The organism is Streptococcus sp. ST16 (assembly GCF_046098135.1).
Lineage (GTDB): Bacteria > Bacillota > Bacilli > Lactobacillales > Streptococcaceae > Streptococcus.
Genome location: NZ_JBJUSE010000004.1, coordinates 56124 through 113794, shown reverse-complemented (window position 1 = coordinate 113794; position 57671 = coordinate 56124). Strand labels below are relative to the sequence as shown.

The 57671-nt window shown below is 41.8% G+C and carries 52 protein-coding genes, 1 tRNA gene and 1 other RNA gene (2 of these 54 cut by a window edge); 43 read left to right on the top strand and 11 right to left on the bottom strand.

All coding sequences use genetic code 11. The features are described 5' to 3' along the window. From ACIY14_RS04335 to ACIY14_RS04275, 13 genes are all read left to right on the top strand, one after another. Positions 1-655, top strand: the 3' portion of a protein-coding gene (locus tag ACIY14_RS04335) for an NAD(P)H-hydrate dehydratase (RefSeq protein WP_409001658.1). Its footprint begins 197 nt before the window's first position; the window shows 655 of its 852 coding nt (coding positions 198-852); its start codon lies off the left edge, out of view; its stop codon occupies positions 653-655. 199 nt (positions 656-854) lie between these two features. After that, positions 855-3344 (top strand): bifunctional DnaQ family exonuclease/ATP-dependent helicase, encoded by a 2490-nt coding sequence (locus ACIY14_RS04330; protein ID WP_409001722.1) that lies wholly within the window; start codon positions 855-857, stop codon positions 3342-3344. A gap of 5 nt (positions 3345-3349) precedes the next feature. Continuing rightward, positions 3350-4573, top strand: coding sequence for an FtsW/RodA/SpoVE family cell cycle protein (locus ACIY14_RS04325; protein WP_409001657.1), 1224 nt, complete (start codon positions 3350-3352; stop codon positions 4571-4573). Positions 4574-4583: 10 nt separating this feature from the next. Further along, complete coding sequence (locus ACIY14_RS04320; protein WP_409001656.1) at positions 4584-5132, top strand: DJ-1 family glyoxalase III; 549 nt, start codon at positions 4584-4586, stop codon at positions 5130-5132. Positions 5133-5221: 89 nt separating this feature from the next. Further along, on the top strand, positions 5222-5785 hold the full coding sequence (locus ACIY14_RS04315; RefSeq protein ID WP_409001655.1) for an HAD-IA family hydrolase: 564 nt from the start codon (positions 5222-5224) through the stop codon (positions 5783-5785). Positions 5786-5798: 13 nt separating this feature from the next. Continuing rightward, positions 5799-7745 carry a DNA topoisomerase (ATP-hydrolyzing) subunit B gene (gene gyrB, locus ACIY14_RS04310; RefSeq protein ID WP_409001654.1) on the top strand — a complete coding sequence of 649 codons (1947 nt, stop codon included), beginning with the start codon at positions 5799-5801 and terminating at the stop codon, positions 7743-7745. 80 nt (positions 7746-7825) lie between these two features. After that, on the top strand, positions 7826-9553 hold the full coding sequence (gene ezrA, locus ACIY14_RS04305) for a septation ring formation regulator EzrA (RefSeq protein ID WP_409001653.1): 1728 nt from the start codon (positions 7826-7828) through the stop codon (positions 9551-9553). Between the two features lie 103 nt (positions 9554-9656). Continuing rightward, a complete protein-coding gene (pgdA, locus tag ACIY14_RS04300) occupies positions 9657-11045 on the top strand; it encodes a peptidoglycan-N-acetylglucosamine deacetylase PgdA (RefSeq protein WP_409001652.1) in 1389 nt (462 codons plus the stop codon). A gap of 81 nt (positions 11046-11126) precedes the next feature. Further along, positions 11127-11969 (top strand): aldo/keto reductase, encoded by an 843-nt coding sequence (locus ACIY14_RS04295; protein ID WP_409001651.1) that lies wholly within the window; start codon positions 11127-11129, stop codon positions 11967-11969. 289 nt (positions 11970-12258) lie between these two features. Further along, a complete protein-coding gene (locus tag ACIY14_RS04290; RefSeq protein WP_409001650.1) occupies positions 12259-16770 on the top strand; it encodes a S8 family serine peptidase in 4512 nt (1503 codons plus the stop codon). A gap of 496 nt (positions 16771-17266) precedes the next feature. Beyond that, positions 17267-18184, top strand: coding sequence for a glycine--tRNA ligase subunit alpha (glyQ, locus tag ACIY14_RS04285; protein WP_409001649.1), 918 nt, complete (start codon positions 17267-17269; stop codon positions 18182-18184). Positions 18185-18443: 259 nt separating this feature from the next. Continuing rightward, on the top strand, positions 18444-20480 hold the full coding sequence (glyS, locus tag ACIY14_RS04280; protein WP_409001648.1) for a glycine--tRNA ligase subunit beta: 2037 nt from the start codon (positions 18444-18446) through the stop codon (positions 20478-20480). A 44-nt stretch (positions 20481-20524) separates the two neighbouring features. Next, complete coding sequence (locus ACIY14_RS04275) at positions 20525-20782, top strand: DUF896 family protein (RefSeq protein ID WP_000377481.1); 258 nt, start codon at positions 20525-20527, stop codon at positions 20780-20782. An 82-nt stretch (positions 20783-20864) separates the two neighbouring features. Here the strand turns inward: ACIY14_RS04275 and ACIY14_RS04270 are convergent, their stop codons facing one another. The 3 genes from ACIY14_RS04270 to ACIY14_RS04260 are packed head-to-tail and all read right to left on the bottom strand — an operon-like array spanning position 20865 to position 23680. Next, entirely contained in the window at positions 20865-22109 is a 1245-nt protein-coding gene (locus ACIY14_RS04270; protein WP_000673667.1) for an NAD(P)H-dependent oxidoreductase, read from the bottom strand. Between the two features lie 17 nt (positions 22110-22126). After that, entirely contained in the window at positions 22127-22732 is a 606-nt protein-coding gene (locus ACIY14_RS04265) for an NADPH-dependent FMN reductase (RefSeq protein WP_000915929.1), read from the bottom strand. An 18-nt stretch (positions 22733-22750) separates the two neighbouring features. Further along, a complete protein-coding gene (locus ACIY14_RS04260) occupies positions 22751-23680 on the bottom strand; it encodes an FAD:protein FMN transferase (protein ID WP_409001721.1) in 930 nt (309 codons plus the stop codon). Between the two features lie 307 nt (positions 23681-23987). On the opposite strand from ACIY14_RS04260, the gene nox reads away from it, so the two are divergent. The 3 genes from nox (at position 23988) to pdxT (ending at position 26976) form a co-directional block, all read left to right on the top strand. Next, positions 23988-25367: a H2O-forming NADH oxidase gene (gene nox / locus ACIY14_RS04255; protein ID WP_409001647.1), complete on the top strand. Its 1380-nt coding sequence runs from the start codon at positions 23988-23990 to the stop codon at positions 25365-25367. Positions 25368-25518: 151 nt separating this feature from the next. After that, a complete protein-coding gene (pdxS, locus tag ACIY14_RS04250) occupies positions 25519-26394 on the top strand; it encodes a pyridoxal 5'-phosphate synthase lyase subunit PdxS (protein WP_409001646.1) in 876 nt (291 codons plus the stop codon). Further along, positions 26395-26976: a pyridoxal 5'-phosphate synthase glutaminase subunit PdxT gene (pdxT, locus tag ACIY14_RS04245; protein WP_409001645.1), complete on the top strand. Its 582-nt coding sequence runs from the start codon at positions 26395-26397 to the stop codon at positions 26974-26976. A 19-nt stretch (positions 26977-26995) separates the two neighbouring features. Here pdxT and trhA read toward each other — a convergent pair whose 3' ends face one another. Then, positions 26996-27643 carry a PAQR family membrane homeostasis protein TrhA gene (gene trhA / locus ACIY14_RS04240; RefSeq protein ID WP_409001644.1) on the bottom strand — a complete coding sequence of 216 codons (648 nt, stop codon included), beginning with the start codon at positions 27641-27643 and terminating at the stop codon, positions 26996-26998. Then, on the bottom strand, positions 27640-28086 hold the full coding sequence (locus tag ACIY14_RS04235; protein ID WP_001087578.1) for a DUF1836 domain-containing protein: 447 nt from the start codon (positions 28084-28086) through the stop codon (positions 27640-27642). Before ACIY14_RS04235 ends, trhA begins: the two co-directional genes overlap by 4 nt. A gap of 134 nt (positions 28087-28220) precedes the next feature. On the opposite strand from ACIY14_RS04235, the gene ACIY14_RS04230 reads away from it, so the two are divergent. The 7 genes from ACIY14_RS04230 (at position 28221) to trxB (ending at position 32575) form a co-directional block, all read left to right on the top strand. Beyond that, positions 28221-28715 carry a GNAT family N-acetyltransferase gene (locus ACIY14_RS04230; protein ID WP_409001643.1) on the top strand — a complete coding sequence of 165 codons (495 nt, stop codon included), beginning with the start codon at positions 28221-28223 and terminating at the stop codon, positions 28713-28715. Then, positions 28712-29227, top strand: a complete 516-nt coding sequence (locus ACIY14_RS04225) for a methylated-DNA--[protein]-cysteine S-methyltransferase (protein WP_409001642.1) — start codon at positions 28712-28714, stop codon at positions 29225-29227. The genes ACIY14_RS04230 and ACIY14_RS04225 overlap by 4 nt, the downstream gene beginning before the upstream one ends. Positions 29228-29239: 12 nt before the next feature. Then, on the top strand, positions 29240-29596 hold the full coding sequence (locus tag ACIY14_RS04220) for an arsenate reductase family protein (protein ID WP_409001641.1): 357 nt from the start codon (positions 29240-29242) through the stop codon (positions 29594-29596). 156 nt (positions 29597-29752) lie between these two features. Then, entirely contained in the window at positions 29753-30553 is an 801-nt protein-coding gene (locus ACIY14_RS04215) for an amino acid ABC transporter permease (protein WP_000219161.1), read from the top strand. Next, complete coding sequence (locus tag ACIY14_RS04210) at positions 30553-31296, top strand: amino acid ABC transporter ATP-binding protein (protein WP_409001640.1); 744 nt, start codon at positions 30553-30555, stop codon at positions 31294-31296. The genes ACIY14_RS04215 and ACIY14_RS04210 overlap by 1 nt, the downstream gene beginning before the upstream one ends. A gap of 77 nt (positions 31297-31373) precedes the next feature. Beyond that, positions 31374-31598: a DUF4059 family protein gene (locus ACIY14_RS04205; RefSeq protein ID WP_409001639.1), complete on the top strand. Its 225-nt coding sequence runs from the start codon at positions 31374-31376 to the stop codon at positions 31596-31598. 65 nt (positions 31599-31663) lie between these two features. Beyond that, positions 31664-32575: a thioredoxin-disulfide reductase gene (trxB, locus tag ACIY14_RS04200; RefSeq protein WP_409001638.1), complete on the top strand. Its 912-nt coding sequence runs from the start codon at positions 31664-31666 to the stop codon at positions 32573-32575. Between the two features lie 234 nt (positions 32576-32809). On the opposite strand, the gene rlmB is transcribed toward trxB, so the two are convergent. Together rlmB and def are read right to left on the bottom strand one after the other, a co-directional pair. Further along, positions 32810-33538, bottom strand: a complete 729-nt coding sequence (rlmB, locus tag ACIY14_RS04195) for a 23S rRNA (guanosine(2251)-2'-O)-methyltransferase RlmB (RefSeq protein WP_409001637.1) — start codon at positions 33536-33538, stop codon at positions 32810-32812. Between the two features lie 44 nt (positions 33539-33582). Next, positions 33583-34194: a peptide deformylase gene (gene def / locus ACIY14_RS04190; protein WP_409001636.1), complete on the bottom strand. Its 612-nt coding sequence runs from the start codon at positions 34192-34194 to the stop codon at positions 33583-33585. A gap of 155 nt (positions 34195-34349) precedes the next feature. Here def and ACIY14_RS04185 point away from each other — a divergent pair, with 155 nt between their 5' ends. The 4 genes from ACIY14_RS04185 to ssrA all read left to right on the top strand — a co-directional run bounded on the left by ACIY14_RS04185 (position 34350) and on the right by ssrA (position 37565). Next, positions 34350-35669 (top strand): CapA family protein, encoded by a 1320-nt coding sequence (locus ACIY14_RS04185; RefSeq protein ID WP_409001635.1) that lies wholly within the window; start codon positions 34350-34352, stop codon positions 35667-35669. A 23-nt stretch (positions 35670-35692) separates the two neighbouring features. Continuing rightward, complete coding sequence (locus ACIY14_RS04180) at positions 35693-36520, top strand: Cof-type HAD-IIB family hydrolase (RefSeq protein ID WP_409001634.1); 828 nt, start codon at positions 35693-35695, stop codon at positions 36518-36520. 1 nt (position 36521) lies between these two features. Next, positions 36522-37157 carry an SGNH/GDSL hydrolase family protein gene (locus ACIY14_RS04175; protein WP_409001633.1) on the top strand — a complete coding sequence of 212 codons (636 nt, stop codon included), beginning with the start codon at positions 36522-36524 and terminating at the stop codon, positions 37155-37157. Between the two features lie 60 nt (positions 37158-37217). After that, positions 37218-37565, top strand: a transfer-messenger RNA (tmRNA) gene (ssrA, locus tag ACIY14_RS04170). 143 nt (positions 37566-37708) lie between these two features. On the opposite strand, the gene ACIY14_RS04165 is transcribed toward ssrA, so the two are convergent. Beyond that, positions 37709-37796: transfer RNA gene (locus tag ACIY14_RS04165), tRNA-Ser, on the bottom strand. 161 nt (positions 37797-37957) lie between these two features. Here ACIY14_RS04165 and ACIY14_RS04160 point away from each other — a divergent pair. The 5 genes from ACIY14_RS04160 (at position 37958) to ACIY14_RS04140 (ending at position 44945) form a co-directional block, all read left to right on the top strand. Then, the gene (locus ACIY14_RS04160; protein ID WP_409001632.1) at positions 37958-38698 is read left to right on the top strand and encodes a DeoR/GlpR family DNA-binding transcription regulator; all 741 of its coding nucleotides are present in this window, start codon (positions 37958-37960) and stop codon (positions 38696-38698) included. Further along, positions 38695-39606 carry a 1-phosphofructokinase gene (pfkB, locus tag ACIY14_RS04155; RefSeq protein ID WP_409001631.1) on the top strand — a complete coding sequence of 304 codons (912 nt, stop codon included), beginning with the start codon at positions 38695-38697 and terminating at the stop codon, positions 39604-39606. The genes ACIY14_RS04160 and pfkB overlap by 4 nt, the downstream gene beginning before the upstream one ends. Next, positions 39603-41558, top strand: coding sequence for a fructose-specific PTS transporter subunit EIIC (locus tag ACIY14_RS04150; RefSeq protein ID WP_409001630.1), 1956 nt, complete (start codon positions 39603-39605; stop codon positions 41556-41558). Before pfkB ends, ACIY14_RS04150 begins: the two co-directional genes overlap by 4 nt. A gap of 160 nt (positions 41559-41718) precedes the next feature. Beyond that, positions 41719-42507, top strand: coding sequence for a HEAT repeat domain-containing protein (locus ACIY14_RS04145; RefSeq protein WP_409001629.1), 789 nt, complete (start codon positions 41719-41721; stop codon positions 42505-42507). A gap of 131 nt (positions 42508-42638) precedes the next feature. Further along, entirely contained in the window at positions 42639-44945 is a 2307-nt protein-coding gene (locus ACIY14_RS04140; protein WP_409001628.1) for a DNA translocase FtsK, read from the top strand. 43 nt (positions 44946-44988) lie between these two features. Here ACIY14_RS04140 and ACIY14_RS04135 read toward each other — a convergent pair whose 3' ends face one another. Beyond that, the gene (locus ACIY14_RS04135; RefSeq protein WP_409001627.1) at positions 44989-45414 is read right to left on the bottom strand and encodes a DUF6556 family protein; all 426 of its coding nucleotides are present in this window, start codon (positions 45412-45414) and stop codon (positions 44989-44991) included. A 137-nt stretch (positions 45415-45551) separates the two neighbouring features. Between ACIY14_RS04135 and ACIY14_RS04130 the strand changes: the two genes are divergently transcribed. The 9 genes from ACIY14_RS04130 to ACIY14_RS04090 all read left to right on the top strand — a co-directional run bounded on the left by ACIY14_RS04130 (position 45552) and on the right by ACIY14_RS04090 (position 54525). Then, positions 45552-46694, top strand: a complete 1143-nt coding sequence (locus tag ACIY14_RS04130; protein ID WP_409001626.1) for a cysteine desulfurase family protein — start codon at positions 45552-45554, stop codon at positions 46692-46694. Positions 46695-46702: 8 nt separating this feature from the next. Next, on the top strand, positions 46703-47917 hold the full coding sequence (gene thiI, locus ACIY14_RS04125; protein ID WP_409001625.1) for a tRNA uracil 4-sulfurtransferase ThiI: 1215 nt from the start codon (positions 46703-46705) through the stop codon (positions 47915-47917). A 135-nt stretch (positions 47918-48052) separates the two neighbouring features. After that, positions 48053-48877 (top strand): alpha/beta hydrolase, encoded by an 825-nt coding sequence (locus tag ACIY14_RS04120; RefSeq protein ID WP_125397936.1) that lies wholly within the window; start codon positions 48053-48055, stop codon positions 48875-48877. Between the two features lie 20 nt (positions 48878-48897). Next, positions 48898-49638 carry an esterase family protein gene (locus ACIY14_RS04115; RefSeq protein ID WP_409001624.1) on the top strand — a complete coding sequence of 247 codons (741 nt, stop codon included), beginning with the start codon at positions 48898-48900 and terminating at the stop codon, positions 49636-49638. 12 nt (positions 49639-49650) lie between these two features. Continuing rightward, on the top strand, positions 49651-50817 hold the full coding sequence (locus ACIY14_RS04110; protein WP_409001623.1) for an acetyl-CoA carboxylase biotin carboxylase subunit family protein: 1167 nt from the start codon (positions 49651-49653) through the stop codon (positions 50815-50817). A 156-nt stretch (positions 50818-50973) separates the two neighbouring features. Continuing rightward, positions 50974-51843, top strand: a complete 870-nt coding sequence (gene gla / locus ACIY14_RS04105) for an aquaglyceroporin Gla (RefSeq protein ID WP_409001622.1) — start codon at positions 50974-50976, stop codon at positions 51841-51843. Positions 51844-51953: 110 nt separating this feature from the next. Continuing rightward, entirely contained in the window at positions 51954-52679 is a 726-nt protein-coding gene (locus ACIY14_RS04100; RefSeq protein ID WP_409001621.1) for a CppA N-terminal domain-containing protein, read from the top strand. Then, positions 52676-53611, top strand: coding sequence for a serine hydrolase domain-containing protein (locus tag ACIY14_RS04095; RefSeq protein ID WP_409001620.1), 936 nt, complete (start codon positions 52676-52678; stop codon positions 53609-53611). The genes ACIY14_RS04100 and ACIY14_RS04095 overlap by 4 nt, the downstream gene beginning before the upstream one ends. Positions 53612-53619: 8 nt before the next feature. Continuing rightward, positions 53620-54525, top strand: coding sequence for a DMT family transporter (locus tag ACIY14_RS04090; RefSeq protein ID WP_409001619.1), 906 nt, complete (start codon positions 53620-53622; stop codon positions 54523-54525). Between the two features lie 44 nt (positions 54526-54569). Here the strand turns inward: ACIY14_RS04090 and ACIY14_RS04085 are convergent, their stop codons facing one another. Together ACIY14_RS04085 and rsmG are read right to left on the bottom strand one after the other, a co-directional pair. Next, positions 54570-55853: a uracil-xanthine permease family protein gene (locus ACIY14_RS04085; protein WP_409001618.1), complete on the bottom strand. Its 1284-nt coding sequence runs from the start codon at positions 55851-55853 to the stop codon at positions 54570-54572. A 253-nt stretch (positions 55854-56106) separates the two neighbouring features. After that, positions 56107-56820, bottom strand: coding sequence for a 16S rRNA (guanine(527)-N(7))-methyltransferase RsmG (gene rsmG, locus ACIY14_RS04080; RefSeq protein ID WP_409001617.1), 714 nt, complete (start codon positions 56818-56820; stop codon positions 56107-56109). A gap of 93 nt (positions 56821-56913) precedes the next feature. Between rsmG and ACIY14_RS04075 the strand changes: the two genes are divergently transcribed. Then, positions 56914-57474, top strand: coding sequence for a LemA family protein (locus ACIY14_RS04075; protein ID WP_409001616.1), 561 nt, complete (start codon positions 56914-56916; stop codon positions 57472-57474). A 1-nt stretch (position 57475) separates the two neighbouring features. After that, positions 57476-57671, top strand: partial view of a zinc metalloprotease HtpX gene (gene htpX, locus ACIY14_RS04070; RefSeq protein ID WP_409001615.1) — the 5' portion only. Its footprint extends 704 nt past the window's final position; 196 of the gene's 900 nt are visible here — the first part of the coding sequence; its start codon is at positions 57476-57478; its stop codon lies off the right edge, out of view.

Here is a 57671-nt window from a genome sequence, read left to right as displayed (position 1 = left end):
GGCTCTGCACAGTCATTTACCTGAGGCCATGGCATTTTCTCTTCAAGACCAGCAATTGTTAAAAGAACAGTTGGAAAAGGCAGAAGTTGTCTTGTTAGGTCCGGGTTTGCGAGAGGATGCATTTGGAGAAGAACTTGTAAGACGAGTCTTTGACAGTCTCAGAAAAAACCAGATTTTAATTGCAGATGGCGGTGCTTTGGGCATCTTAGCAAATGGCCAGTTACCATTTCCTTCCAGTCAGCTCATCCTAACTCCCCACCAAAAGGAATGGGAAAGACTGTCCGGTATAGTTCTTGACCATCAAAATACAGAGACGACTGCTAGAGCTCTTTCAGCTTTTCCTCAAGGAACGATTCTAGTCGAGAAGGGTCCAGCAACTCGTATCTGGCAAGCTGGTCAGCCTGAATATTATCAATTAGAAGTTGGAGGCCCCTATCAAGCAACTGGTGGGATGGGAGATACTCTGGCCGGGATGATTGCAGGATTTACAGGTCAGTTTGACCAAGTCAGCCTCTATGAGAGAGTGGTGGTAGCGACTCACCTTCATTCAGCTATCGCGCAAGAACTTGCTCAAGAAAACTATCTTGTCTTGCCAACAGAAATTAGTAAAGCTCTTCCGAAAACAATGAAAAAAATATCTCAAAAAGGCAGCTAATACCTTGGTTGTCTTTTTATGTTGATGTAGGTTTGTTGATAAGGTTTTCAAATACCTCAGAACCATCAATCAACTGCTGAACTTACGAGGAATTCTCACTTTTAAGGTCTTGATTTTTAGTCAAACTCAAAAGGAAAGCGAGATTGTTATCAAAGTTGAGGGGTGTCAAATCATGCTTTTTTTGATATAATTTTTAATGATGAATGCGAGAAATGATCGGTATGTGGTCGTTGATTTAGAGGCGACCAGCACCGGAAGCAAGGCAAAAATTATTCAAGTAGGCATTGTGGTGATTGAGAATGGTGAAATCATCGATCAGTATGCGACTGATGTCAATCCTCACGAACCCTTGGATTCTCATATCAAAGAATTAACAGGTCTGACCGATCGGCGTTTGGCTGCGGCACCAGAGTTTTCTCAGGTGGCCGGAAAAATTTTTGAATTGGTTAAGGACGGTATTTTTGTTGCGCACAATGTACAGTTTGATGCTAACCTTCTTGCAGAATTTCTCTTTTTTGAAGGATATGAATTGCGCACACCGCGGGTGGATACTGTTGAGCTAGCCCAAGTTCTATATCCTCAGTTTGAAAAGTATAACTTAGGTATCCTTTGTCAAGAGTTGGGCATTGAGCTGGAACATGCCCATACTGCCCTGTCAGATGCTCAGGCAACAGCTGAACTCTTGCTTTACATGCGTCAAAAACTTTTTGAGCTACCTAAAGGGCTTTTAGAAAGCTTGTTAAACCTTGCAGCTAATCTTCTCTACGAAAGCTATCTGGTGATTGAGGAGGTCTATCAGCAACAATCTCTCCTGTCCTCTCCAGAATTGATAGAACTACATGGACTTTTCCTGAAAAAGGAAAGTCAAGCTTTAGCCCCACGCAAATTATCCAAAGATTTTGCTAAAAACATTTCTTTATTGGGGCTGGAGGAGCGTCCGCAACAGCTGGATTTTGCGGAGAAGGTTGAGCACTTATTGGAAGAACACCAGACTTCCTTCATCCAAGCTCAAACAGGACTGGGCAAGACTTATGGTTATCTCCTCCCAGCTTTGAACTTGGAGAGTCAAGCAGGTGTCCTAGTGAGCGTTCCGACTAAAATTCTTCAAAATCAAATCATGCAAGAAGAAGGTCAGCGCTTAAAAGAGGTCTTCCATCTGGAGATTCATAGTCTCAAGGGGCCTCAAAATTATTTAAAACTGGATGCTTTTCACCAAATTCTCTATCGATCAGAGTCCAATCGCCTTTTCACACGCTTTAAAATGCAACTGCTCATCTGGCTAACGGAGACATCGACTGGTGACTTGGACGAAATCGGGCAGCTTTATCGCTACCAGCACTTTCTGCCTGAACTAGTCCACGATGGCAAGCTTTCAAAGAAAAGCCTATTTGCTACAGAGGATTTTTGGAAACGAGGGCAGGAAAAGGTCAAGACCAGTCGTGTTCTCTTGACCAATCATGCCTATCTGGTCACTCGTTTGGAAGACAATCCAGAGTTTGTCGACAACCGTTTGGTAATCTTGGATGAAGCTCAAAAAATGCTGTTAGCTCTCGAAAATCTAGCCCAGCAGTTTTATCGCCTTGAGGATCTTGTAACTCAAATTGATAAGTCCTTAGAGTCAGAGGAAGATTTGGTTCAGAAGCGTTTGCTTGAGAGTATTGGCTTTGAATGTCGTTACTTGATAGAGCACTATCAGTCAGGTCTTAAGAATGGAAAGTGGTTGGATTCTCTTGAACAGTTGCGCCAGCATTTTTCGGAGCTAGCTCTCCCAGAGTATAGAGAGATTGCAAACTTTTTCACCTCGGACCGTGAATTTTGGCTTGCTACAGCAGAAAAATCGAGCAAGGATGTCTTGATTTGTTCAAGCAAAAAAGGACGCTTTATACTAGCGGATTTATTGCCAGAAGATTGTAGGCTCCTAGGAGTATCGGCAACTCTTGAAATCAGCAATCGGGTTTCCCTAGCAGATCTATTGGGCTTTCCAGATGCTCCGCTTGTTAGGCTTGATGTAGCAAAACAGGAGCAACAAGAAGTCTTTCTAATTGATGACTTTCCTCTTGTGACAGAAGTTTCGCCTGCTGACTATGCTAGTGAAGTGGCTTCTGTTATCCGAGGTTTACAAGCCTTCCAAGAACCTTTATTGGTTTTGTTTACCTCAAAAGAAATGTTGCTGGCAGTTTCGGACCTGCTCGACCAACCGCATCTAGCTCAGTATAAAAATGGGGAACCAAGCCAACTGAAAAAACGTTTTGAAAAAGGCGAACGCCAGATCTTGCTTGGAACAGGCAGTTTCTGGGAAGGAGTTGATTTTTCAACCCATCCTTGCGTGATTCAAGTGATTCCGAGATTGCCTTTCCAAAATCCCCAAGAGCCGTTAACCCAAAAGTTAAACCAAGAACTGCGTCAAGAAGGGAAAAATCCTTTCTATGATTATCAGTTACCGATGGCGATCATTCGACTAAAACAAGCCCTTGGTCGTACTGTTAGACGGTCTGATCAAGGTTCGGTTGCTGTAATCTTAGACAGTCGTGTTGCCAGCAAGCGTTACGGCAAACAAATCGCCCAGACCTTGTCAAAAGAAAGAACGGTTCGGGTCCTTGCTAGAAATCAGCTAGAATCTGCAGTAGCTGATTTTCTCCAATCCCGTCGCAATAGAATGAAAGAAAAATCCAAGAAAGAGAAAAGGTAAAAAATATGAAACGTTCCTTCGACTCTCGAGTTGATTATAGCCTCCTTCTACCAGTGTTTTGTTTACTGGTGATTGGAGTAGTGGCCATTTATATAGCAGTTAGTCATGACTATCCAAATAATGTGTTACCAATATTAGGTCAGCAAATCGCTTGGATTTCCTTGGGCCTTGTCATTGGTTTTGTGGTCATGTTCTTCAATACTGAGTTTTTATGGAAGGTGACTCCCTATCTTTATGGCTTAGGTTTGGCTTTGATGGTTCTCCCCCTTGTTTTCTACAATCCAAATCTTGTAGCGTCAACAGGTGCCAAGAACTGGGTATCGATTGGTGGAACGACACTCTTTCAGCCATCTGAGTTCATGAAGATTTCCTATATCTTGATGTTGGCTCGAGTCATCGTACAATTCACTCAAAAACACAAGGAATGGCAACGGACTATTCCTTTGGATTTCCTATTGATTGGTTGGATGATTGCCTTTACCATCCCAGTCTTGCTCCTTCTAACCCTACAAAGTGACTTGGGGACTGCCTTGGTCTTTGTAGCTATTTTTGCAGGTATGGTTCTCCTTTCAGGTGTTTCGTGGAAGATTATCATTCCTGTTTTTGCGACAGGAGTGACTGCAGTTGCAGGCTTCATGGCTATCTTTATAAGCAAGGATGGACGTGCCTTCTTGCATCAGATTGGGATGCCAACCTACCAGATCAACCGTATTTTGGCTTGGCTCAATCCCTTTGACTTTGCGCAAACAACGACTTACCAACAGGCGCAGGGGCAAATTGCGATTGGAAGTGGTGGCTTGTTTGGACAGGGTTTCAATGTGTCCAATCTCCTCATTCCAGTACGTGAAAGTGATATGATTTTTACCGTAATTGCTGAAGACTTTGGCTTCATTGGTTCGGTCTTTGTCGTTGCCCTGTACTTGCTTCTTATCTATCGTATGTTGAAGATTACGCTCAGGTCAAATAACCAGTTCTACACCTACATTTCGACTGGATTTATCATGATGTTGCTCTTCCATATCTTTGAAAATATCGGTGCCGTGACAGGCTTACTTCCTTTGACGGGGATTCCTCTGCCTTTCATTTCTCAAGGGGGCTCCGCTATTATTAGTAACCTCATCGGTGTCGGTCTCCTCTTATCTATGAGTTACCAGACCAACCTGGCGGAGGAGAAAAGTGGAAAAGTTCCATTAAAACGAAAGAAAATCGTCCTAAAACAAATCAAATAAGGAGGCCACTATGGCAAAAGTAGCAGTTATCTTAGCCCAGGGTTTTGAAGAAATTGAAGCCTTGACAGTAGTTGATGTCTTGCGTCGAGCAAACATTTCATGCGATATGGTAGGATTTGAAGAGCAGGTGACAGGATCACATGGCATTCAGGTAAAAGCCGACCGTATCTTTGATGGCGATTTGTCCGACTATGACTTGGTAGTTCTTCCAGGTGGTATGCCAGGCTCAGCTCACCTACGGGATAATCAAGCCCTCATTTCTGAGATTAAAGCCTTTGAACAAGCAGGAAAGAAAATTGCAGCTATCTGTGCAGCTCCAATCGCCCTCCATCAAGCAGGTGTGCTGAAACACAAGCACTTTACCTGTTATGACGGTGTTCAGGAAAACATCAGTGACGGAATTTACCGAAAGGAAACAGTAGTTGTGGATGGCAATCTAACAACTAGCCGAGGACCGTCAACTGCCCTTGCCTTTGCCTATGAGTTGGTAGAGCAGTTGGGAGGAGATGCAGAAAGTTTACGAGTCGGCATGCTCTATCAAGATGTCTTTGGAAATTAACAGTAAGACGAGAGTTCGGCTCTCGTTTTTGCTTGGAAAAATCTAGGAAATCATCGCTTTTTTTGTAAAAAAATGGTATAATGAGGGGTATGAAATATCGTGACTATATATGGGATTTAGGTGGTACCCTATTGGATAATTATGAGACTTCTACAGCGGCCTTTGTAGAGACCTTAGCCCAATACGGAATAGAGCAAGAACACGACCGTGTTTACGAAGCCTTGAAGGTTTCTACAGCTTTTGCCATTGAGAAGTTTGCCCCAGCCATCGAGGATTTTTTAGAGAACTACAAAGAAAATGAAGCACGTGAGCTAGAGAACCCAGTTTTGTTTGAGGGAATTCCAGAGTTACTCAAAGATATCTCTGACAAGGGTGGTCGCCATTTCTTGGTTTCTCATCGAAATGACCAAGTTCTGGAACTTCTTTCTAAGACCCAGATAGCGAACTACTTCACAGAAGTAGTGACTGCCAGTTCCGGTTTTAAACGAAAACCAGATCCTGAGTCCATGATTTATTTACGTGATAAATATCATATCTCATCAGGTTTGGCCATTGGAGATAGGAACATTGATGTAGAAGCAGGGAAAGCTGCCGGCTTAGATGCCTATCTTTTTAAAAACGTTGTGACACTGAGACAAGCAATAGACATGTAAGAAAAGGGAAAAAATGACAGAAGAAATCAAAAATCAACAGGCACAGGATTATGATGCCAGTCAAATTCAAGTTTTGGAGGGGCTGGAAGCTGTTCGTATGCGTCCAGGTATGTATATTGGATCGACCTCAAAAGAAGGCCTTCACCATCTAGTATGGGAAATCGTTGATAATTCAATTGATGAAGCCTTAGCAGGATTTGCCAGTCATATCCAAGTCCTTATTGAGCCAGATAATTCCATCACCGTTGTGGATGATGGACGTGGTATCCCTGTTGACATTCAGGAAAAGACAGGACGTCCTGCTGTTGAGACCGTCTTTACTGTTCTTCACGCTGGAGGAAAGTTCGGCGGTGGGGGATACAAGGTATCAGGTGGATTGCACGGTGTGGGTTCATCAGTAGTAAATGCTCTTTCAACCCAACTAGATGTCCATGTTCACAAAAACGGAAAAATTTATTATCAAGAATACCACCGTGGGAATGTCGTTGCTGATCTTGAGGTGATTGGGGATACGGATAGAACCGGAACAACAGTTCACTTCACGCCGGATCCAGAGATTTTTACAGAAACAACGACCTTTGATTTTGACAAATTGAATAAACGTATTCAAGAACTAGCTTTTTTGAACCGAGGTCTTCGAATCTCCATCACAGATAAGCGTGAAGGTCTCGAACAGACTAAACATTACCACTATGAGGGTGGGATTGCTAGCTATGTTGAATATATCAACGAGAACAAGGATGTGATTTTTGACACACCAATCTACACAGACGGTGAGATGGATGATATTACTGTTGAAGTAGCCATGCAGTACACAACCGGTTACCACGAAAATGTTATGAGTTTCGCCAATAACATTCACACCCATGAAGGTGGTACGCATGAGCAAGGTTTCCGTACAGCACTGACGCGTGTTATCAACGATTATGCTCGTAAAAATAAATTACTAAAAGACAATGAAGACAACCTAACAGGGGAAGATGTTCGTGAAGGCTTAACTGCTGTGATCTCTGTCAAGCATCCAAATCCGCAGTTTGAAGGACAAACCAAGACAAAGCTGGGCAATAGTGAAGTAGTCAAGATTACCAATCGCCTCTTCAGCGATGCCTTCTCTGATTTTCTCATGGAAAATCCACAGATCGCCAAGCGTATCGTGGAAAAAGGGATTTTGGCTGCCAAGGCTCGTGTAGCTGCTAAACGTGCGCGTGAAGTCACTCGTAAAAAATCTGGTTTGGAAATTTCCAATTTGCCAGGAAAACTAGCAGACTGTTCTTCAAACAACCCAGCCGAAACAGAACTCTTCATCGTCGAAGGAGACTCAGCTGGTGGATCAGCTAAATCTGGTCGTAACCGTGAGTTCCAAGCTATCTTACCAATTCGTGGTAAAATCTTGAACGTTGAAAAGGCTAGCATGGATAAAATTCTTGCTAACGAAGAAATTCGGAGTCTCTTCACAGCCATGGGGACAGGATTTGGCGCAGAATTTGATGTTACTAAGGCTCGTTACCAAAAACTCGTTTTGATGACCGATGCCGATGTCGATGGTGCCCACATTCGAACTCTCTTGCTAACCTTGATTTACCGCTACATGAAACCAATCCTAGAAGCTGGTTATGTTTATATTGCCCAACCACCGATTTATGGGGTTAAAGTTGGAAGTGAGATCAAAGAATACATCCAGCCAGGTACAGATCAAGAAATTAAACTCCAAGAAGCCTTAGCACGTCATAGTGAAGGGCGCTCAAAGCCAACCATCCAACGTTATAAGGGATTAGGAGAAATGGATGATCACCAATTGTGGGAAACAACCATGGATCCAGAACATCGCTTGATGGCGCGTGTTTCAGTAGATGATGCTGCTGAAGCAGATAGAATCTTTGATATGTTGATGGGCGATCGGGTAGAGCCTCGTCGCGAATTTATCGAAGAAAACGCTGTTTACAGTACACTTGACGTCTAAAAAATGTGGGAAATAGTTCCCTTGGTTTAAAAAATATGATATAATCATTACGATTGTTTCTAGTATAAAAGGAGTTTGATATGTCTAATGGACAACTAATTTATCTAATGGTTGCGATTGCGGTCATTTTGATTTTAGCTTATGTAACAGCCATTTTTCTACGTAAGCGTAATGTAAGCAGATTAACGGCGCTTGAAGAAAGAAAAGAAGAACTCTACAATCTTCCTGTAAATGATGAGGTTGAAGCCGTTAAAAATATGCACTTGATTGGTCAAAGTCAGGTAACCTTTCGTGAATGGAATCAAAAATGGGTTGATTTATCTCTGAACTCATTTGCAGACATCGAAAATCACCTCTTTGAAGCTGAAAACTACAATAATTCTTTCCGTTTCTTTAAAGCAGCTCACAAGATTGATCAAATTGAAAGCCAGATTAGTTTGATTGAAGAAGATATTGCAGCTATTCGCAATGCCCTTTCTGAACTCGAAAAGCAAGAGTCTAAGAATAGTGGTCGCGTCCTACATGCTTTGGACTTGTTTGAAACCCTTCAACATACGGTTGCAGAGGACTCAGAGAAATATGGGAAAGCTCTTCCTGAGATTGAGAAACAATTGGAAAATATCCAATCGGAATTCTCTCAATTCGTTACCCTTAACTCATCAGGTGACCCAGTTGAAGCTGCAGCAATCTTAGATGATACTGAAAATCATATTCTTGCATTGACACACATCGTTGATCGGATTCCAGCTCTTGTTGAAACCTTGACAAAGGAACTACCAGATCAATTAGCAGATTTGGAAGAAGGCTACCGCAAGCTGTTGGATGCCAACTACCACTTTACTGAAACAGATATCGAGTCACGTTTCCAACTTTTGCATGAATCTTTGAAGAATAATCAAGAAAACATTCGTCAGTTGGAGTTGGACAATGCGGAGTATGAAAATAATCGTATTCAAGAAGAAATCAACGCACTTTATGATATTTTCACTCGTGAAATTGAGGCTCAAAAAGTCGTTGAGAATCTCCTTTCAACACTTCCAACCTATCTCAACCACTTGAAGGAAAATAACCAGGTGCTTGTTCAGGACCTTGAACGCCTGAATAAAACTTATCTTCTTCCAGAAAGTGATGGCAATCATGTCCGCCGACTTCAAGAAGAATTGGCTGCACTTGATGCTGCTATTTTAGAAGTAACAGAGGATCAAAGAGAATCTGCTCAAGCCTATTCTGTTCTTGAAGAACAGTTGGAAATGCTTCAAAGCAATCTCAAAGATATTGAAGATGAGCAAATTTCTGTGAGCGAACGACTTGCGCAAATTGAAAAAGATGACCTCAATGCTCGCCAAAAAGCAAATGTCTATGTAAATCGTTTGCACACCATCAAACGTTATATGGAGAAGCGAAACTTACCAGGTATCCCTCAAAGTTTCTTGAAGCTCTTCTTTACTGCAAGTCATAACACTGAAGATTTGATGGCGGAGCTAGAACAACCGCAGGTTAATATTGAATCTGTTAAGCGAATTCTTGAAATTGCAACGAATGATATGGCAGTACTTGAGACAGAAACATACGATATTGTTCAGTATGCGATTTTGACAGAGCAACTTCTCCAATACTCAAATCGCTATCGTTCCTTTGATGAACGAATCCAAGAGGCTTTCAACGAAGCACTTGAAATTTTTGAGAAAGAGTTTGACTATCGGGCATCATTTGAGAAGATTTCTCAAGCCTTGGAAGTTGCAGAACCAGGAGTTACAAATCGTTTTGTAACTTCATATGAAAAAACACGTGAAGCAATTCGCTTTTAAATAGAAGCTTAGAGAATTCTAAGCTTTTTCTTTATTTTTTGAAATGGAGCTAGATTACCTGTTTATCATTGAAATAATAGCTTTGATTTGATATGATGGAATTATGAAGAAAAATATGAACCGTGTTTCTCACGATAAAAAGAGAAGGTTATTGCTTTCCTTTGTTGGAATCTTAGGAATCACTATGATTCTTTTGGGAAGTGCCATTGGCTACAAGGTTCTACAAAAGCAATCTTATGAACAAAAAATTGAAGCGCTAAAAAGCGAAAAGGACCAGCAATTCAACTCAGGTAGTCAGAAGGACCATTTCCGAAAAGGGCAAGCTGAGGTGATTGCCTACTACCCTCTGCAAGGAGAGGAGGTCATTGCATCTGTTAGAGAAAAGATCAACCAGGATATCAAAGAAAATCTAGAAGATAAAGAGGATTTGGTCTTTTATTATACAGAGCAGTTGGATCCCGTCTTAAAGGGAGTTGTTACTCGTAATATCAGTAAGCAAGTCTACGATTTGTCTGCAACGAAAGTTGAAGAAAAAGAAAAGACCTCTCTAGGGAAAATTTTCTTGACTGAAGATGGGAAAACTTTTGATCTTAGTAGGCTTTTCAAGGATGCTAAAAAGGCTAAGGAACTCCTACTGAGTCAAATCAAATCAACTCTAGAAGATAAGAAACTTGACCAGGCAAAAATTGATCAAGTTGTAAAAAACTTCACAGATCAGGACTTATCATCTTGGAGTTTTGATTATAAAGATAGTCAAATCATCCTTTATCCTGCTAATTCTGAAGAGACTGTTGAAGAAATTGCTTTACCAATATCCAGTTTCTTTGATGTCATTGAGTCCTCTTATCTATTAGAAAAGGATGCTGAACTTTACCAAGCTTACTTTGCTAAGAAAAATAAAAAGGTTGTAGCCTTGACCTTTGATGATGGTCCAAATCCGACTACAACTCCACAAGCTTTGGATACCTTAGCTAAGTACGGTGTAAAGGCAACCTTCTTTGTACTTGGAAAAAACATAGCAGGAAATGAAGATCTTCTGAAACGAATGAAATCGGAAGGTCATGTTGTGGGAAATCATAGCTGGGATCATCCTGTCCTTTCTAAATTATCTCTCGAAGATGCTAAAAAGCAAATCACTGATACAGAAGATTTGTTGACTCAAGTTTTAGGATCAAGCTCTAAACTGATGCGCCCACCTTATGGTGCCATTACTGATGATATTCGAAATAGCCTTGACTTGAGTTTTATCATGTGGGATGTGGATAGTTTAGACTGGAAGAGTAAGAATGAGACAGCCATTTTGACAGAGATTCAACGTCAGGTTCGTAATGGTTCTATCATTCTCATGCATGATATCCATGGTCCTTCTGTTAATTCCCTACCAAGTGTCATTGAGTATTTAAAGGGTGAAGGGTATACATTTGTAACCGTCCCCGAATTGCTCAATTCTCGCTTGAAGTCTCACGAGATCTATTACGATCGTGATCAATAATTGTTAAAATCTAAAGGAGCAAGTGTACTGGTAATCAGGATTCTGTTTCTTTAGATTTTCTTCACATAGAAAGGAAAAAGGATGAAATCATATACCCTAAATAATGGAGTTTCAATTCCTGTTCTAGGATTTGGAACATGGAAGGCTGAAAATGGAGAAGTAGCCTACCAAGCTGTTTTAGAAGCTTTAAAGGCTGGTTATCGTCATATCGATACTGCAGCTATCTATAAAAATGAGGAGAGTGTTGGTCGTGCTATTCGAGATAGCGGTGTTCCACGCCAAGAAATCTTTGTAACGACTAAACTTTGGAATACCAATCACAGCTATGATGAAACCCGCCAAGCATTTGAAGAATCAATGGAAAAACTGGGATTGAATTATCTAGATTTGTACCTTATCCATTGGCCAAATCCAAAACCACTAAGAGAAAATGACGAATGGAAAACTCGCAATGCTGAAGTCTGGCGAGCGATGGAGGATCTTTACAAAGAAGGCAAAACCCGTGCTATCGGCGTTAGTAATTTCCTTCCCCATCATTTGGATTCTTTGCTTGAGACAGTAAGAGTCATTCCGGCGGTCAATCAGGTACGCTTGGCACCAGGAGTTTATCAAGAGGAAGTGGTTGACTACTGTAGAGAGAAAGGAATTCTCCTAGAGGCTTGGGGGCCTTTTGGGCAAGGGGAGTTGTTTGAACAGAAAGAAGTCCAAGAAATTGCTGCTAAGTATGGGAAATCAGTGGCTCAAATTGCCTTGGCTTGGAGTTTGGCAGAAGGTTTTTTACCTCTACCTAAGTCAGTGACAGCCTCTCGCATCCAGAGCAATCTTGACTGTTTTGGAATTGAACTCAGCAAAGACGAGCGAGAAGTCTTAAAGACAATTTCAGTGACTTCGGGCGCACCACGTGTGGATGAGATGGATTTTTAGTTTGTATAATCTATTTATACCGAAATAACAAAGACTAGGAATTTTAAATCCTAGTCTTTTTTTGTATAAAAAATCTAAATTGTTTGTATAATGAAATAATTTTATGAGTTGAAATATATGAACGAATTTAGAAAATATTGGTTTGATAGAGCAAATAACACGAATAATAAAATTAAACAAGATAAAAATATACGCAAATATTACATTTTTGTGACAATTCAGATTTTTATGAAAATTTTTGATTATTTGCGTTATAATAGGTATACTTTAAAGAAAAAGGAGATTATTTATGGATAGACGACAACGTTTTTCATTACGGAAATACAAATTTGGTCTTGCTTCAGTTTTACTAGGAACTGCTTTGGTTTTTGGAGCAAGTCAAGTCAGTGCCAATGAGCAGAGTACAGGTGAAAATCAAGCTCAAACTCAGGAAATCAAGACAGAGATAAAAGATGATAAACACTCAAGCTCTTCAACTGACCAAACCAATACTAATGTGATAGCTCCAGTAGCTGGAGAGAAACAGGAAGTTGAAACTTCTAAAGAGGATGCTAGTAAACAAGATGCTAGGGTAGAAGCCCCAGTTGATAAAACTGTCGAATCTCAAGAATCAGGAAAAGATAGCGCAGTTGCAAATGAAGGAAATCGAGGTGTCGTCCAAAAAGAAACAACAGTCGCTACCAGTACAGCTCCTGCCACTGAGAAGGCCTCTACCATAGAGAAAAAAGAGGCTCCAGCAACGACAACTCCTAAAACTGCTGGAGAAACAGCAACTACTGAAAAAGAACAAGAAAAAGCTGAGTCTGCAAAACCCAATAGTCTTTCAAGCAATGATATCATCACAGTACCGAAAACTTGGAAGGCTGGTTACAAGGGAACAGGGACCGTTGTTGCCATTATTGACTCTGGACTTGATTTGAATCATGAGGTTCTTCGAATTTCGGATCCGTCAAAAGCAAAATTTAAAAACAAGGAAGCCATCGAAGCAGCTAAAAAGGCTGCTGGAATCGATTACGGTAAATGGTATAGCGATAAGGTTGTCTATGCCTATGACTACTTTGACGGAACGGATAAGATCAAAGAAGCAGAAAGAACCTCTCATGGGATGCACGTAACAGGGATTGCTGCTGGAAATCCTGATAAAGAAGCACCGAATGGTGAAAAGGTCTATGGTGTAGCACCAGAAGCCCAAGTCATGTTTATGCGTGTCTTCTCAGATCGTCAAAAAACGACAAGTTCAGCCCTTTATGTAAAAGCGATTGATGACGCGGTTGCCTTGGGAGCTGATGCTATTAATATGAGTTTGGGATCTAGCACAGGTTCTATGGTGGATGCTGGTTCTGACATCGTGGATGCCATCAAACGGGCTCGTGCTAAGGGAGTATCTGTTCTCATCTCAGCAGGAAATAGCAATACATTCGGAAATGGTTATTCAAAACCACTAGCAGAAAATCCAGACTATGGCTTAGTTGGAAATCCATCCACTGTTGAAGACTCAATTTCAGTTGCTTCTGTCAACAACAAAACATTGACGACAGCAATCTTTGAAGTCAAAGGTTTAGAGGGGAATGCTAGCCTTCATAACGGAAAATTTGATTATAATCAACCTGAAGCAGATAAGGACTTTGAAAAAGGAAAAGAGTATGAATACGTCGAAGCAGGGTTAGGTCGTGAAGAAGACTTTGCGAAGTTGGATTTAACTGGAAAACTTGCCCTCATTCAGCGTGGAGCCATGAACTTTTCAGAGAAAATCAAAAATGCACGAAAACATGGTGCACTTGGTGCCTTAATCTACAATAATGTAGAAGGTGCAAACATTAATATGTCTATTGATGATGAAGCAAAGAAAATTCCTTCTGTATTTATTTCTAAACAGTATGGTGAAGCCTTAAAATCAGGAAAATACAGGATTGTTTTTAATGATAAGATGGATAATCGCCCTTCTGATGTAGCCAATCAGCTATCTGACTTTTCAAGTTGGGGAGTGACTACTGATGGACAATTGAAACCAGACGTGACGGCTCCTGGCGGCAATATCTACTCATCCTTTAATGACAATACCTACGGAAGTATCAGTGGTACTAGTATGGCGGCTCCGCACGTTACGGGTGTTGCCGTTCTGATTAAAGAATACCTTCAAAAACACCATCCAGAATTGACTCCTGAGCAAGTATCAGAGACAGTCAAGGCCTTAATCATGTCAACTGCAAAGCCACATGTCAATAAGGAAACAGGCACTTATACCTCTCCTCGTCAGCAAGGTTCTGGGATTGTGGATACAGCTGCTGCAGTCTCAACAGACCTCTATGTAACGGGTGAAAATGGTTATCCAAGTGTAACATTAGGAAATGTGGGAGACCAATTTACATTTAAGGTCACTGTACACAATATTTCAGATACTGACCGTACTCTCAAGATGGTAGTGAATACCAATACAGACGAAGTCCAAGATGGGAAATTCACCCTTCGACCTCGAAAACTAACGGAGACAGTCTGGCCTGAAGTGACGGTCAAAGCCCACAGCAGTCAAACAGTTACCGTTAAAGTAGATGCTCGAAGATTTGCTGCTGAACTCAGCAAACAAATGCCAAATGGCTATTTCCTTGAAGGTTTTGTTCGCTTTGTAGATCCAGCAGATGATGGGGATATTGTGAGTCTTGCATTTATGGGCTTCCGAGGAGAGTTCCAAAATCTCCCCGCTGTCGAAAAACCAATTTATAACCTTGTTCGAGAAGGGGAAAATGGATTTTACACGGAAGTAGACAAGAAAAATCCTGCCGTTAACTCCTCTAATGATGCCACCTATCTCGCAACCTTGCAAAATGACCTTCTAGTTTCTCAAGGTCAACGCCAAGGACGCAGAATTACCGTTCTTGGGATCGAACAAAATGCTGAAGGTAAGCATGTTCTTCAGTTGGACGAAAAAGGGAATGTCCGTATTGCTATTTCTCCAAACGATGATGGAAACAAAGACCTGGTTGAGTACAAAACGGTTGCTTTGAGAAATCTTGTAAATCTTCGGGCAACTGTTTATGCGGCTACTGATACCAAGCATGAACATCCTATTTGGGAGGGCGATGCAAGGGATCTCCGTAAGAATTACTTTGATGGTGACAGTAGAAATCTGAAGAGTTATATTCTAGATAATACTGCTTGGAGAGGTCAGGATTTTGATGGCAATACTGTTGCGGATGGTTTATATGACTATGTTATTAGTTATACACCAGACGTTCCAGGAGCTAAAGAACAATACACGACCTTTAAAATTCAAATTGACACTCAAAAACCTGTTATCACGAGCGGTTATATTCGCTTTAAAGATGGAAACCAAGAATTCGTAGCTCGCAAACCAAAAGACGTTGGTCAAGGCGGTATCCTTTCAGAAAAAGTCTTCTACCTCACACCATTTGACCAGAAAGGGACCATGGTTCTAACTGGAAAGGACCAGTCTGGAACGCGTGCGTTTGAAAACACCCATCTGATTAAGGCCAATGCTGATGGTAGTTATACGCTTCCTAAGGATGTTGACAAGGCTAATATTTACTATCTTGTAGAGGACTACGCAGGAAATGTAGACTATATCTCGCTTGCCGAACTGGTACGTGATCAAAATAGTGGTCGAGTGAAAATCGCCTTGAAAGATGCAAAAACAAATCAGGATATTGATACCCTCTATGTCTATCGAATTAAAAATAGCAAGGGACAGTATGTCGATGTTGACAAGACAAAGGCGATTCATTTCTTACAGTTTGGTCATTATACGGCAGAAATTTTCAGTTATGACCGAACAGAATTGAAATTCATTAGTGCCTTGTCCCAAGAGTTTGACCTGACGGAAGAAAATAGTTTCCAAACCATTACTTTCCTAGCAAATCTCCTAGAATATGCACCAGTATCTGTTTCCTTCAATCAAGCAGTTCCAAAGACGACTACAGTGGTTCTGAGAGGAGAAGATGGTACAAGGATTACTCTTCCTGCTGAAAAATACGGTCAATACGCCTTCGGCAAGAAAGTTGCTACAGGTCGTTATACTGTACAAGTCACCTTGCCAACTGGATATGAACTCCTTGAAGATCTCGTTTCATTGCTCGTTCAGCCAGGTCGAAATAATGTTTTGCGTCTATCTGTCGTGTCTAAGTTAGCCTTGCTTGCTGCGGTAAATCAACAAAAAGAACTGGTAGAAACGTCTCGTTACTTTAATAGTAGTGCAGATAAGAAAAAAGCTTATGATCAAGCTTTCCAAGTAGCGCGGTCAGCCTTGTCAAGCAAGTTGAAGCAAGAATTGATTGATGGAGTTCTAGCTAGTCTTGAAGCTGCTGGTAAGGCTTTGGATGGAAAAGATTCGAACGTCGCGGCCTTGAAAGAAGCCATGAAAGCTTACTATGCAACGACTAAAACTGGACGATATGCTAATGCCAAGGAAAAAGTACGTCGAGCTTATGATCGTGCCTTCCAAGAAATCGCCTTACTAGCTGTGAATCCTAAAGTCAAACAGGATCAAATTGACCAATCTCTCATTGTCCTAGCAACAGCTAAAAGCAAACTAAATGGCAAGGCCACAGACTTCTCTAGTTTAAAGAAACTGGTCAAGGATGAACGTCTCTTTCAAGAAAAGAATGCGAGATTTATCTATGCAGATAAGAAAGAAAAAGCAGCTTATCTTCTAGCCTTTAAAGAAGCTCAGGGACTCTTAAATGATCCAGGAGCGAGTCAAGAAGATGTCAAAGATGCCATTACAGCATTGAAACAAGCCAAGAAAAATCTTCATGGCAAAAAACCAAAAGCGAAAAGACATCCTTAAACAGGACTTTCTGAAGCTTTACTATTAAATGAGTCTGGAACTTTGTTTTCAGACTCATTTTTGGTTTACACTAGCTAGAAAATCTGCTATAATACTAGCTAGGAAAGAAAGTCTTATGGCGTTCTTCAAGCGAGCTTGGGATAGTGGGAGCCAAGTAGGACAAGGTAAGAAACTGGCGCTTTCTGTCGTATTTTTTAAAACAATGAAGTAATAAATTAGGGTGGAACCGCGTTTCTGACGCCCCTAGGTCACAGACTTAGGAGCAAAGACACGGTTCTTTTTGTATCCAAAGTCACAAGAATTTATAAAAAGGAGTAAATAATGTCTAAAAAATTGACTTTCCACTGCGTCAGTGGCATAGACCTCCTTACAGTCGGACTGTCCCATGCTCAGCACTAGGGTGCTGAGCTAGACGCAGTACTAACTCGTCTTGCCTCGTATAATCTACGAGGCAGACTCGTGTCGCAAGAAATCATTTTTTATTAAGGAGTATTCAATGTCTAAGAAATTAACATTTCAAGAAATTATTTTGACTTTGCAACAATTTTGGAATGACCAAGGTTGTATGCTCATGCAGGCTTATGACAATGAAAAAGGTGCGGGAACAATGAGTCCGTACACTTTCCTTCGTGCTATCGGACCTGAGCCATGGAATGCGGCTTATGTAGAGCCATCACGTCGTCCTGCTGACGGTCGTTATGGAGAAAATCCTAACCGTCTTTACCAACACCACCAATTCCAAGTGGTCATGAAGCCTTCTCCATCAAATATCCAAGAATTGTACCTTGAGTCTTTGGAAAAATTGGGAATCAATCCTTTGGAACACGATATTCGTTTCGTTGAGGATAACTGGGAAAATCCTTCAACTGGTTCAGCTGGTCTTGGTTGGGAAGTTTGGCTTGATGGCATGGAAATCACTCAGTTCACTTATTTCCAACAAGTTGGTGGATTGGCAACTGGCCCTGTGACTGCGGAAGTTACCTATGGTTTGGAGCGTTTGGCTTCTTACATCCAAGAAGTGGACTCTGTCTATGATATCGAGTGGGCTGATGGTGTAAAATACGGAGAAATCTTTATTCAGCCTGAGTATGAGCACTCAAAATATTCATTTGAAATTTCAGATCAAGAAATGTTGCTTGAAAACTTTGATAAGTTTGAAAAAGAGGCTGGTCGCGCCTTGGAAGATGGCTTGGTTCACCCCGCCTATGACTATGTTCTCAAATGTTCACACACCTTTAACCTGCTTGATGCACGTGGTGCAGTATCTGTAACCGAGCGCGCTGGCTATATTGCTCGTATCCGTAACTTAGCCCGTGTCGTAGCCAAAACCTTTGTCGCAGAACGCAAACGTCTAGGCTACCCACTTTTGGATGAAGCAACACGAGCTAAACTCTTAGCAGAAGACGCAAAATAGTGAGTAATACTGTGCTCTAAAATCGTTAGAGGCAAGTCGAAGCCTTGCTAGAGGGATATGCACCGCTGTACTGTTATGTGGGGATTTTTGAAACCTTAGGTTCAAAAATCAGTCAGCTAAATCCACTTTGATGAGACTGTTGGAAATCTTGATCAATTTTGCATTAGATTTCCATACAGACTCATAAAGTTAGTTAGCGACGTCCCCAGTACCTAAGGTGCATATCAAAAAAGATTGAAGAAGATGTAAAGGAAAAAACATGACAAAAAACTTATTAGTAGAACTCGGTCTTGAAGAGTTACCAGCCTACGTGGTAACTCCAAGTGAAAAACAACTAGGTGAAAAAATGGCAGCCTTCCTCAAGGAAAACCGCCTGTCTTTTGAAGCCATTCAAACTTTCTCAACACCACGCCGTTTGGCTGTTCGTGTGACTGGTCTTGCAGACAAACAGTCTGATTTGACAGAAGATTTCAAGGGACCAGCAAAGAAAATTGCCTTGGATGGTGATGGAAACTTCACCAAAGCAGCTCAAGGATTTGTCCGTGGGAAAGGCTTGACAGTTGAAGATATTGAATTCCGTGAAATCAAGGGTGAAGAATATGTCTATGTTACCAAGGAAGAAGTGGGTAAACCAGTTGAAGCCATTGTTCCTGGTGTTGTAGATGTCTTGAAGTCCTTGACTTTCCCTGTCAGCATGCACTGGGCTAACAACACCTTTGAATACATCCGCCCTGTTCACACTTTAACTGTTCTTTTAGATGAAGAAGAGTTTGATTTGGATTTCCTTGATATCAAGGGAGATCGTGTGAGCCGTGGTCATCGTTTCTTGGGACAAGAAACTAAGATTCAGTCAGCTTTGAGCTACGAAGAAGACCTTCGTGCACAGTTTGTAATCGCGGATCCTCGTGAACGTGAGCAAATGATTGTTGACCAAATCAAGGCAATCGAAGTTAAACATGGTGTACGCATCGAGATTGATGCTGACTTGCTGAACGAAGTCTTGAACTTGGTTGAATACCCAACTGCCTTCATGGGAAGTTTTGATGCCAAATACCTTGAAGTTCCAGAAGAAGTTTTGGTGACTTCGATGAAGGAGCACCAACGTTACTTCGTTGTTCGTGATCAAGACGGTAAACTCTTACCAAACTTCATTTCAGTCCGTAACGGAAACGCAGAGCATTTGGAAAATGTTATCAAGGGTAATGAAAAAGTCTTGGTAGCACGCTTAGAAGATGGAGAATTCTTCTGGCGTGAAGACCAAAAATTGGTCATTTCAGATCTTGTTGAAAAATTGAACCATGTGACCTTCCACGAAAAGATTGGTTCTCTTCGTGAACACATGATTCGTACAGGTAAGATTGCCGTCCTTTTGGCGGAAAAAGCTGGTTTATCAGTGGATGAAACGATTGATCTTGCCCGCGCAGCATCTATTTACAAGTTTGACTTGTTGACAGGGATGGTTGGTGAGTTTGATGAACTCCAAGGAATCATGGGTGAGAAATATGCCCTTCTTGCTGGGGAAACTCCAGCAGTTGCGGCTGCCATTCGTGAACACTACATGCCTACATCAGCGGACGGAGCTCTCCCAGAGAGCAAGATTGGAGCCATTCTAGCCATTGCAGACAAATTGGATACGATTTTGAGTTTCTTCTCAGTAGGCTTGATTCCATCAGGTTCTAACGATCCTTATGCCCTTCGTCGTGCAACTCAAGGTGTAGTTCGTATCTTGGATGCTTTTGGTTGGCACATTGCTATGGATGAGTTGATTGATAGCCTTTATGCGTTGAAATTCGACAGCTTAACTTATGAAAATAAAGCAGAGGTCATGGACTTTATCAAGGCTCGTGTTGATAAGATGATGGGTCCTACTCCAAAAGACATTAAGGAAGCAGTCCTTGCAAGTTCGAACTTTGTCGTGGCGGATATGTTGGAAGCAGCAAGTGCTCTCGTCGAAGCAAGCAAGGAAGAAAACTTCAAAGCGTCTGTTGAATCTCTCTCACGTGCTTTCAACTTGGCTGAGAAAGCTGAAGGATCTGAAACAGTTGATTCTGCTCTTTTTGAAAATGAAGAAGAGAAAGCCTTGGCGGAAGCAGTAGAGTCACTCGTTTTATCAGGGACTGCAAGTCAGCAATTAGAACAACTCTTTGCGCTTAGCCCAATTATTGATGCTTTCTTTGAGAATACTATGGTAATGACCGATGATCAAGATATTCGTCAAAATCGATTGGCCATCTTGTCGCAATTAACCAAGAAAGCAGCTAAACTTGCACGCTTTAACCAAATCAATACCAAGTAGACTCTCTATTAAACGAACTGTATCTTTTTACAAAGGAGATAAACATGGATTCAAAAAAAATCGCTCGTATCAACGAGCTCGCTAAAAAGAAAAAAACAGAAGGCTTAACTTCTGCTGAAAAAGTAGAACAAGCTAAACTTCGTGAGGAATACATCGAAGGCTATCGTCGTGCTGTTCGTCACCATATTGAAGGAATTAAGATTGTTGATGAAGAGGGAAATGACGTTACACCAGAAAAACTACGCCAAGTGCAACGTGAAAAAGGTTTACACGGTCGCAGTTTAGATGATCCTAACTCATAAAATGAAAGGGGGCTGTAGATGATTTACAAGCCCTTTTTCTGTTGTAATAACAAAAGGAGCCAAATGGCTCCTTTTTGGTTTCTTAGTTGCTTGCACCAGAAGTAGCGTCTGCGCCACCACCGTGGCCTCCCGCATCACCTGAATCAGAAGCGCCAGAAGTAGCATCAGCGTCTCCATGACCTCCAGCAGCAGGAGCAAATGGTCCGCTACCACCTACCAAACGTTGACCCGTTTCTTTTAGGTACCAGTCAAGCCATGGTTGGAAGTTAAAGACAATTTCATTGATACCAGCGTATGATCCGTCAGGATAGTACATCGCTTGGTAGTTGTGAGTATTGATGACGCCTGCAGGAGAACCTGGAACGATCGTACGGACGTATTCTTGGTTTCCGTTGCGAAGTGTTCCGATGACCCACTCTACATTCTTCATACGTGCTGGTGGAAGAGAATTGTGAACAGTCGACATACGGTTACCTGATTGAGGTGGTACACGTTTGGCAAACATGGTGTCTGGATCTTGGTGAGCGTTGTTGTAGTAGAGGAATTGGTTGTTATCGTCAGCGTATGTCAATTCAAATGGCATAGCTTTCAAGAACATATCAATTTGGTTAACTGTCAGGATACCGTGGTCCAGTTTGACATAGGTATCACCAGAAACAGCTCCAGTGATTGCAGCAACTTTTTCTACCCATTCTGGATCGTCAGGATCAACTTCTGTAATGGTTGTAGCGATTGGTTTTCCACAATCCAAGTCTTCTGGTTCAATTGGTTTTGGTTTTTTCAATTTTGAAACGACTCCTACGTATTTTACAAAGTTATCTAAGCAAGTTTCAAGGAATTTAACAGTTCCTTCATTAGTGATATTTCCGTCGTTATCAAAAGCTTCCTTAGCTTTACCAAGAAGGAATTCATTACCTGGAAGCGTGTAGGCATTGACACCTGGAGCATCAAGGATTTTACGGAGGTGAACTTGGGCACGTGATGTTCCTTGGTCGTAGTATGATGCACCTACAATCATAACAGGCTTGTTTTCAAATGGATGAACTTCGTATGAAAGCCATTCAAGTACAGATTTGAGTGAAGCTGAGATAGTGTGGTTGTGCTCAGGAGTGGCGATAATGACACCATCAGCACGTGTAATCTTGTTATACAAGAAGCGCAATTGGAAACTTTCGTCCCATTTTTCGTCTTGGTTAAACATTGGAACTTCGTCGATTTCAAGAACTTCTAATTCAAATTTGAATTTGAAATTTCGACGGATAAATTCCAAGAGTTTGCGGTTATATGATTGATCGTAGTTTGATCCAACAAGTCCAACAAATTTCATTCTTTCAGTCTCCTATCTTACAAATTTTCCCAGTCGAATTCTTCAGCATCTTTGCGAAGCAATTCTTGTGCATTGCGCAATTTCTCAGTAATCTTCACAAAGATACGGAAGTCATCAAAGATGGCATCTAATTTTTTAATAACATCAAGGTCAACCAAGTCACCACTTGGGTTAAATGCTTGAAGAGAGTGAGAAAGCAAGAATTCATCTGGAAGAACATTTGCCTTAATTTCAGGAGCGTTCAAGATTTGACGAAGTTGCAATTGGGCACGAGATGAACCAAGGGTACCATAAGAAGCACCAGTAATCATGATTGGTTTGTTCAAAAGTGGGTAGATACCATAAGATAACCAAGCAAGAGCGCTCATCAAAACTGCAGGGATTGAGTGGTCGTACTCAGGAGTACCGATAATGACACCATCAGATGCTTCAATTTTAGCAGCAATTTCAAGAATTTCAGCAGGAAGAAGTTTATCTGCTGGTTTGTTGAAAACAGGAATGTCCTTGATTTCAACGAGTTCAATCTCAGCCTTATCGGCGAAGTGTTTTTGCATGTATTGGAGCAATTGGCGGTTTGTAGAACGTTTAGAGTTCGTTCCAACAATGGCAATAAGTTTTAGCATGAGATTTCCTTTCTCTTTTTACATAATACAATTTTGAAGGCCTGAAGAACAAGCAAGGCGTCCCTCTTTGTCGATGAGGATGGCTTCGATACCATCTAAACTTTCGACTTGCCAGAGGATAGAAGCGCTTCGTTCTCCGAAAAGGCGTGTTGTCCATATCTCACCATCAACGGATTTATCTGAGACAATCGTTAGGCTAGCGAGATCGGTTTCGACAGGGAATCCTGTCTTACTATCAAAGATATGGTGATAGTCTTTTCCGTCTACTGTCAGGTGGCGTTCATAGATACCTGAAGTGACAACGGATTTGTTAGAAGCTGGGATGGTTAGGAGATGATTGCCACGAGGATTTCGCGGATCTTGAATCCCAATCTGCCAGGCTTTCCCTTCTTTGGCTTGGTTATTCCCGATGGTGAGGATATTTCCTCCGAGGTTGATCAAGGCAGAGGTGACACCGTGTGTTTTCAAATACTGGGCAACCTTATCTGCACTATAGCCCTTGGCTAAACAACCTAAATCAAGCTTCATTCCTTTCTTCTCTAAAAAGACAGTAGAGCTAGTCGGATCCAACTTGATAAAATGCGGGTCAACTAGAGGCAAGACGGCTTCGATTTCGTTTAACTCTGGAAGCCGTGCATCTGCAAATCCGATTCGCCAGGTTTGAATCAAGGGACCAATACTGATATTGAGATGGCTAGAGGGAGCTAAGCTATGCTCTAGTCCAAGAGCAATCAGTTCAAACAGGTCAGGATGAACCTTAACAGGTGTGATTCCAGCCTGGTAGTTGATTTCCATCAGTTCGGATTCTTGACTATTGGCGTTGAAGCGGTATTCGAGCTCTTTGAGCAAGTCAAAAGCGCCCTGAAGCAGGATTTCTGCCCGCTCATCTACTAATGAAATCGTGATAGTTGTTCCCATTAGCCGTTCAGAACGTGAATGAAGAGGCAAGCTACCAGCTCCTTTCTTTTCATAGGAAATCATTCAATATAAGTTGGTTAAAGAAAAATTAAACCCCTTACATTTTATTTCCATGTAACTAGCATACCATAAAGTCAGCGTTTTCACAAATGAATTTTGACAAAAAGTCAAGAAATATGCTCAAAATTAGAACGAAAACGATAGAAAAATAAGGCTTGTTAATAATAAGTGTATTTTTTTCTGAAAAAAAGAGAATTCTGAGCAAATACCTTGTAAACGCTAACAGTAAATGATATACTAGAAAAGTAAATCAAAAATTAAAGGTAGGAATTTTTCTATGAGTAAAATCGTTGTAGTTGGTGCTAACCACGCTGGTACAGCTTGTATTAATACGATGTTGGATAACTTTGGTCATGAGAACGAAATCGTAGTATTTGACCAAAACTCAAATATTTCATTCCTTGGTTGTGGAATGGCGCTTTGGATTGGGAAACAAATTGATGGCCCAGAAGGTCTCTTCTACTCTGATAAAGAAAAATTGGAAGCAAAAGGTGCTAAAATTTACATGAACTCACCAGTTCTTTCAATTGACTACGATAATAAAGTTGTGACTGCAGAAGTTGAAGGTAAAGAACACAAAGAGTCTTATGATAAATTGATCTTTGCAACTGGTTCAACTCCAATCTTGCCTCCAATCGAAGGTGTTGAAATCGTTAAGGGTAACCGCGAATTCAAAGCAACACTTGAAAATGTTCAATTTGTTAAGTTGTACCAAAATGCAGAAGAAGTCATCAAAAAACTTGCTGACAAGAGTAAACACCTTGAGCGCATTGCCGTTGTTGGTGGTGGTTACATCGGTGTTGAGCTGGCTGAAGCTTTCGAACGTCTTGGAAAAGAAGTGGTGCTTGTTGATATCGTAGACACTGTTTTGAACGGCTACTATGACAAAGACTTTACCCAAATGATGGCGAAAAACTTGGAAGACCATAACATCCGCTTGGCACTTGGTCAAACAGTTAAAGCAATCCAAGGTGATGGTAAAGTTGAACGCTTGGTAACAGACAAAGAAACATTTGATGTGGATATGGTGGTTCTTGCTGTTGGTTTCCGTCCAAACACAGCTCTTGCAGATGGTAAGATTGAACTTTTCCGCAACGGTGCCTTCCTTGTAGACAAGAAACAAGAAACATCTATCCCAGGTGTATACGCTGTTGGTGACTGTGCGACTGTTTATGACAATGCTCGTAAAGATACAAGCTACATCGCTCTTGCATCTAACGCTGTACGTACTGGTATCGTTGGTGCTTATAACGCTTGTGGACATGAATTGGAAGGAATCGGTGTACAAGGATCAAACGGTATCTCTATCTACGGTCTTCACATGGTTTCAACTGGTTTGACTCTTGAGAAAGCAAAAGCAGCAGGTTATAACGCAACTGAAACTGGCTTTAACGATCTTCAAAAACCTGAATTTATCAAACATGACAATCACGAAGTTGCTATCAAGATTGTCTTTGACAAAGACAGTCGCGAAATCCTTGGTGCACAAATGGTATCTCATGACCCTTCAATCGGAATGGGAATCCACATGTTCTCACTTGCTATCCAAGAGCATGTGACAATTGATAAATTGGCCTTGACAGACCTATTCTTCTTGCCACATTTCAACAAACCATACAACTACATTACAATGGCTGCACTTACAGCTGAAAAATAACAATAGCTGAGCTATCTGGCCTTAAATTAAGGTCGGATAGTTTTTTAATTAATCTGTACCCAGACAATTATTGTTTTTCTATCTTGTGGTTCATTCTTTTCTGGCTTAAAATGAAATGGTAGCTACCAATACAAGTGAAGAGAAAAAAGAAATGACTGAAAATCGTTATGAACTAAATAAAAACTTGGCTCAGATGCTCAAGGGCGGTGTTATCATGGATGTGCAGAACCCTGAACAGGCCCGTATTGCAGAGGCCGCTGGCGCGGCTGCTGTTATGGCCTTAGAGCGGATTCCAGCAGATATTCGTGCAGCTGGAGGTGTTTCCCGTATGAGTGACCCAAAGATGATTAAGGAAATCCAAGAAGCGGTCAGTATTCCAGTGATGGCCAAGGTTAGAATCGGGCATTTTGTAGAGGCTCAGATTTTGGAGACTATTGAGATTGACTATATCGATGAGAGTGAAGTGCTGTCTCCAGCTGATGACCGTTTCCATGTGGACAAGAAAGAATTCCAAGTTCCTTTTGTCTGTGGAGCTAAGGATTTGGGAGAAGCCTTACGTCGTATCGCTGAAGGAGCTTCTATGATTCGTACCAAAGGAGAACCAGGGACAGGAGATATCGTTCAAGCCGTGCGCCATATGCGTATGATGAATCAGGAAATTCGCCGCATCCAAAATCTCCGTGAAGACGAACTCTATGTCGCAGCAAAAGAACTCCAAGTTCCTATAGAATTAGTCCAATACGTCCACGAACATGGAAAATTACCAGTTGTAAACTTCGCGGCCGGAGGTGTGGCAACACCAGCAGATGCTGCGCTGATGATGCAATTGGGGGCAGAAGGCGTCTTTGTCGGTTCAGGTATTTTCAAATCAGGCGACCCTGTTAAACGAGCGAGTGCCATTGTCAAAGCTGTAACCAATTACCGAAACCCACAAATCCTAGCACAAATTTCAGAAGATTTAGGGGAAGCCATGGTTGGTATCAATGAGAATGAAATCCAAATTCTCATGGCTGAGCGAGGAAAATAGATGAAAATCGGAATATTAGCCTTGCAAGGTGCCTTTGAAGAGCATGAAAAAGTGCTAGATAAATTAGGTGTCCCAAGTGTTGAAATTAGAAACTTAGATGATTTTCAACTGCATCAGAGTGATTTGTCTGGTTTGATTTTACCTGGTGGTGAGTCTACGACAATGGGCAAACTCTTGCGTGACCAGCAGATGCTGGCTCCAATCCGAGAAGCTATTTTATCTGGCCTTCCCGTTTTTGGTACTTGTGCGGGCTTGATTTTGCTGGCTAAGGAAATCACTTCTCAGGAAGAGAGTCATTTAGGAACTATGGATATAGTGGTTGAGCGCAATGCCTATGGGCGTCAACTAGGAAGTTTTTATACAGAGGCAGAATGTAAAGGAGTCGGTCAGATTCTCATGACCTTTATTCGCGGTCCGATTATCAGTAGTCTTGGAGAGGATGTGGAAATCCTAGCAACAGTTGATGATCAAATCGTTGCAGCTCAAGAAAAAAATATGCTGGTGGCCTCTTTTCATCCTGAGTTAACAGATGATGTTCGCTTGCACCAGTATTTTATCAATATGTGTAAAGAAAAAAGTTGAGAAAAGATTCTCAACTTTTTTACATGAAATAAACAATAGCAATATATTGGAGAGCAGATGCCGCTAGGATAAAGAGATGCCAGATCATGTGGAAATAAGGTTTCTTCTTGGCATAGAATCCAGCTCCAACTGTATAACAGAGTCCGCCAGTTACCATGAGACTCCAGAAAATTGGCGTTGTTTGACTAATGATGGCAGGAATGATAGCCAGAACCAACCAGCCCATAATCAGGTAAAGGGCAAGGCTGAATTTCTCATTGACCTTTTTAGCAAAGATTTTATAGAGGATGCCAAAGATAGTTGTTCCCCACTGAATGGCAATGATCAGATAGCCAAACCAGTTATTCATCAAGGTCAATACGACTGGCGTATAAGAGCCTGCGATAGCCACATAAATCATAGAATGGTCGATGATCCGCAAGACGTATTTGTGGGTTGAACCATAGGCCATAGAATGGTAAATGGTTGACGAGAGGAACATGAGAAATAGACTGATAACAAAGATAGAAACGCCAAAAGACGATAAAAATCCATGTGCTTCATAACTATAGGTGGATGAAATAGGGAGTAGGATGAGCATGATAACAGCACCCACAGCATGGGTCACGCTATTAGCAATTTCCTCTCCAAAACTGAGTTTTTTACTGAGCTTTAGACTGATATTCATTGGATTTCCTCCTCTTCTTTGATAAGGATTAAGTCTAGAGTTTGATGATAGAGTTTAACCGTTTGACAGCTGGTTTGGATAATAGGATTTTCTGGATCAATCCCATGGTTCATGTAGTCCACAAAAGCGTCGTAGAGCTGGTCTGAGCTTGCTTGAGTTTGCAGAGTATTCAGTGTTTGAGCGATTTCTTGGATCGAAAAGACAGACTTGAGAGTAGTAATAGCAATCAAACGTGCAATCTGTTTGCGTTGGTATTTTTTCTTGTCTGGCTTTGTCAGGTAACCATGTTTGACATAGTTATTGACCATGGATGCTGTTAGTCCCTTGTCTTTATCTGGAGAGATAGGGGCACAGACTTGATTGACATAAAGCAAAACCTGATCCAGATAGAGGTCAATATTTGGAATGTCTTCCCATTTTGGGTAGGAAAAGTTAGAATTCATTTCCAACTCCTTTTTATCTAGTTTTGATAACTAGATTATAAAATAATAAAAAACAAAAGTCAAGTTTCAACTGCTTGTAGAAAGCCTTAAATTATGCTATGATGAGAGAAAATAGTTAGAAATGAGGGGAAAAGATGGAGATTCGTTTAGCTTTTCCAAACGAAGTAGATGCGATTATGCAGGTGATGGAGGATGCAAAAAAGTGTTTAGCCAAGTCTGGTAGCGACCAGTGGCAAAATGGCTATCCAAATGCCGACATCATTATTGATGATATCATCTCTGGTCAAGCCTATGTGGCCTTGGAAGAGGGAGAACTGTTAGCCTATGCTGCTGTGGCCAAGAGCCCAGAGGAAGCCTATGAAGCCATTTATGAAGGAAGTTGGCAGGGGGGAGAATCAGAATATCTGGTCTTTCACCGTATCGCTGTGGCAACAGATGTCCAAGGACAAGGAGTTGCTCAGACTTTCCTAGAAGGCTTGATTGAAGGTTTTGATTACCTAGATTTTCGTTCAGATACGCATGCAGAAAACAAGACCATGCAGCATATTTTTGAAAAGCTAGGCTTCCAACGGGTCGGTAAGGTTCCAGTTGATGGGGAACGTTTGGCCTATCAGAAATTAAAAAAATGAAGCAGAATAAGTACGCAAAAATGCTCTACCCGTCGCCAATTGGAACCTTATCCTTAGTTGCTGACGAGCAATATCTGTATGGAATTTGGGTGCAGGACCAGAGGCATTTTGAGAGGGGATTAGGGGATGAAACGATAGAAGAAGTTGTTAGCCACCCTGTATTAGAGCAAGTTATTTTCTATTTAGATACCTATTTCGAAGGCAGTGTTCAGGATCTATCTGACTTACCTTTGGCTCCTATTGGAACAGATTTTGAAAAGCGAGTCTGGACTTACTTACAGGCCATTCCTTATGGTCAAACAGTAACTTACGGACAAATAGCTCAAGATCTGCAAGTGGCTTCTGCTCAAGCGATTGGCGGAGCAGTGGGGCGTAATCCCTGGTCCATCCTCGTCCCCTGTCACCGAGTGCTAGGGTCAGGAAATCGTCTGACAGGCTATGCATCGGGAGTCGAAAAGAAAGCCTGGCTCTTGCAACATGAAGGTACAGCATTTCAAGAAAATAAAAAATAGAAAGAAAAGCAGATGTTAGAATTTATCGAATACCCAAAATGTTCAACTTGTAAAAAAGCAAAAAATGAATTGGATAAGCTTGGACTGGAGTACCAAGATGTCCACATCGTAGAAGAAACACCAAGTGAAGACGTGATTTTGAACTGGTTGGAAACTTCCGGTTTTGAAGTGAAACAATTTTTCAATACCAGCGGGATCAAATACCGCGAACTAGGCCTAAAAGATAAGGTGGGAAATTTGTCAAAACAAGAAGCAGCCAAGCTTCTAGCCAGTGATGGCATGTTATTGAAACGTCCAATTTTGGTGGAGAATGGTGCTGTTAAACAAATCGGCTATAGAAAAAACTATGAGGACTTAGGTTTGAGATAGTTTTTATTTATCTCCTTGATAGGTAAAATATATAGCCTCCCTGTTTTAAAGTGTGATAAACTAGAAGGTAGACAAGGTCTGAGTAGCCCGTAGCAAATAATTTGCTTGCGAGCAGAAGTATGATAGAATGAATCATTATCAGGAGAGGATGTTTTTATGACTGTTACAACATTTTTAGCATCAGATTGGTACCAAAGTTTGATGCAACTCATTCCGGATGGCAAGCTCTTTAGTTTGCGTTCGGTCTTTGATGGAATTCCAAGGATTGTCCAACAACTGCCTACAACCTTGATGTTGACGCTTGGAGGTGCACTCTTTGGTTTGCTACTTGCCCTGATTTTTGCCATTGTAAAGATCAATCGTGTTAAGATTCTATATCCCTTGCAGGCCTTTTTCGTCAGCTTCTTAAAAGGTACCCCAATCCTAGTTCAACTTATGTTGACCTACTACGGAATTCCTTTGGCACTGAAAGCTATCAACCAACAATGGGGAACTGGTTTCAATATCAATGCGATTCCAGCGGCACTTTTTGCGATTGTGGCCTTTGCTTTTAATGAGGCGGCTTATGCAAGTGAAACGATTCGTGCAGCCATCCTTTCTGTTAATCCAGGTGAAATTGAGGCAGCACGCAGTTTGGGTATGACACGAGCGCAAGTTTATCGCCGTGTGATTATTCCCAATGCTGCGGTGGTAGCGACACCGACCTTGATTAACTCCCTTATCGGTTTGACCAAGGGAACTTCACTAGCCTTTAGTGCGGGTGTTGTCGAAGTTTTTGCTCAGGCTCAGATTTTGGGTGGAGCAGATTATCGTTACTTTGAGCGCTTCATCTCTGTTGCCCTTGTTTATTGGGTAGTCAATATCGGAATTGAGAGCCTCGGTCGTTTCATTGAGAGAAAAATGGCTATTTCTGCACCTGATACAGTGCAAACAGATGTGAAAGGGGACCTTCGTTAATGATTAAGATTTCGAATTTAAGTAAATCCTTTTCAGGGCAGACTGTCTTGGATCATCTGGACTTGGATATCCAAAAGGGAGAAGTAGTGGCTTTGATTGGTTCATCTGGAGCAGGGAAATCAACCTTTCTTCGTAGTTTGAACTACCTTGAAACTCCAGATAGTGGAACGATTCAGATTGACAATTTTAAAGTTGATTTTTCTAAAATCACTCAAGAAGAGATCCTAACCCTTCGCCGCAAGTTATCTATGGTTTTCCAACAGTTTAATTTGTTTGAACGCCGAACTGCTCTTGACAATGTCAAGGAAGGTTTGGTTATCGTTAAAAAATTATCGGACGATGAAGCAACAAAAATCGCTAAGGAAGAGTTGGCCAAGGTTGGTCTTTCTGACCGTGAACAGCATTACCCTCGCCATTTGTCAGGTGGACAAAAGCAACGGGTTGCCCTTGCGCGTGCGCTTGCTATGAAACCAGATGTCTTGCTCTTGGATGAGCCCACTTCAGCCCTTGACCCAGAGTTGGTCGGTGAAGTAGAAAAGTCTATTGCAGACGCTGCCAAGTCAGGTCAGACCATGATTTTGGTCAGTCACGATATGTCTTTTGTAACCCAAGTGGCAGATAAGGTTTTATTCCTAGATAAAGGGAAAATCATCGAGTCTGGCACACCGGATGAAATCATCAATCATCCGAAAGAAGAACGAACAAAAGAATTTTTCGCTAGTTACAAACGGACTTATATTTGATATAATAGAAAAAGGAAAACTCAGTTAGTTGGACTAGCTGAGTTTACTCTTTAAAAAAGATAGAAACGAGAGAGATCATGCTGCTGCAACTGTTTTCTTTATATTTCGAGAGTTTGATCTTAACGACCATCCTTGTCGTGATTTTTCTGGGGATTTGGATTGGATTGAGAGCCATGTCTGGTGTGGACAAGGCAGCCAAAGCTCGCCAAGCTCATCTCTATGATATGATTATGATTGGAGTTTTGGTCGTTCCGGTGTTATCCTTTGCCGTCATGAGTTTGCTCTTGGTTTTCAAGGCATAATCCTTGCGTGATTAGCAAGAACGAGTTAGAATAAAGATAGTTACAACAAGAAAGAAGGAATCGAAATGTACGATACGATTATTATCGGTGCTGGACCTGCGGGAATGACCGCTGCCTTATATGCTGCTCGTAGCAATCTGAAAGTGGCTTTGATTGAAGGTGGTCTGCCAGGCGGGCAAATGAATAACACATCTGATATTGAAAACTATCCAGGTTATGCCAACATCAGTGGACCTGAATTGGCTGAAAAAATGTTTGAACCACTTGAAAACCTTGGAGTGGAGCATCTTTATGGCTATGTTGAAAATATTGAAGACCAGGGGGACTATAAGAAGGTAATCACTGATGACCAAGTTTATGAAACTCGTACTGTCATCGTGGCAACTGGGTCAAAACATCGTCTCTTGGGAGTTCCCGGAGAAGAAGAACTAAATAGCCGAGGCGTTTCTTACTGTGCAGTCTGTGATGGAGCTTTCTTCCGTGATCAAGATTTGCTCGTAGTTGGTGGTGGAGATTCAGCGGTAGAAGAAGCTCTTTTCTTGACTCGCTTTGCCAAGACTGTTACTATCGTTCACCGTCGAGATGAACTTCGTGCTCAAAAGGTCTTGCAAGACCGTGCTTTTGCAAATGAGAAAGTCAACTTTATCTGGGACTCTGTCGTCAAGGAAATTAAAGGTGAAAACCGAGTAGAATCTGTCGTATTTGAAAATGTAAAGACGGGTCAAGTGACAGAGCAAGCCTTTGGTGGTGTCTTTATCTATGTTGGTTTGGACCCTGTTAGCGATTTTGTTAAAGAATTGAATATCCAAGACCAGTCAGGCTGGATTGTGACAGACAATCACATGAAGACTGCTGTTGACGGTATCTTTGCGGTTGGGGATGTTCGCCAGAAAGACCTTCGCCAAGTCACAACAGCAGTTGGGGATGGGGCTATCGCAGGTCAAGAAGCTTACAAATTTATTACAGAACATAGTTAATACACTTCGAAAATCTCTTCAAACCACGTCAGCTTCGCCTTGCCGTAGGTATGGGTACTGACTTCGTCAGTTCTATCCACAACCTCAAAACAGTGTTTTGAGCTGACTTCGTCGTCTTATCTACAACCTCAAAGCAGTGCTTTGAGCTGTCTACAGCTAGTTTCCTAGTTTGCTCTTTGATTTTCATTGAGTATAATCATAAAAAAGTTTCCAATCAAGTGATTGGAAACTTTTTTATAGTCGATTTCGGAAAACTTCGTACATGAGAATAGCTGCTGCAACACTGGCATTGAGGCTTTGAACATGTCCATTCATAGGAATGGTAATCATTTCATCGACCTGTTTTTTGATGTTGCTAGAGATACCTTTTCCTTCATTTCCGATGATAAGAGCGATTTTCCCTTTTGTATTCCACTTGTGGCAAGGAGTACCGTTCATATCCGTTCCAAAGGTCCAGAAGCCTTCATCCTTGAGTTTATCGAGGGTTTGACTGAGGTTGGTCACTCGGGCAATCGGTACATATTCAATGGCACCTGTGGCCGTTTTGGCAACGACAGGAGTCACTCCGACAGCACGGTGCTTGGGAATGATGACACCTGAAACATTGGTCGCATCGGCTGTTCGCAAGATAGAACCTAGATTATGGGGATCAGTTAACCCGTCCAGAATCAATAGCAAAGGATTTTCTTCTTGGCGTGTTTTTGCAAGGATGTGATCCAGATCGCTATAGGCAAATTCGGACACTCGTAGAACAAAACCTTGGTGGACAGCGCCTTCGGTCATCTCAGACAGGGATTTTTTGGGAGTCCAAGAGATGGAGACCCTTTTCTCAGTAGCTAGTTCTTTGACTTTCTCAACATTTTTACCTCGGAGATCATCTTGGAGGTAGAGTTTATTTCCTGTGTCTGCAAGGAGGGCTTCTGTAACGGCGTGGACGCCATAGACCATATCATTTGTTTTCATGCCTCTATTATAACACAAAACCCCGTCTTGCAACGGGATTTTCTTTATTCCAGAATCAGTAAACCATCTTTGATAGCAAATGGGTCTTTCTCATTGATACGATCGTAGAACATGATTCCGTTGATGTGGTCAATTTCATGTTGGACAACGATGGAGTTGTATCCTTTAAGCTTGATGCGGTGTTTTTCGCCGTCCTTGTCAAAGTAGTCAACTGTAACGCGAGCATGGCGGACTACGTAGCCTGGAACTACACGGTCGACAGATAGGCACCCTTCTCCTTCACCGAGGGCGGCGTCCTGAACAGAGTGAGAGACGATTTTTGGATTGTACATAACAGCTTGCAGGTCGTAGGTTTCCTGTGGAATTTCACCTTCTTCCACAATATTTGGCACTAAAACAGCGATAATGCGTTTTGAGATATCTAACTGAGGAGCGGCTAATCCAACCCCACCGCGGAGTCCCATCTTTTCAGCCATAACAGGATCCTGAGAATTTTTGAGGAATTGCATCATCTTTTCTCCAAGGATGATTTCCTGGTCAGACAGTGGGAAAGTGATCTCCTCAGCAACTGCGCGAAGAGTCGGATTCCCCTCGCGGATAATATCGTTCATATCAATTAAGTGAGCAGCTTTTGTAATACGTTCTATAGCAGACATTTTCTCTCCTTTCATTACCTCTACATGATAACACAAAATAGACGAGAAAGAAAGTCACAGAAGTTCCTAAAAAATAATATAATAAACGGTATTCCCCTTTTATCTGTGATATAATAAAAGAAAAGGCTTGCAGTAAAAGCAAGGGGGGAATAAAGATGGAAAAGCGACAAGATAGACGGTCTCATGGTCCTATTTTTGGATTGTTGAAGAGTAGTATTGGTTTCTTTAGGAATTATAAATCTTGGACAAATGCTCAGTTTATTACGGTGTTGCTACTTGCAGTTACCTTGTCTATGGGATTGAACTTGTTGGCCCAAGCAGTACAAGGTAACAAGGGAACAAGTCCGAGTGGTCAAACTCTTGATTCTGCTCGGACGTCTGGTCAATCCAAGGAAGATCAGTCTGATGAAACGACAGCCCGTATCATGGCAAATGGTGACCTTCTCTACCATATTCCTATCTATCGAACAGCTCTGAAAGAAGACGGTAGCTACGATTTCCACGAAAATTTTGAATATGTAAAACCATGGCTCAAGCAAGCGGATTTAGTGCTTGGTGACTTTGAAGGAACGGTGAACAAGGATCACTATTTGGCAGGTTATCCTCTCTTTAATGCACCTGGAGAAGTCATGGATGCGATCAAAGATGCAGGCTATCAAGTTCTAGACTTGGCTCACAATCACATCTTGGATTCTCAGATAGAGGGAGTGGTTTCGACAGCAGAAGCTATTGAAAAGGCAGGAATGACACCCATAGGAGTCTATACACATGAATCCCGTGACCAAGCTCCACTAGTTATCAAGGAAGTCAATGGTATCAAGGTAGCTCTCCTGGCCTATTCCTACGGTTTTAATGGTATTGAGCAGTATATCTCTCAAGAGGACTATAATCGCTATCTTTCTGATCTGAATGAAGATAAGATGAAGGCGGAAATCGAGCGTGCAGAGAAGGAAGCGGATATTACTGTCATCATGCCTCAGATGGGAATTGAGTACCAGCTAGAACCGACGGAAGAACAGAAAACACTGTACCACAAGATGATTGACTGGGGAGCCGATATTATCTTTGGAGGGCACCCACACGTCGTTGAACCTGCTGAGACAGTTGAAAAAGATGGTGACAAAAAATTGATCATCTATTCCATGGGAAATTTCCTCTCAAATCAACGCATTGAAACCATGCAAGACGAGGAAAATGCCAAGTGGACGGAGCGCGGTGTTCTCATGGATGTGACCATTAAGAAAAAAGATGGCAAGACAAGGATTGAAACTGCTAAAGCGCATCCGACATGGGTCAATCGGACACCCAAAGGAACTTACTCTCCAGAAGGCTATCCGCTCTTCCTCTATCAGACCTATATCCTAGAGGACTTCATTGAGGGGGGCAGCCACCGTGATCAGTTGGACGAGGCGACCAAGGAACGAATTGACACGGCCTATAAAGAAATGAATGAACATGTAGGGTTGAAGTGGTAGGTGCTCACCCTAAAGGAGATATGATGACGATTAAATTAATTGCAACAGACATGGATGGAACCTTGCTAGACTCGAGGGGGCAGCTAGATCTGCCCCGCTTGGAAAAGATTTTAGATCAGCTAGATCAAAAGAATATCCGTTTTGTCATTGCGACGGGGAATGAAGTTCATCGTATGAGAGAACTATTGGGACACTTGGCTGAACGAGTGATCCTAGTAGTTGCCAATGGGGCGCGTATTTTTGAAAACAATAAACTGATTCAAGCTCAGACCTGGGATGATGCTATGGTTGACAAGGCTTTAGTTCATTTTAAAGGGAGAGAGTGCCGAGATCAATTCGTCGTAACTGGTATGAATGGTGGTTTTGTCAAGAAAGGCACTGTTTTTACAGACCTTGATAAATTTATGACTCCAGAGATGATTGAAAGACTCTATCAACGAATGAATTTTGTGGAAGAGTTACAAGCTGACCTCTTTGGTGGGGTGCTTAAAATGAGCATGGTCGTCGGTGAAGAACGATCGAGTTCTGTTTTGCGGGAAATCAATGACCTCTTTGATGGGCATGTAAGAGCTGTTTCCAGTGGTTATGGTTGTATTGATATCCTACAGGCTGGTGTTCACAAGGCTTGGGGATTGGAAGAATTACTCAAGCGCTGGGATTTGACATCGGAACAGATCATGGCTTTTGGTGATAGCGAAAACGATATTGAAATGTTAGAGCTGGCTGGAATTGCCTATGCTATGGAAAATGCAGATGATAATGTCAAGGCAGTTGCGACTGCCCTGGCACCAGCTAACAGCCAGGCGGGCGTTTATCAAGTCCTAGAGAATTGGTTAGAGAAAGAGGGATAAGGTGGCAGTACAGTTATTAGAGAATTGGCTCCTAAAAGAGCAGGAAAAAATTCAAGCCAAGTATCGTGGATTGAATCAAATTTCTGTTCTAGAGCCAGATGTAATTTTTATCGGCGATTCGATTGTAGAATACTACCCATTGCAAGAGTTGTTTGGGACTGCAAAGACGATTGTCAATCGTGGCATCCGAGGCTACCAGACGAAACTGTTATTAGAGAATCTAGATGCCCATCTTTATGGTGATGCTGTGGATCAAATTGTTCTCCTAATTGGGACAAATGATATCGGAAAAGATATTCCTATAAATGAAGCCTTGGATAATCTTGAGCGAGTGATCCAATCAATTGCCCGAGATTATCCGTTGTCACAAATAAAGCTCCTATCCATTTTGCCAGTCAATGAGGGAGAGAAATACAAGCAGACTGTTTATATCCGAACCAATGAAAAGATTAGAGAATGGAATCAAGCCTATGAGGCTCTAGTATCCGCCTATATGCAGGTAGATTTTGTGCCGATTTATGATAGTTTGACAGATTCAGAAGGGCAACTCAAAAAAGACTATACAACAGATGGCCTCCATCTAAGTGTAGCCGGTTATCAAGCCTTATCGGAAGCCTTAAAAGAGTATCTTTTCTAAAGAGGTGGCTTGATTTTGCATTTTTTATGAAGATAGGTTATAATGGTTCTATTGTCTTTTGGGGTCGTTACGGATTCGACAGGCATTATGAGGCATATTTTGCAACCCGTGTGGCGACGTAAACGCTCAGTTAAATATAACTGCAAAAAATAACACTTCTTACGCTTTAGCTGCCTAAAAACCAGCAGGCGTGACCTGATTTGGATTGCTCGTGTTCAATGATAGGTCTTATGATTAGCGAGATACGATCAAGCCTTGTCTAGTGGTTTGATAAGAGATTAATAGACTCGCAGCTCCTAGGCTTGAGTTATGTGTCGAGGAACTGTTAAAACAATACATAACCTATGGTTGTAGACAAATATGTTGGCAGGTGTTTGGACGTGGGTTCGACTCCCACCGGCTCCATTATTCTTTCACCAACCTTGGAAAAACGTTGTTAAATCAACGTTTTTTGTTTTTGCCTGTGGTATTCCTTGGTATTCTTTTTTTAAAAAGGGATACAAAAAAAGATACAACATTGTTGTATCTAAAAAAATAATTTTGCTTTTCTACGGAAGACATGGGATTCGAACCCACGCACGCTGTTACACGCCTACCGCGTTTCCAACACGGCCTCTTAAGCCTCTTGAGTAATCTTCCAATACTTACTCAAATAGTCTACCATAAAGCCACTTATCTTGCAATAAAAATTTTGGAAATAAGAAAAATGATAGAATTTGAAAGAAAATGATAAAAAATGCTTGACTTTGATAGAGAATGTGCTAGAATGAATAGTGTAAACGATAACAGGAGGTGGTTTGGTGTTAAAAACTGAGCGGAAGCAACTGATTTTAGAGGAGTTAAATCAACATCATGTAGTTTCCCTAGAAAAATTGGTTAGTCTATTAGAAACATCAGAATCAACGGTTCGAAGAGATTTGGATGAGTTGGAGGCGGAGAACAAACTTCGCCGTGTGCATGGTGGAGCAGAATTGCCCCACTCCTTGCAGGAAGAAGAAACCATCCAAGAAAAATCTGTCAAAAACCTTCAAGAGAAGAAGCTACTGGCTCAGAAAGCAGTCTCTCTTATCAAGGAACAAGATGTTATCTTTATTGATGCTGGAACAACAACTGCTTTTTTAATCAAGGAATTGGTTAATAAGAATATTACAGTTGTGACCAACTCCATCCACCATGCAGTTCAGCTGGTTGAAAAGCAGATTCCAACTGTCATGGTTGGAGGTAGCGTCAAGATGACGACAGATGCTAGCATCGGGGGCGTTGCTCTTAACCAGATTAACCAATTACACTTTGACCGTGCCTTTATCGGGATGAATGGTGTTGACGATGGTTATTATACAACTCCTGATATGGAGGAGGGAGCTGTTAAGCGGGCTATTATAGAAAATGCCAAACAGACCTATGTCTTGGTGGATTCGTCAAAAATTGGACAAACTTGCTTTGCCAAGGTAGCACCACTTAAACGCGCTATCGTTATCACAAGTCAAGGGCATGAGCTCTTGCAGGCTATTAAGGAGAAAACGGAGGTAATAGAAGTATGATTTATACAGTCACACTCAATCCATCCATTGACTATATCGTTCGCTTGGACCAAGTTCAAGTCGGTAGTGTCAATCGTATGGACAGTGATGATAAGTTTGCTGGTGGGAAAGGAATCAATGTCAGTCGTGTCTTGAAACGTTTGGATATTCCCAATACTGCGACTGGATTTATCGGAGGCTTTACTGGTAAATTTATCACAGATACCCTGGCAAAAGAAGAAATTGAGACTCGTTTTGTCCAAGTAGCAGAAGACACTCGCATCAATGTCAAGATTAAAGCAGACCAAGAAACAGAAATCAACGGAACGGGTCCAAATGTGGAACCAGCTCAGCTAGAAGAATTGAAAGCTATTTTATCTAGTCTGACTGCAGATGATACGGTTGTGTTTGCTGGTTCGAGTGTTAAAAATCTAGGCAATGTCATCTACAAGGATCTGATTGCCTTGACCCGTCAGACAGGTGCGCAAGTAGTTTGTGACTTTGAAGGACAGACCTTGATTGATAGTTTGGACTACCAGCCACTTTTGGTCAAACCAAATAATCACGAACTAGGAGCTATCTTTGGTGTTAAATTAAACAGTTTAGATGAAATTGAGAAATACGCTCGTGAGTTACTGGCTAAAGGTGCTCAAAACGTCATTATCTCTATGGCTGGGGACGGTGCCCTTCTTGTAACATCTGAGGGAGCTTACTTCGCTAAACCCATCAAAGGAACAGTCAAAAATTCAGTTGGAGCTGGTGACTCTATGGTGGCTGGATTTACAGGTGAATTTGTCAAATCCAAGAATGCAATAGAAGCCTTCAAATGGGGAGTGGCTTGTGGCACAGCAACTACCTTCTCGGATGACTTGGCAACAGCGGACTTTATTAAAGAAACATATGAAAAAGTTGAGGTAGAAAAACGATGAAAATTCAAGACCTATTGAGAAAAGATGTCATGTTGCTGGATTTGCAGGCAACTGAAAAAACAGCGGCTATCGAAGAAATGATTCATAGCTTGGTAAATCACGGTTATGTGACAGATTTTGAAACCTTTAAAGAAGGAATTTTAGCGCGTGAAGCTCTAACTTCCACTGGATTGGGTGATGGAATCGCTATGCCTCACAGCAAAAATTCTGCTGTAAAAGAAGCGACCGTTCTCTTTGCTAAGTCAAACAAGGGTGTTGATTATGAGAGTTTGGATGGGCAGCCAACAGACCTCTTCTTTATGATTGCTGCTCCAGAAGGTGCAAATGATACTCATTTGGCAGCCTTGGCAGAATTGTCTCAATACTTGATGAAAGATGGTTTCGCTGACAAACTTCGCCAAGTAACATCTGCAGATCAAGTTATCGAACTATTTAACCAAGCTTCTGAAAAAACTGAGGAGCCTGTTCAAGCACCTGCCAGTGATTCTGGCGACTTTATCGTTGCTGTTACGGCTTGTACAACAGGAATCGCCCACACTTACATGGCTCAAGAAGCCCTTCAAAAAGTGGCTGCTGAAATGGGTGTTGGGATCAAGGTTGAAACCAATGGTGCTAGCGGTGTTGGTAATCAACTAACTGCAGAAGACATTCGCAAGGCTAAAGCAGTTATCATCGCAGCAGACAAGGCCGTTGAAATGGATCGTTTTGATGGTAAACCATTGGTGAATCGTCCAGTTGCTGACGGTATCCGTAAGACAGAAGAATTGATTAATTTGGCACTTTCAGGAGATGCTGAAGTTTATCGTGCTGCTAATGGAGCAAAAGCTGCAACAGCATCTAACGAAAAACAAAGTCTCGGTGGTGCTTTCTACAAACACTTGATGAGTGGTGTATCCCAAATGTTGCCATTCGTTATCGGTGGTGGTATCATGATTGCCCTTGCTTTCTTGATTGACGGAGCTTTGGGCGTGCCACAAGATAGTCTTGGTAATCTCGGATCCTACCATGAACTAGCTTCCATGTTCATGAAAATTGGTGGCGCTGCCTTTGGCTTGATGCTCCCAGTCTTTGCAGGATATGTTGCCTACTCTATCGCTGAAAAACCAGGTTTGGTTGCTGGTTTTGTGGCCGGTGCCATTGCCAAAGAAGGTTTTGCCTTTGGTAAAATCCCTTATGCAGCAGGTGGTGAAGCAACTTCAACTCTTGCAGGTGTCTCATCTGGTTTCCTAGGTGCTCTTGTTGGTGGATTTATAGCAGGTGCCTTGGTTCTTGCTATCAAGAAATACGTTAAGGTTCCTCGTTCACTTGAAGGTGCTAAATCAATCCTTCTCTTGCCACTTTTTGGAACAATCTTGACAGGATTTGTCATGCTAGCTGTTAATATCCCAATGGCAGCAATCAATACTGGTATGAACAACTTCCTTGCTGGGCTTGAAGGTGGTTCAGCTGTCCTACTTGGTATCGTTCTTGGAGGAATGATGGCTGTCGATATGGGTGGACCAGTTAATAAAGCGGCTTATGTCTTTGGTACTGGTACTCTTGCGGCAACAGTGTCAACAGGTGGTTCAGTAGCTATGGCAGCAGTTATGGCTGGAGGAATGGTTCCACCTCTTGCAATCTTTGTCGCAACTCTCCTCTTCAAGAATAAATTCACCAAAGAAGAACGTAACTCTGGTTTGACAAATATCGTTATGGGCTTGTCCTTCATCACTGAAGGTGCGATTCCGTTTGGTGCAGCTGACCCAGCTCGTGCTATCCCAAGCTTCGTTCTTGGATCAGCAGTAGCAGGTGGTCTCGTTGGTCTTGCAGGAATCAAACTCATGGCGCCACACGGAGGAATCTTCGTTATCGCTCTTACTTCAAATGCTCTCCTTTACCTTGCCTTTGTCTTGATTGGAGCAATTGTAAGTGGTGTGGTTTATGGTTACCTTCGTAAACCATTAGAAAAATAATCACAAATACTCAAATGACTGAACACGAAAGTGGGCAGTCATTTTTTGATGATGGAGTTAGGGAGAACGGTCTTTAAAGTGATATAATAGAGGTAAATCTTAGAGAATTTAAATGATAGAATGCTGAAGTTCTATAAATATCTTAGAGGAGATAAGTGTCATGAGTGATTCTAGAAAAGAAGGAATCGACAAACTAGAAAAGGAACAGTTCGGTCGCAAAAGTCTTACAAAAGAAGCGTTACAAGGAACCTATGCCAGCTTGGTGGAGGAAGATTTTCCTGATTCTAAACGAATTCATTTTATAGCTGATTTAGGTAGGAGCCCAGAAATTGCCTTTCATTTTGAACTCATTTGCAACGATTGGGAGGAAGGAACTGACCTAAATTTTGAAGGAAGTTTTGACCAGCATGGGCAGGAGGGAATAGACTATCTTTTGGGGACTCTCAATCAAGAGGAAGATGAGAGTCAACGCATTTTAATTGTTTATTTCCTAGCGAAAATCCTTTCCAAAGTAAGACATAGAGATTTTTATGCATCTTCTTGCAAGCAAGTACTTCCCGTTCTAATCTCTCTTTTACCTAGTTCAGAAGCTTCGAATCGTAGAAAGCTAATCATTGCCCTAGGTTGGATTGGTTCAATAAGTGAGATAGAAATCTTAGGGCAACATCTCTTGGCTGACCAAGATGCACTTTGTCGTGCCTGGTCTGCCAGTAGTTTGATGCAATTATCTTTTCATCAAGTTGAAAAAGAAGTCTTGATGGAGAAAACGAAGGATTTGTTTCGAGAGGCGATTCCAGAAGAAAAGGACTTTCGGGCTTGTGCTCTGATGATAGAAGCAGCTCAAGTTTTATTTGGGAAAAAATGGATTCCTACATCTGCTGTAGAGAAGTTGGAAATCGAAAAGATTGAGAAGGCAAGAAAATCAGCAATTAGATTTTTGAAGAAGTAGTGAGACAAGGTTGTTGAAAAATCATATAGAATAGAAAATTCAGAAATATCAACGAAAGATGATTGTGTCTAGTAGATGCAGTCATTTTTTTGATTTCTCTAGATGTTTCTGAAATATGGTATAATAGAAACATGGCAAACAAAAATACAAGTAAAACAAGACGGAGACCGTCTAAAGCAGAACTCGAAAGAAAACAGGCTATCCAGAGGATGTTGATTTCCTTAGGAATTGCCTTATTGTTGATTATTGCAGCCCTCAAGCTTGGTGCTGCGGGTATCACTCTTTACAATCTCATTCGACTGTTAGTCGGAAGTTTAGCTTATGTGGCTATAGGTGGCCTCCTCATCTATCTTTTTCTTTTTAAATGGATACGCAAGCAAGAGGGGCTTCTGTCAGGATTTCTCTGTATCTTCGCTGGCTTGCTCTTGATTTTTGAGGCCTATCTTGTCTGGAAGTTTGGTTTGGAGCAGTCAGTTCTAAAAGGGACCTTGGCTCAAGTTATGACGGATCTGACTGGTATGCGGGTGACTAGCTTCGCCGGTGGAGGCTTGCTTGGTGTTGGACTCTATATCCCCATATCCTTTCTTTTCTCCAATATCGGATCGTACTTTATTGGAGTTCTCTTGATTCTAGTTGGGGCACTCTTGGTTAGTCCTTGGTCTATTTATGATGTCGCAGCCTTTATTGGAGCTCAGTTCAGATCCTTCATGGAAAAACAGGAACAGAGAAAACAGGAACGCTTCATCAAGAGAGAAGAAGAGAAGGCTCGTCAAGAAGCTGAAGAAGCAGCCAGAATTCAGAGAGAACAAGAAGAACAGGATGCATTACCGCTTCCTCCTGTAGATCCTGAAACGGGAGAAATCTTATCAGAGGTACCAGACTACGATTTTCCCCCAATTCCTGAAAAAGAATGGAGTGAACCCGAGATTATCCTTCCTCAGGCTGATTTTGAAGTTCCAGACGAGAAAGAAGATTTTGAGGATGAAGAGGTGCAGGTTGATTTTTCTGCCAAGGAAGCCCTCGAATACAAACTGCCAAGCTTGCAACTCTTTGCGCCAGATAAACCCAAAGATCAGTCCAAGGAAAAGAAGATTGTTCGAGAAAATATCAAAATCTTAGAAGAAACCTTTGCCAGCTTTGGTATCAAGGTGACGGTGGAACGGGCTGAAATCGGCCCATCAGTTACCAAGTATGAAGTCAAACCAGCAGTAGGTGTACGGGTTAATCGTATTTCTAACTTGGCAGACGACTTAGCACTAGCTCTGGCAGCCAAGGATGTTCGAATCGAGGCTCCAATACCTGGTAAATCCCTAGTCGGAATTGAGGTTCCTAACTCTGAAATTGCGACCGTTTCCTTCCGAGAACTTTGGGAACAGTCTCAGACTAAACCAGAAAATCTCCTCGAAATTCCTCTAGGTAAGGCTGTCAATGGAACTGCTCGCACCTTTGATCTTTCCAAGATGCCCCACCTACTGGTTGCAGGTTCGACGGGATCAGGGAAATCAGTCGCAGTTAACGGCATTATCGCTAGCATTCTGATGAAAGCAAGACCCGACCAGGTCAAGTTTATGATGGTGGATCCAAAGATGGTAGAGTTATCTGTTTACAACGACATTCCTCACCTCTTGATCCCTGTTGTGACCAATCCACGCAAGGCCAGCAAGGCTTTGCAAAAGGTAGTGGATGAGATGGAAAACCGTTATGAACTCTTCGCTAAGGTTGGTGTGCGTAATATCGCTGGTTATAATGCCAAGGTCGAAGAATTCAATGTTCAGTCTGAGTACAAACAAGTACCCCTGCCTTTGATTGTTGTCATTGTGGATGAGTTGGCTGACCTTATGATGGTGGCCAGCAAGGAAGTGGAAGATGCCATCATCCGTCTCGGACAGAAGGCACGTGCTGCAGGGATTCACATGATTCTTGCAACGCAACGTCCATCGGTTGATGTCATATCTGGTCTCATCAAGGCTAATGTCCCTTCTCGAGTGGCTTTTGCAGTTTCATCAGGCACAGATTCACGAACTATCTTGGATGAGAATGGCGCTGAAAAACTGCTTGGTCGAGGAGACATGCTCTTTAAACCAATCGATGAAAATCACCCAGTCCGTCTGCAAGGATCCTTTATCTCGGATGATGATGTTGAACGCATCGTAAACTTCATCAAGGCTCAGGCGGATGCGGACTACGATGAGAGTTTTGACCCAGGTGAGGTTTCTGAAAATGAAGGAGAATTTTCAGATGGTGAAGCTGGTGGCGATCCGCTTTTTGAAGAAGCTAAGGCTTTGGTTATCGAGACGCAGAAAGCCAGTGCTTCGATGATTCAGCGTCGTTTGTCGGTTGGATTTAACCGTGCGACCCGCCTGATGGAAGAACTCGAAATGGCAGGTGTTATCGGTCCAGCTGAAGGAACCAAACCACGAAAAGTATTGCAACAATAAAAAATAGCTTCTTTCCAAAGCTGGAAGGAAGCTATTTTAGTGGTCATTGATTGCTTTTGTTTTCGGAACTAGTCGTTTTGGACGAGTTTCCACTATCAGTTGTTTCTTTTGTTGAGGAAGGTGTAGAAGAATCCTGAGTTGTGGTTTTCTTCTCTTCTTTTTTCTCCTCTTTCGTGTTGGATTGAGAAGTTTCTTCTTGCGGGGCATTTTCTTTAGTAGAAGTGTTGTCCTTGTTAGGTGTAGTATTTTCCTGAGGGGATTCCTTTTGAATTTCCTTGACAACAGTTGTTTGAGTTGCCGTTGGTTCTTTTTTGTTGTTTTTGTTATTATCCATAGCGTTCATGATGGTAATAGTAGCAGTAATTAGTCCAAGGATACTACCGATGGTAGCAATCGTTTTTTGAAAGACAGTAAATCCCTTTTTGATGTGTTCTGTTTTCGGTTTTGAAGTTCTATGATAGTTAGACATGATACTCTCCTTTAATTATGATTTATTATACCTCATTTCTTTAAAAAAATCTTAAAAAAAGAGGACTTGCCCTTTCTTGTCGCAAGCTTCGTTTCATGATACAATAGAAGGAGTGATTTTAGAAAGCGTGAGAAAACATGATCTACTTTGATAATTCGGCAACGACCAAGCCTTATCCTGAAGCACTTGAAACTTATACTCAGGTCGCTTCGAAAATTGTAGGAAATCCATCTAGTCTCCATCGTTTGGGAGATCAGGCAACACGAATTTTAGATGCTTCCCGTCAGCAAATTGCGGATTTGATTGGTAAGAAAAGTGACGAAATCTTCTTTACCTCTGGTGGAACAGAAGGAGATAACTGGGTCATCAAAGGTGTAGCCTTTGAAAAAGCCCAGTTTGGCAAGCACATCATCGTATCAGCCATTGAACATCCAGCAGTTAAGGAATCAGCCCTCTGGCTGAAAAGTCAAGGTTTTGAGGTGGATTTTGCTCCAGTTGATGAGAAAGGGTTTGTGGATGTTGAGACTCTAGGAGCTTTGATACGACCTGATACGACCCTCGTCTCCATTATGGCAGTAAACAATGAAATTGGGTCTATTCAGCCTATTGAGGCTATCTCAGAACTGTTGGCAGACAAGCCAACTATTTCCTTCCACGTTGATGCAGTTCAGGCACTCGCTAAGATTCCGACTGAAAAATATCTGACAGATCGAGTGGATTTTGCGACCTTTTCGAGTCATAAGTTTCATGGTGTCAGAGGTGTTGGCTTTGTCTATATCAAGTCTGGTAAGAAAATTACGCCCCTGTTGACTGGTGGTGGTCAGGAGCGAGACTATCGTTCGACAACTGAAAATGTGGCAGGGATTGCAGCGACAGCCAAATCTCTCCGTTTATCTATGGAAAAGTTAGATATCTTTACTAATAAGACAGGGCCGATGAAATCAGTCATTCGTCAAGCCCTCTTGGACTATCCAGATATTTTTGTCTTTTCAGCTGAGGAAGACTTTGCCCCTCATATCCTGACTTTTGGGATTAAGGGTGTTCGTGGTGAAGTCATCGTTCACGCCTTTGAAGACTATGATATTTTCATTTCCACAACCTCGGCTTGTTCATCCAAGGCTGGAAAACCTGCAGGGACCTTGATTGCTATGGGAGTGGACAAAGATAAGGCCCAGTCAGCTGTACGCCTAAGCCTAGACCTTGAAAATGATATGAGTCAGGTTGAGCAGTTTTTGACCAAACTAAAATTAATTTACAATCAAACTAGAAAAGTAAGATAGGAGCATTCATGCAGTATTCAGAAATTATGATTCGCTACGGAGAGTTGTCAACCAAGGGCAAAAACCGTATGCGGTTCATCAATAAACTTCGTAATAATATTTCGGACGTCTTGTCCATCTATCCCCAAGTTAAGGTAACCGCTGATCGCGACCGTGCCCACGCTTACCTGAATGGAGCCGACTACACAGCAGTTGCAGAATCTCTCAAACAAGTCTTCGGGATTCAGAATTTTTCTCCAGTATATAAGGTTGAAAAATCTGTAGAAGTTCTGAAGTCTTCTGTCCAAGAGATTATGAAAGATATCTACAAGGAAGGCATGACCTTTAAGATTTCTAGTAAGCGCAGCGACCACAACTTTGAACTCGACAGTCGTGAACTCAACCAAACACTTGGTGGAGCTGTATTTAAAGCTATTCCAAATGTCCAAGCTCAAATGAAAAATCCCGATATCAATCTTCAGGTGGAGATTCGTGAGGAAGCAGCTTATCTTTCTTATGAAACTATTCGTGGAGCAGGTGGCTTGCCTGTGGGGACTTCTGGTAAGGGGATGCTCATGTTGTCAGGAGGGATTGACTCGCCTGTAGCAGGTTATCTAGCCCTTAAACGTGGAGTAGATATTGAGGCCGTTCACTTTGCCAGCCCACCTTACACTAGTCCTGGTGCTCTTAAAAAGGCCCAAGATTTGACCCGTAAATTAACCAAGTTTGGCGGAAATATCCAGTTTATTGAAGTGCCTTTCACTGAGATTCAAGAGGAAATCAAGGCTAAAGCGCCAGAAGCCTACCTCATGACCTTGACACGCCGTTTTATGATGCGGATTACCGATCGTATTCGTGAGGTACGAAATGGTTTAGTTATCATCAATGGGGAAAGTCTTGGTCAAGTAGCCAGCCAAACCCTGGAGAGCATGCAGGCTATCAACGCTGTGACCAACACTCCTATCATCCGCCCTGTGGTTACTATGGACAAGTTGGAAATCATTGACATCGCGCAGGAAATCGATACCTTTGAAATTTCTATCCAGCCGTTTGAGGACTGCTGTACTATTTTTGCACCTGATCGTCCTAAGACCAATCCTAAGATTAAGAATGCGGAGCAGTATGAAGAACGCATGGATGTTGAAGGTTTGGTTGAGCGAGCAGTAGCTGGGATCATGATTACTGAGATTACACCTCAAGCTGAAAAAGATGAAGTGGATAACTTGATTGACAATCTCCTCTAATCAGAAAATCCAGAAGAATTCAGAAAAATAAATGAAAAAGTTAGTTTTTAATCCAAAAATGGAAGCAAAACTGACTTTTTTTCTATTTTTATGGTATAATAAGATAAAATTTTGAATATAGAGAGTTTTCTGACAATGAATCATTCCTACTTTTACTTAAAAATGAAAGAACACAAACTCAAGGTTCCTTATACAGGAAAGGAGCGTCGTGTGCGTGTGCTCCTGCCAAAGGACTACGAGAAGGACACAGACCGTTTTTACCCTGTTGTTTATTTTCATGACGGGCAAAATGTCTTTTACAGCAAGGAGTCTTATATCGGACATTCTTGGAAGATTATTCCAGCCATTAAACGAAATCCAGACATCAGTCGCATGATTGTTGTTGCTATTGATAATGATGGAATGGGACGGATGAATGAGTATGCAGCTTGGAAGTTTCAAGAATCTCCTATACCAGGGCAGCAGTTTGGCGGTAAGGGTGTGGAGTATGCCGAGTTTGTCATGGAGGTGGTTAAGCCTTTTATCGATGAAACCTATCGTACCAAAGCTGATCGCCAGCACACGGCTATGATTGGTTCGTCACTAGGAGGCAATATTACCCAGTTTATCGGACTAGAGTACCAAGATCGAATTGGTTGTCTAGGTGTCTTCTCATCTGCTAACTGGCTCCACCAAGAAGCCTTTAACCGCTATATCGAGCGCAAGAAATTGTCGCCTGAACAGCGCATTTTTATCTATGTTGGAACGGAAGAAGCGGATGATACGGACAAGACTCTGATGGCTGGCAATATCAAGCAAGCCTATATCGACTCATCGCTTCGCTATTATCATGATTTGATTGCAGGTGGAATACACTTGGATAATCTTGTTTTGAAAGTTCAGTCTGGTGCTATCCATAGTGAAATACCTTGGTCGGAAAATTTACCAGACTGTCTTCGATTTTTTGCTGAGAAATGGTAAGTTAGGAAAGGAGAAAGCCAATGCATATTGAAAACCTTAGCCACTGGAGTGGCCACCTCAACCGTGAAATGTACCTCAATCGTTATGGACATGCTGGGATTCCAGTTGTTGTTTTTGCTTCATCTGGTGGCAGTCACAACGAATACTATGATTTTGGCATGATAGATGCCTGTGCTTCCTTTATCGAGGAAGGTCGTGTTCAGTTCTTTACCCTATCCAGTGTGGACAGCGAGAGCTGGTTGGCTACTTGGAAAAATGGTCATGACCAAGCAGAGATGCATCGTGCCTACGAACGCTATGTGATTGAGGAGGCCATTCCTTTTATCAAGCATAAGACAGGTTGGTTTGATGGCATGATGACGACAGGTTGCTCGATGGGAGGCTACCATGCACTCAATTTATTCCTCCAGCATCCAGATGTCTTTACCAAGGTGATTGCTCTAAGTGGTGTTTATGACGCACGTTTCTTCGTTGGCGATTACTACAATGATGATGCTATTTACCAAAACTCACCTGTAGATTATATCTGGAATCAGAATGACGGCTGGTTTATCGATCGTTACCGTCAGGCAGAAATCGTCGTCTGTACGGGCCTCGGTGCCTGGGAACAAGATGGTCTGCCATCCTTCTACAAGCTCAAAGAAGCCTTCGACCAGAAACAAATTCCAGCCTGGTTTGCTGAATGGGGATATGATGTCGCCCACGACTGGGAATGGTGGCGTAAACAAATGCCTTATTTTCTTGGCCACCTGTATCTATAAAAGGAGTTGCCTATGAATTACCTTGTTATTTCTCCCTACTATCCGCAAAACTTCCAACAGTTTACTATTGAACTAGCTAATAAAGGCATCACCGTTTTGGGAATTGGTCAGGAGCCTTACGAACAACTAGATGAACCTTTGCGCAATAGCCTGACCGAGTATTTCCGTGTGGACAATCTTGAGAACATAGACGAAGTCAAACGTGCAGTTGCCTTTCTTTTCTACAAGCATGGACCTATCGACCGCATCGAGTCGCACAATGAATACTGGCTTGAGCTGGACGCAACACTCAGAGAACAATTCAATGTCTTTGGTGCCAAACCAGAAGATCTTAAAAAAACCAAGTTTAAGTCTGAGATGAAGAAACTTTTCAAAAAAGCAGGTGTCCCAGTTGTTCCTGGAGCTGTTATCCAGACGGAAGCAGATGTGGATAAAGCAGTGAACGAAATCGGTCTACCAATGATTGCCAAACCTGATAATGGAGTGGGAGCGGCAGCCACCTTTAAGTTGGAAAGTCAGGAAGATGTGAACCATTTCAAGCAAGAATGGGACCATTCAACCGTTTATTTCTTTGAGAAATTTGTCACTTCTAGCGAAATCTGTACCTTTGACGGGCTTGTGGATAAGGATGGCAATATCGTATTTTCAACGACTTTCGATTATGCCCATACACCACTGGATCTCATGCTCTACAAGATGGATAATGCCTATTATGTTCTCAAGGATATGGATCCAAAACTGCGCAAGTACGGTGAGGCTATTGTCAAAGAATTTGGTATGAAAGAGCGCTTTTTCCATATCGAGTTCTTCCGTGATGGGGACGACTACATTGCCATTGAGTACAATAACCGTCCTGCGGGTGGCTTTACCATTGATGTTTATAACTTCGCTCACTCCTTAGATCTCTACCGAGGCTATGCAGCGATTGTCGCAGGTGAAGAGTTCCCTACATCAGAGTTTGAACCTCTTTATTGCTTGGCGACTGCTCGGCGTTTAAGTTCTCATTATGTATACTCAGAAGAGGAGTTACTAGCTAAATACCAAGGAGGTTTTAAGGCTAAGAAAATCATGCCAGCAGCCTTTGCAGAGTTACAAGGAGATATCCTCTATATGTTGACAACTCCAAGTCGTGAGGAGCTGGATCAGATGTTAGCAGACTTTGGTCAACGTCAAGAGTAAGGAATAGGATGAAAGGAGTTTGACTTCTTTTGTCCTTTTCTTAAAGATAAGTTAAATAAAGCGTTTTCCAGAGATTCTTTTAGAAAATCGGTTGCTAAAAGGCCTAAAAATTGATAGAATAAGGATTGTCTAAAAAAATTAAGGAGAATCTATCAAATGGATTTTACATGGGCTATTAAATATGCCACTGAATTTTTGGGAACTGCCATTCTGATCATTCTTGGTAATGGTGCAGTTGCTAACGTTGAACTTAAAGGTACGAAAGGTCACCAAAGTGGCTGGCTCGTTATCGCGGTTGGTTACGGTATGGGGGTTATGATCCCAGCCTTGATGTTCGGTAATGTATCTGGTAACCACATCAACCCAGCCTTCACACTTGGACTTGCTGTGAGTGGACTTTTTCCTTGGGAACAAGTACCATATTATATCCTTGCGCAAGTTTTAGGAGCGATTTTTGGTCAAGCTATGGTTGTTGCAACTCACCGTCCTTACTACTTGAAAACAGAGAATTCTAATAACATTTTGGGTACTTTCTCAACGATTTCAAATGTTGATCACGGTACAAAAGAATCACGTTTCGCAGCAAGTGTAAATGGTTTTATCAATGAGTTTGTCGGTTCGTTTGTTCTGTTCTTTGCAGCCCTAGGAATGACTAAAAACTTCTTTGGTGCTGAGGTTCTTCAATACATGAAACAAATGGCTACTCAAGCTGGACAAACTGTTGATTTAAGTGAATTGGCAGTGAAAGCTCAAGTAGCTCCACATACAGCTTCAGGTCTTGAAATTGCTCATTTAGGACTTGGTTTCCTAGTGATGGCCTTGGTAACTTCACTTGGTGGACCTACTGGACCTGGTTTGAACCCAGCTCGTGACTTTGGACCACGTCTTCTTCACGAACTCCTTCCAAAATCAGTTCTTGGTCAACACAAGGGTGATTCAAAATGGTGGTATGCTTGGGTTCCAGTTGTAGCTCCAATTGCAGCGGGTATTGCAGCAGTAGCACTATTCAAACTACTTTACCTATAAGAAACGAAACTGGGGGAACCCGGTTTTTTCTTGGAAAATTTTCTAATTTAAACAAATATGGCTTGTAAAATATTCGAAAATCCTTTAAAATAAAAGAGTTGGAGGAATTTATGGATGTGAATGAGATTGTTCGGATCATTCCGACTTTGAAAGTGAATAATCGAAAATTAAATGAAACATTTTACATTGAAACTCTGGGGATGAAACCCTTACTAGAAGAGTCTGCCTTTCTTTCATTAGGCGACCAGACGGGGACGGAGAGATTGATTTTAGAAGAAGCTCCAAGTATGCGAACTCGCAGAGTTGAAGGACTTAAGAAGCTAGCTAGACTCTTGATAAAGGTTGAGGATCCCTCTGAAATCGAGGGCCTCCTTTCTCAGATGAAGTCTCTTCCTCGTCTATTTAAAGGAAACCGTGGGTATGCTTTTGAGATTGTCTCTCCTGAAGAGGATGTAATCCTTGTTCATGCAGAAAATGATATAAGAGATTTGGTTCCACTGGAAACTCTTCCTGAATTTTATTCAAATACAGGTATAAAATTCTTGAGTCAATTTGAGGTTTCTATGGAATTGCGTTTGCCTGAAGGGACAGAGAGTTTACTTAATCCTGAAGGAGTAGCGCAAGCAGTCACCTTTACTAAAGGGCAAGGTCCAGATTTGGCTGTTGAAAACAATGTTACTTGGGACTTGACGATGTTGAAATTTTTAGTCAAGAATTTTGATCTAACCAGCCTTCGTCAGAAATTTGAAAAGACAGGCTACTTTATCCCTAAGTCTGAAAAATTCTTCCTTGGTAAAGATACCAATAACATCGAATTGTGGTTTGAAGAAGCATGAAGTTGGAAAACATTCTAAGAAAAATAGAAAATCAAATCGAGGCAGGGATTTATCCCGGGGCCTCTTTTGCGTATTATAAGGATGGTGAATGGAAAGAGTCTTATCTAGGATTGAGTGATCCAGAACGGGGCCTGAGAACAGAGAGCGGTTTGGTCTATGATCTGGCCAGTGTGAGTAAAGTCGTGGGAGTGGGGACGGTTCTCATCTTCTTGTGGCAGCAGGGCAAATTCGATATTGATAAACCGGTGACGGATTTTTTATCGGAGTGTGATTACCCAGATATTACCATACGACAACTTCTGACCCATGCTACAGACCTGGACCCCTTTATTCCTAATCGGGACAGGTTAGGTGCAGAGGAATTGAGAAAAGCCATGTATCACCTCAACAGACGAAGTCAGCCAGCCTTCCTGTACTCGGACGTTCACTTTTTACTCTTGGGCTTTCTTTTGGAAAAAATCTTTAACCAAGATTTGGATCAGATTATAGAAGAACAAGTTTTGGAACCATGGGGGATGAAGAAAACGATATTTGGTCCTGTTGAGATTGCTGTACCAACAGTGAGAGGAGTGGAGGCCGGAATCATTCACGATCCCAAAGCCCATCTATTAGGGAAGCACGCTGGAAGTGCTGGTTTGTTTTCGACTGTTAAGGATTTACAGATCTTTCTGGAACATTACTTGAAAGATGATTTTGCTGAAAACTTAAGTCGAAATTACTCTCCCTTAGAGGATAAAGAGCGTTCCCTAGCCTGGAATCTGGAAGGAGACTGGCTTGACCATACAGGCTATACAGGTACCTTCATCATGTGGAATCGAGAGAAACAGGAAGCAGCTATCTTTTTATCCAATCGAACGTATGAGAAGGATGAACGTGCCCAGTGGATAATCGATCGAAACCAAGTGATGGAAATGATTCGTCAAGAGGAGTAGGGAGAAGCATGTCAAAAACCTTAAAAGGAACTCTATTTACAGTAGTGGCAGGGATTGCTTGGGGCTTGTCTGGAACCAGTGGCCAATATCTGATGGCACACGGGATCTCTGCTCTAGTCTTGACCAATCTGCGGCTTATCATTGCAGGTTTGGCACTGGTAGCCTTATCCTATATGACTGTAAAGGATAAACTCTATGCTTTTTTAAAAGACAGAAAAAGCCTTTTATCTCTCTTATTGTTTGCCTTGTTTGGACTTTTCTTAAACCAGTTTGCCTATCTTTCTGCCATTCAGGAAACCAATGCTGGCACGGCGACAGTTCTCCAGTATGTATGCCCCGCTGGGATCTTGGTTTATACTTGTATCAAGGACAAGGTGGCGCCTACACTGGCTGAGATTATTTCGATTGGATTGGCTATAGGAGGAACTTTTCTGATTGCGACGCACGGGAAAGTTGACCAGTTGTCTGTCACACCTGCTGGACTTTTCTGGGGCCTCTTTTCTGCCTTGACCTATGCCCTCTATATTATCCTCCCCATCGCTTTGATTAAGAAGTGGGGCAGTATTTTGGTGATTGGTGTTGGGATGGTTATTTCTGGTGTGGTGGCTCTTCCCTTCACAGGAGTCTTAAAGGTCAGTATACCGACTAGCCTAGATTTTCTCTTTGCATTTGCTGGGATTATCATCATCGGAACTGTCTTCGCCTATACAGCTTTCCTAAAGGGAGCTAGTTTGATAGGCCCTGTTAAGTCTAGTTTATTGGCTTCCATAGAACCAATATCAGCTGTTTTTTTTGCCTTTCTGATTATGAAGGAACGGTTTTATGCGATTGATTTTGTCGGTATGGCCATGATTTTACTTGCAGTAACTATCATTTCTTTGAAAGATTTACTGTTGGAAATGAAGAGTAAGTAATTCAAAAAATCCACTCAATCGAGTGGATTTTTGTGTCTGAATGACTAGTCTTTATTTTCATGTGGCAAAATCAAGTTTAAGATGATTCCTGTCATGGCTGATAGGGCAGTACCTGAAAGGGTTACTGGACCGAGTTTAAGGATTGCTCCACCAAGTCCAAGCACCAACATGGCACTTGCGATGATGAGGTTACGCATCTGGCTAAAGTCAACGCGTTCTTTGATTAAGACTTTCAAACCGTTGCTGGCGATAACTCCGTAGAGAAGGATAGACATACCGCCAAGTACAGCATTTGGGATTGTTGAGATTAAAGCAGTAAATTTACCAAGGAAGCTGAGAGCAATAGCGATAAAAGCAGCGTTACGGATAACGGAAACAGAAGCGATACGAGTCATCCCGATAACTCCTGTATTTTCTCCGTAAGTCGTATTAGCTGGTCCACCGAGAAAGGCAGATACAGATGTTGCAATACCGTCACCGAGAAGTGTACGGTGAAGACCAGGATTTTTCAAGAATTGACGGCCACAGATTTGGCTTAGGACGGTATGGTCACCGATGTGTTCTGAAATAGTCACGATAGCGATAGGCAAGATTGCGATTGTTTCAGGACCGAAGTACAAGTTGTATTCTTTAAAGGCACCACCAGTATTAAATGGCAAGTAGAAACCGGGAATTTCAAACCAGTTGGCTTCTAGAACAGGAGTGAAGTCAACTAATCCAAGCACTAGGGCAAATAGGTAGCCACCGATGATGGCGAAGAGGAAAGGAATGATACGGAGGAACCCTTTTCCTTTTGTATTGATAAAGGCTGCAATCAAGAACGTCACGACGGCTACAAGAGCATTTTTCCAGTTTCCATCTGCCACAAGTCCAGCATTCGTTACAGCAGAACCAGCAAGACCAAGACCGATAACGATGATCATAGGTCCGATAATGATTGGTGGCAAGAGTTTGTCAATCCATTTTGTACCAGCAAAACGAACACTTGCTGCTACAAGGACATAGACCAAACCAGTCAAGATAACCCCAGTTTGAGCGGCAGATACATCGCCACCCATTTCTTTCATGGCTAGAGACATAGCCGTGATAAAGGCAAATGAAGAACCTAGATAAACTGGAACCTTAAAGCTAGTAGAAATCATGTAGATAAGTGTTCCAATACCAGATGCAAAGAGAGCAACCGATACAGGCATTCCCAAAATTAAGGGAACGAGAATGGTTGCACCAAACATAGCAAACACGTGCTGGAAGCTTAGAAGAATGCCTTTACCAGCAGAAGGACGTTGATCAACGTCTAGTAACAAGTCAACAGTTGATTCCTGTTTCATAAAAACCTCACTTTTGGGCACCAAAAAAGAGCCCATTATTTTGCAGCAATAGGCCCTCAGAGTAAGACTTTTTAAAAAATAGCTATCTTTTAAAAATTTATATAAATCTGCGCCTTCGTCACCTCACAGGATGACATTAAAAACCTTTGCTTGTGATAGTATAGCAGAAAAAAATGATTTTGTAAATCATTTTTTCCTGAGCCTAGAAATGCGAGAGCAAGGCGAACTTTGTAAATATTTTTTACTAAAAAATTTAAAGTGGGCGTTTGTTTGGCATACCAGCCTTACGTGGATATTTATTTGGGGTCTCTTTTTTCTTTTCGACCACAGTGATGTAACGTGGATCTCCATTTGGTAGGGCGTAACTGAGATTATCTTCGACCTTACTAAAGAGGAGATTGAGGGCATTCTTGGCTTCTAGCAATTCCTCAGGCGCATTGCTGGCTTTGAGTGCCAATAGGTTTCCACCAACTTTAAGGTAGGGAATGGTCAACTCAGATAAGACTTGCATACGGGCAACAGCGCGAGCTGTCACTATATCAAACTGAGCACGGAAGTTCTTGTCTTGGGCAAAGTCTTCTGCACGTCCATGGTAGAAGTGAACTCCGTCCAAATCCAGCTCCTGAGCCAATAGTTGGAGGAAGTTGATGCGCTTATTCAGCGAATCAATGATGGTCACATCCAGCTGTGGATAGAGGATTTTCATAGGAAGACTAGGAAATCCTGCCCCAGCTCCGATATCAAGAAGTTTGATCGTTTCATTTGAAATCAAACCTTGTAGGATGGGTGCAATCGAATCATAAAAATGTTTGAGGTAGACTTCTTCTTTGTCTGTAATAGCAGTCAGATTAATCTTTTCATTCCACTCGACCAAGAGTTCAAAATACCGTTCAAATTGTTCTTTTTGCTGATCAGAAAGTGGAAGATTTTGCTCGGCAAGCAAGCTGTAAAATGTTTCTGGTTTCATAGTAGTTTCCTTCTCTAGTATCATCTTATTTTACCATATTCATTAAAATTTTGATATACTGGTATTAATCTAAAAGCAGAAAGGAATAAGATTATGACTTGGATTATTCTTGGAGTTTTGGCTCTGATTGTTATTTTTGTGATTGTTAGCTATAACGGTTTGGTGAAAAATCGTATGCAGACCAAGGAGGCTTGGAGCCAGATAGATGTTCAGTTGAAGCGTCGAAATGATCTCCTCCCTAACTTGATTGAAACAGTCAAAGGCTATGCCAAATATGAAGGTTCAACCTTGGAAAAAGTGACAGAACTTCGTAGACAAGTAGCCACAGCAACGTCACCGGCTGAAGCGATGAAGGCCAGTGATGCCCTTACCCGCCAGATTTCTGGTATCTTTGCAGTAGCAGAGAATTACCCAGACTTGAAAGCTAGCGCTAACTTTATCAAATTACAAGAAGAGTTGACCAATACAGAAAATAAAATCTCTTACTCACGCCAACTCTACAACAGTGTTGTCAGCAACTACAATGTAAAACTTGAAACTTTCCCAAGTAACATCATCGCAGGACTATTTGGCTTTAAAGCTGCAGACTTCCTTCAAACACCTGAAGAGGAAAAGGCAGTTCCTAAAGTTGACTTTAGCGGTTTAGGTGACTAAGATGTTGTTTGATCAAATTGCGAGCAATAAACGAAAAACCTGGATTTTGTTGCTGGTTTTCTTCCTACTCTTGGCCTTGGTTGGTTATGCGGTTGGCTATCTCTTCATGCGCTCAGGTCTTGGGGGGATGATCATAGCCCTAATTATCGGTTTTGTCTATGCCTTAACCATGATTTTCCAATCAACAGAGATTGTCA

Excerpts from the sequence above, each read along its gene's own strand:
- ACIY14_RS04330 (WP_409001722.1), top strand. The coding sequence starts at position 855 with ATGAATGCGAGAAATGATCGGTATGTGGTCGTTGATTTAGAGGCGACC.
- ACIY14_RS04325 (WP_409001657.1), top strand. The coding sequence starts at position 3,350 with ATGAAACGTTCCTTCGACTCTCGAGTTGATTATAGCCTCCTTCTACCA.
- ACIY14_RS04320 (WP_409001656.1), top strand. The coding sequence starts at position 4,584 with ATGGCAAAAGTAGCAGTTATCTTAGCCCAGGGTTTTGAAGAAATTGAA.
- ACIY14_RS04315 (WP_409001655.1), top strand. The coding sequence starts at position 5,222 with ATGAAATATCGTGACTATATATGGGATTTAGGTGGTACCCTATTGGAT.
- gyrB (WP_409001654.1), top strand. The coding sequence starts at position 5,799 with ATGACAGAAGAAATCAAAAATCAACAGGCACAGGATTATGATGCCAGT.
- ezrA (WP_409001653.1), top strand. The coding sequence starts at position 7,826 with ATGTCTAATGGACAACTAATTTATCTAATGGTTGCGATTGCGGTCATT.
- pgdA (WP_409001652.1), top strand. The coding sequence starts at position 9,657 with ATGAAGAAAAATATGAACCGTGTTTCTCACGATAAAAAGAGAAGGTTA.
- ACIY14_RS04295 (WP_409001651.1), top strand. The coding sequence starts at position 11,127 with ATGAAATCATATACCCTAAATAATGGAGTTTCAATTCCTGTTCTAGGA.
- ACIY14_RS04290 (WP_409001650.1), top strand. The coding sequence starts at position 12,259 with ATGGATAGACGACAACGTTTTTCATTACGGAAATACAAATTTGGTCTT.
- glyQ (WP_409001649.1), top strand. The coding sequence starts at position 17,267 with ATGTCTAAGAAATTAACATTTCAAGAAATTATTTTGACTTTGCAACAA.
- glyS (WP_409001648.1), top strand. The coding sequence starts at position 18,444 with ATGACAAAAAACTTATTAGTAGAACTCGGTCTTGAAGAGTTACCAGCC.
- ACIY14_RS04275 (WP_000377481.1), top strand. The coding sequence starts at position 20,525 with ATGGATTCAAAAAAAATCGCTCGTATCAACGAGCTCGCTAAAAAGAAA.
- ACIY14_RS04270 (WP_000673667.1), bottom strand. The coding sequence starts at position 22,109 with ATGAAATTTGTTGGACTTGTTGGATCAAACTACGATCAATCATATAAC.
- ACIY14_RS04265 (WP_000915929.1), bottom strand. The coding sequence starts at position 22,732 with ATGCTAAAACTTATTGCCATTGTTGGAACGAACTCTAAACGTTCTACA.
- nox (WP_409001647.1), top strand. The coding sequence starts at position 23,988 with ATGAGTAAAATCGTTGTAGTTGGTGCTAACCACGCTGGTACAGCTTGT.
- pdxS (WP_409001646.1), top strand. The coding sequence starts at position 25,519 with ATGACTGAAAATCGTTATGAACTAAATAAAAACTTGGCTCAGATGCTC.
- pdxT (WP_409001645.1), top strand. The coding sequence starts at position 26,395 with ATGAAAATCGGAATATTAGCCTTGCAAGGTGCCTTTGAAGAGCATGAA.
- trhA (WP_409001644.1), bottom strand. The coding sequence starts at position 27,643 with ATGAATATCAGTCTAAAGCTCAGTAAAAAACTCAGTTTTGGAGAGGAA.
- ACIY14_RS04235 (WP_001087578.1), bottom strand. The coding sequence starts at position 28,086 with ATGAATTCTAACTTTTCCTACCCAAAATGGGAAGACATTCCAAATATT.
- ACIY14_RS04230 (WP_409001643.1), top strand. The coding sequence starts at position 28,221 with ATGGAGATTCGTTTAGCTTTTCCAAACGAAGTAGATGCGATTATGCAG.
- ACIY14_RS04225 (WP_409001642.1), top strand. The coding sequence starts at position 28,712 with ATGAAGCAGAATAAGTACGCAAAAATGCTCTACCCGTCGCCAATTGGA.
- ACIY14_RS04220 (WP_409001641.1), top strand. The coding sequence starts at position 29,240 with ATGTTAGAATTTATCGAATACCCAAAATGTTCAACTTGTAAAAAAGCA.
- ACIY14_RS04215 (WP_000219161.1), top strand. The coding sequence starts at position 29,753 with ATGACTGTTACAACATTTTTAGCATCAGATTGGTACCAAAGTTTGATG.
- ACIY14_RS04210 (WP_409001640.1), top strand. The coding sequence starts at position 30,553 with ATGATTAAGATTTCGAATTTAAGTAAATCCTTTTCAGGGCAGACTGTC.
- ACIY14_RS04205 (WP_409001639.1), top strand. The coding sequence starts at position 31,374 with ATGCTGCTGCAACTGTTTTCTTTATATTTCGAGAGTTTGATCTTAACG.
- trxB (WP_409001638.1), top strand. The coding sequence starts at position 31,664 with ATGTACGATACGATTATTATCGGTGCTGGACCTGCGGGAATGACCGCT.
- rlmB (WP_409001637.1), bottom strand. The coding sequence starts at position 33,538 with ATGAAAACAAATGATATGGTCTATGGCGTCCACGCCGTTACAGAAGCC.
- def (WP_409001636.1), bottom strand. The coding sequence starts at position 34,194 with ATGTCTGCTATAGAACGTATTACAAAAGCTGCTCACTTAATTGATATG.
- ACIY14_RS04185 (WP_409001635.1), top strand. The coding sequence starts at position 34,350 with ATGGAAAAGCGACAAGATAGACGGTCTCATGGTCCTATTTTTGGATTG.
- ACIY14_RS04180 (WP_409001634.1), top strand. The coding sequence starts at position 35,693 with ATGACGATTAAATTAATTGCAACAGACATGGATGGAACCTTGCTAGAC.
- pfkB (WP_409001631.1), top strand. The coding sequence starts at position 38,695 with ATGATTTATACAGTCACACTCAATCCATCCATTGACTATATCGTTCGC.
- ACIY14_RS04150 (WP_409001630.1), top strand. The coding sequence starts at position 39,603 with ATGAAAATTCAAGACCTATTGAGAAAAGATGTCATGTTGCTGGATTTG.
- ACIY14_RS04145 (WP_409001629.1), top strand. The coding sequence starts at position 41,719 with ATGAGTGATTCTAGAAAAGAAGGAATCGACAAACTAGAAAAGGAACAG.
- ACIY14_RS04140 (WP_409001628.1), top strand. The coding sequence starts at position 42,639 with ATGGCAAACAAAAATACAAGTAAAACAAGACGGAGACCGTCTAAAGCA.
- ACIY14_RS04135 (WP_409001627.1), bottom strand. The coding sequence starts at position 45,414 with ATGTCTAACTATCATAGAACTTCAAAACCGAAAACAGAACACATCAAA.
- ACIY14_RS04130 (WP_409001626.1), top strand. The coding sequence starts at position 45,552 with ATGATCTACTTTGATAATTCGGCAACGACCAAGCCTTATCCTGAAGCA.
- thiI (WP_409001625.1), top strand. The coding sequence starts at position 46,703 with ATGCAGTATTCAGAAATTATGATTCGCTACGGAGAGTTGTCAACCAAG.
- ACIY14_RS04120 (WP_125397936.1), top strand. The coding sequence starts at position 48,053 with ATGAATCATTCCTACTTTTACTTAAAAATGAAAGAACACAAACTCAAG.
- ACIY14_RS04115 (WP_409001624.1), top strand. The coding sequence starts at position 48,898 with ATGCATATTGAAAACCTTAGCCACTGGAGTGGCCACCTCAACCGTGAA.
- ACIY14_RS04110 (WP_409001623.1), top strand. The coding sequence starts at position 49,651 with ATGAATTACCTTGTTATTTCTCCCTACTATCCGCAAAACTTCCAACAG.
- gla (WP_409001622.1), top strand. The coding sequence starts at position 50,974 with ATGGATTTTACATGGGCTATTAAATATGCCACTGAATTTTTGGGAACT.
- ACIY14_RS04100 (WP_409001621.1), top strand. The coding sequence starts at position 51,954 with ATGGATGTGAATGAGATTGTTCGGATCATTCCGACTTTGAAAGTGAAT.
- ACIY14_RS04095 (WP_409001620.1), top strand. The coding sequence starts at position 52,676 with ATGAAGTTGGAAAACATTCTAAGAAAAATAGAAAATCAAATCGAGGCA.
- ACIY14_RS04090 (WP_409001619.1), top strand. The coding sequence starts at position 53,620 with ATGTCAAAAACCTTAAAAGGAACTCTATTTACAGTAGTGGCAGGGATT.
- ACIY14_RS04085 (WP_409001618.1), bottom strand. The coding sequence starts at position 55,853 with ATGAAACAGGAATCAACTGTTGACTTGTTACTAGACGTTGATCAACGT.
- rsmG (WP_409001617.1), bottom strand. The coding sequence starts at position 56,820 with ATGAAACCAGAAACATTTTACAGCTTGCTTGCCGAGCAAAATCTTCCA.
- ACIY14_RS04075 (WP_409001616.1), top strand. The coding sequence starts at position 56,914 with ATGACTTGGATTATTCTTGGAGTTTTGGCTCTGATTGTTATTTTTGTG.